Here is a 57426-nt window from a genome sequence, read left to right as displayed (position 1 = left end):
AGTCAGCCAGCCCGCCAATCCCGACCAGCGGTAACGCTGCAAACACTGCGAAGCACAAGCACAGAAGAGGAGAGCCCCATGGGTTCGGTACGAGTTGGAATCGTCGGCGTCGGGAACTGCGCCTCATCCCTGGTTCAGGGTGTGGAGTACTACAAGGACGCTGACCCGCAGGGCACCGTCCCGGGTCTCATGCACGTGGTCTTCGGTGACTACCACGTCAAGGATGTCGAGTTCGTCGCCGCGTTCGACGTCGACGCGAAGAAGGTCGGCTTCGACCTGTCCGAGGCCATCGTCGCCTCGGAGAACAACACCATCAAGATCGCCGACGTGCCGCCCACCGGCGTCACCGTCCAGCGCGGCCCGACGCACGACGGTCTCGGCAAGTACTACTCACTGACCATCGACGAGTCCGACGCCGAGCCGGTCGACGTGGTCCAGGCGCTCAAGGACGCCAAGGTTGACGTCCTGGTCTCCTACCTGCCCGTGGGCTCGGAGGTCGCCGACAAGTTCTACGCCCAGTGCGCCATCGACGCCGGCGTCGCCTTCGTCAACGCGCTGCCCGTCTTCATCGCCTCCGACCCCGAGTGGGCCAAGAAGTTCGAGGACGCCGGTGTCCCGATCGTCGGTGACGACATCAAGAGCCAGGTCGGTGCCACCATCACCCACCGCGTGATGGCGAAGCTGTTCGAGGACCGCGGCGTGACGCTGGACCGCACCTACCAGCTCAACGTCGGCGGCAACATGGACTTCAAGAACATGCTTGAGCGCGAGCGCCTGGAGTCCAAGAAGGTCTCCAAGACCCAGGCCGTGACCTCCAACCTCACCGGCTCGCTCGCCGGCAAGGGCGCGGACGACCGCAACGTGCACATCGGCCCGTCGGACTACGTGGCCTGGCTGGACGACCGCAAGTGGGCCTACGTGCGCCTCGAGGGTCGCGCGTTCGGCGACGTCCCGCTCAACCTGGAGTACAAGCTCGAGGTCTGGGACTCTCCGAACTCGGCCGGCATCATCATCGACGCCGTCCGTGCCGCCAAGATCGCCCTGGACCGGGGCATCGGCGGCCCGATCATCTCGGCCTCGACCTACCTGATGAAGTCGCCCCCGGTGCAGATGCCGGACGACCTCGGTCGCATCGAGCTGGAGAAGTTCATCCGCGGCGAGTGATCACTGCTCGACTCAAGAAGCCCGTCCCCTCCGGGGGGCGGGCTTCTTCGCGTTCTCGGAGAACACCCGCCAGATCTGGCGTGTCCTGGGAGACTTGTGCCATGTGATTGACACAAATACCCTCCGACTGCCACCTTTGTGCCATGTCATTGCCACAAGAGGCCAGTGAGCTCCACCCGCTCCTCCCCTCGCCGCTGGAGATCTTGCTGCTGACGGCGATCCTTTTCGGCGGGCTCCTCCTGCTGGTCCTGGTCGTGCTGGTGGTCCTGCGGGCCAGCCGGCAGCCGGGCGCCGCACGCGGTCGGGAGGCACGAGCGGTGGCAGCGGCGCGGTGGGCTGGCATCGCCCTGGGTACGGCGCTCGCACTGCAGCAGGTGCTCGACGTCGGGATCGTGCCGTCCCCGGGACTGGGGGTCGACGTGATCCACGCGCCGGTCATCTTCGGACTCGTGGTGCTGCTCGCGGCGGTGGTCGGCGAACTGGTCGTGCGGCCCCGGTTCGACTCGGGCCCTCGCACCGCCGACCTGCGCCCGCGCAGGGTCCGGGACTTCCTCCCCCCGGCGCTGACCCGGCTGGTCGGCGGCCTCGGGGCCGGCGCCGCCGCGCTGTGCACCTTCACCTGGCTGACCGCGTCGACCGACGACATGGGTCGCGCCGGCCGCTCGCTCGGCGTCCTCTGCTCCCCCGACGTCTACTCCTCCACCGGTCCCTTTCCCGGCTCCTTTTACGTGGCTCCCTACGCCGTGGGCGTGATGGTGGCGGTGCTCATCGCGGTGGCCGCGTCGTGGCAGGTCACCAGGCGACCCCTCGGCGGCACCCCGGCACAGGCCGACCTGCACCGGCGTACCTCGCTGCAGGCGATCATCGGCGCCTTGGGGGCGGTGGTCTCCGCGCCGATGATCGGGATCGCCTTCTTCGCCGGCACCGCCCTGATCCAGCACGACTGTCCGCGCCCCGGCTGGGCGCTCATCGGCTGGCTCGCCATCGGGCTGGCGGCGTTGGCCCTCGTCACGCTCGCCTGGTCACTGGTCTCCTTGCTCGTTCCGACGGCCCCGCGGCCGGCGGTTCGCGAACAGTCGGCCTCGCATGCCTGACCCCGCCCTGCGGGTCGACCCCGGTGACCCGACACCGCCGTACGAGCAGGTCAGGCGGCAGCTGGAGGACCTGATCGGCGCCGGGGTCCTGCGCGCCGGGGACCGGCTGCCTCCGCTGCGCCAGCTCGCCGGCGACCTGGGGCTGGCCGTCGGCACCGTGGGGCGGGCCTACTCCGAGCTGGAGTCGGCGGGCTTGGTCGTGTCCCGACGAGGGGCCGGGACCCGGGTCGCCGAGGACGTGACACCCGGTCCGGACTCGGTGCTGCGCCAGTTGGCCCGCGATTTCCTGGCCCGCGCCCAAGCGGTCGGGGTCGGCCCCCGGACCGCGTTGGAGGCCGTGCGTTCCGAGGTCGGCGAAGCGGGCATCAGGCCCGTTCGGCCTCGGCCTTGATCCGGGTCAGCGTCTGGCGCATCCCCTCGCGCAGCTCGTCCTGGAAGGACGCCTGGCCGCCCAGCACCCGGTCGGTCAGGCGCAGGGAGAGGGCGCTGATGCCGTCCGGCGCCTCCCGCCGCTGCACGATGCGGGTGCCGGTGGCCGTGGGCTCGAGGGTGAACGACCAGGTGGACTGGTTCTCGCGGATCTTGAAGGCCACCGCCCGCTCAGGCTCCAGCCGCACCACCTTCGCCTGCGTGGGCCACACCAGCAGGCCCCGGCGGTTGAGGTTGATCATCCTGGTGCCGAGCCGGACCGGCCCACCACCGCGCAGGTGGGTACGCACCACCTGGGGACTCCACTCCGCCAGTCGCGGCAGGTCGCTGACCAGCGCCCACACCCGGGAGACCGGGGCCTCGACCTCGATCGTCTGCTCGATCAGGGGCTCGACCAGGTCTGCGCTCGGCGAAGTCATCTGCGCAATGTAGAGCACGCAGGCTCTCGCCGCCGGTCTCAGCCGCGGAACCGGACTCTCGGCGGTACCGCGAGCGCAAGGTCCGGCGTACGTTGGCTGGGACGAGGCAGCTGCGCTGGTGGTACGACGACGGGCAGGCCGGGATGATCGACGCCGACGGAACCCAGGCAGACGTGCCCCCGGTCGACATGCCTCAGGCGGGGGCGCCCCCGGCCTACTGGGCACTGCCCGCCGCCGAGGTGCTGCGCCGCACCGGAACCACCGAGGCCGGCCTCGGTGCCGAGGAGGCCGCACGTCGGCTGGACTCCTTCGGTCCGAACCGGCTGGCACCGGCGCACCGGGCGTCGTGGCTGCGGGAGCTCGCCAAGCAGTTCACCGAGCCCATCATCCTCATCCTGATCGCCGCGAGCGTGGTGTCGATGGTGCTGCGCGACGTCACCGACGCCGTCATCATCCTGGCGATCGTGGGACTCAGCGGGCTGCTCAGCTTCTGGCAGGAGCACCGCGCGTCACTGGAGGTGCAGCGACTGCTGGACCTGGTCCAGGTGCACGCGGACCTGCGCCGCGACGGTACGACGGTCGAGGTGGCGCTGGAGCAGGTGGTGCCGGGCGACGTGGTCGTCCTCAAGGCCGGTGACGTGGTGCCGGGCGACTGCCGGGTGCTCAGCGCGGACGCGCTCCAGGTGGACCAGGCTGCCCTGACCGGGGAGACCTTCCCCGTCCACAAGCATCCCGACCCCGCCGGCGCAGACGCCCAGCTCGGCGAGCGGCACAGCGCGCTCTTCCTCGGCTCGCACGTGGTCAGTGGGCGGGGCCTGGCCGTCGTGGTCGCCACCGGGTCCCGCACCGAGCTCGGCCAGCTCTCCCGACGCCTCGAGCAGGAGGCGCCCGCGACCGGGTTCCAGCAGGGGATCCGGCAGTTCGGCATGATGCTGGCCCGGGTCACCGGGGTGCTGGCGGTGGCGATCATGGCGCTGAACCTGCTGCTGGAGCGCCCCTTCGCGGAGTCGTTGCTCTTCTCCCTCTCGCTCGCCGTCGGACTGACCCCGCAGATGCTCCCAGCGATCGTCGCGGTCAGCCTGTCGCGCGGAGCACGCCGGATGGCCGGTGAGCAGGTGATCGTGCGACGCCTGGACGCGATCCAGGACTTCGGCGCCATGGACGTGCTGTGCACCGACAAGACCGGCACCCTCACCGAGGGCGCCGTCAGGCTGCACGCCGCGGTGGACCCCACCGGCGCCCCGAGTCCGCTGGTGCAGGCGCTGGCAGCCGCGAACGCGGGACTGCAGACCGGCTTCACCAACCCCATCGACGCCGCCATCCTGGCCGCACACCCGCTGGACCCGGCGTACCGCGCGGTCGCGGAGCTGCCCTACGACTTCAGCCGCAAGCGGCTCAGCGTGCTGGCCGACGGGCCCGACGGACGACAGCTGATCTGCAAGGGCGCCTACGACTCGGTCGTCGAGGTCTGCCTCACCACCGACCGCGCCGGGCTGGACGCACACTTCGCCCGGCTGAGCCAGGAGGGCTACCGGGTGCTGGGCATCGCGCGGCGGAGCCTGCCCGAGGTCGAGGAGGTGACGCCTGCCGACGAGGACGGCCTGGAGTTCCTGGGCTTCCTCGCCTTCGCCGACCCCGCCAAGGCGGGCGCGCGTGAGGCGCTCGGCGACCTGCGGGCGGCCGGGATCAGCGTCCGGATGATCACCGGCGACAACCGGCTCGCCGCGGCCCACATCGCCGGCGAGGTCGGGATGGACGTGGGCACCGTGCTGACCGGGCGCGACATCGATGCCCTGGACCCCGAGCAGCTGGTACGCCGGGTGCAGGAGGTCGAGGTCTTCGCCGAGGTGGACCCGCTGCGCAAGGAGCGGATTATCTCCGCGCTGCGCGACTCCGGAGCGACCGTGGGCTACCTGGGCGACGGGATCAACGACGCCGCCGCCCTCCACCTCGCCGACGTCGGCATCTCGGTCGACACCGCGGTCGACGTGGCCAAGAGCGCGGCCGCGATCGTGCTGCTGGACAAGGACCTGGCCGTGCTGGGCCACGGCGTACGGCTGGGACGGCAGACGTTCGCCAACACTCTGAAGTACGTCTTCACCACGGTCAGCGCCAACTTCGGCAACGTGGCCAGCATGGTGATCGCCTCGGCCTTCCTGCCCTTCCTGCCGCTGCTCCCGCGGCAGCTGCTCCTGCTCAACTTCCTCTCCGACATCCCCAGCACCACCATCGCGGTCGACAACGTCGACGCCGAGCAGCTGCAGCGTCCCCAGCACTGGGACCTCCGCTTCGTCCGCGACTTCATGGTGGTCTTCGGGCTGCTGAGCAGCCTGTTCGACCTGCTGACCTTCGCGGTGCTGCTGCACGTCTTCGACGCCGACTCGACCCTGTTCCGGTCGGCCTGGTTCGTCGGGTCCACCCTGACCGAGCTGGCCGTGCTGATGGTGCTGCGCACCCGGCGACCCGCGATCCGCAGCCGGCCCGGGGCGGGCCTGCTGTGGACCTCCGTCGCGGTGGCCGCCGTCACCCTGGCGCTGCCCTTCGTGCCCGAGCTGTCCCGGCTGCTGGGTCTCGACGCCCTGCCGGCCAAGGTGGTGGCGGCGCTGCTGCTGATCACCCTCGGCTACGTGCTGGCGGCCGAGGCGCTCAAGCGGCGCTTCTTCCGGTCCGCGCAGACGCCCCGCCCCGACGTACCGCGGCCCGGGCGGGAGCGGCTCGCGCACGTCATCCGCGAGCACGGGGGTGCGACGCCCGGCCGGCGTACCCGGGGCCCGTCCTGGCGGAGGTTCGTGACCCTTTCCCCGGGTTAGGGGGGCATGCATGCCCCCCTAAGCGCAGGGAACCCCGGCTAGGCGGGGATCCCTGCGACCCGCATCAGCCCTGGCGGGCGACCCACCACTCCCGCAGCGCGGCCTCGGCCGCCTCCTCGGACATCGGGCCCTCATCCATCCGCAGCTCCAGCAGGAACTTGTAGGCCTCGCCCACCTCGCGGCTGGGGCCGATACCCAGGATCTCCATGATCTGGGTGCCGTCGAGGTCGGGCCGGATCGAGGCCAGCTCCTCCTCCTCCGACAGCTTGGCGATCCTGGCCTCGAGGTCGTCGTAGGTACGGCGCAGCCGCGCGGCCTTGCGGGCGTTTCGGGTGGTGCAGTCGGCGCGGGTGAGCACGTGCAGGCGCTCCAGCTGGTCGTCGGCGTCGCGGACGTAGCGGCGTACTGCGGAGTCGGTCCACTCGCCAGAGCCGTAGCCGTGGAAGCGCAGGTGCAGCTCGACCAGCTTGGTGACGGCCTCGATCTGGTCGTTGGAGAAGCGCAGCGCCTTCATCCGCTTGCGGGTGATCTTGGCGCCCACCACGTCGTGGTGGTGGAAGGTGACGGTGCCGTCGCCGACGAACTTGCGGGTCCGCGGCTTGCCGACGTCGTGCATGAGGGCGGCGAACCGGGAGACGAAGTCGGGCTCTCCCCCGAGCCGGTCCTCCATCTCGATCGCCTGCTCCAGCACGGTCAGCGTGTGCTCGTAGACGTCCTTGTGCCGGTGGTGCTCGTCACGCTCCAGGGCGAGCGCGGGCAGCTCGGGCAGCACGTGCTCGGCCAGCCCGGTCTCCACCAGCAGGCTCAGCCCCCGGCGCGGGTACGGCGCACAGATCAGCTTGACGAGCTCGTCGCGGACCCGCTCGGCGGAGATGATCTCGATCCGCCCCGCCATGGCGCGCATCGCCTCGAGCACCTCGGGGGCCACGGTGAACCCGAGCTGGGCGGTGAAGCGGGCGGCCCGCATCATCCGCAGCGGGTCGTCGGAGAAGGAGTCCTCCGGCGTACCGGGCGTGCGCAGCACCCGGTTGGCCAGGTCGACGACGCCGCCGTAAGGGTCCTCGAAGTCGCGCCCCGGCAGTGCCACGGCCATCGCGTTGACGGTGAAGTCGCGTCGTCCCAGGTCACCGACCAGGGAGTCGCCGAAGTCGACCGACGGCTTGCGCGAGTCCGGGTCGTAGCGCTCGGCCCGGTAGGTGGTGATCTCGATCTGCCACGGGCCCTTGCGACAGCCGATGGTGCCGAAGTCCCGTCCCATGTCCCACATCGCGTCGGCCCAGCCCTTGAGCAGCTTCTCGGTCTGCTCGGGACGGGCGTCGGTGGTCAGGTCCAGGTCGTTCTGCAGCCGGCCCAGCATGGCGTCGCGCACCGGTCCACCGACCAGGTGGAGCTGGTGACCCGCGTCCGCGAAGCGGGATCCGAGCTCGTCGATGACCGCACCGATCCGGTCCAGCTCGGCGGCGACGGTCTGCTGGACCTCGACCATGCTGAGGGGCGGGAGAACGGGAGCGTCAGACACGGGGAGCCAGTCTAGGCCCAGCGGTTCCTACCTGCGGCGACTAGAGTCGACTCGTGCCCCGCCGTTCCTCGCTGAGTCCTGCCCTTGCGGCGCTCGCGACGCTCGGTGTGCTGGTGAGCCTGCTCTCCGCCCCGTTCGCGGTCGCGGCGCCGACGCCGGTCCCGCCGGAGTCCGAGGCGCTGCGACTGGAGCTGGAGTCCCTCACGCCGTCGGTGCTGACCGACGACCGGGAGGTCCGGATGTCGGGCATCATCACCAACGACAGCGACGAGACCTGGACCTCGATCAACGTGATGCCGTTCCGCTCCCTGACTCCCATCCAGGACAGCGGCACCCTGTCGGCGGCCGCCGACGTGCCGGTGGACGAGATCGTCGGTGAGCGCATCCTCACCGAGGGCTCCTACGACAACGTCGAGATCCTGGAGCCGGGTGACTCCGAGCAGTTCGAGGTCACCATCCCGGCCGGCCAGCTCAACTACGGCGACGGGGTCTACTGGGTCGGCGTGCACGCCAGAGGCGAGACCGAGACGCAGCCCCCTGACGACTACACCGACGGCCGGGCCCGCACCTTCCTCCCGGTGGTGACCTCCCGCACCCGGCCGCTGCCAGCCGCCCTGGTGCTGCCGCTGCGCAGCTCGCTGCACCATGACGCCCAGGGGCGCGTCGCCAACCCGGCCGCCTGGACCCGTCGGCTGTCACCGGGCGGGCGGTTGCACAACCTCCTGCTGGCCGGGCAGGAGGCCGGCGCCCGGCCCGTCACCTGGCTGGTGGACCCGGCCATCCCGCTGGCCGCCGCCCGGCTGGCCCAGGGCAACCCGCCCACCAGCATCACCCCCTCCCAGACGGCTGAGGAGGGGGCCGGCGCGCAAACGCCTGCGCCGACGGTCCCGGACGAGACTGAGCCCGGCCAGGAGCCCACCGAGGCCGAGCGGGCTGCCGCGACGGCGGCCGCCGAGTGGCTGCGAATCTTCACCGAGGAGATGGGCAACCACCCGGTGCTCGCGCTGCCGTACGGCGACGTCGACGCGTCCGCGCTGCAACGCACCGACCCGGAGATGCTCGAGCAGGCCGTGGCCCGCTCCGCCGAGGTGATGTCCGCCCTGGGGGTCGTCTCCACCCCCGTGCTCGCCTCCCCCGACGGCTTCCTGTCCCCCGCCACCGTGAGCGCGGCCGGCGAGGACACGCTGGTCCTGCTCAGCGACAAGGCCCTGGACCCCGCCGTCATCGGGGGGGCGGTGCCCAGCACCGGGGAGATCCTGGGTCGCACCTTCGCCACCACCTCCTCCGGAGTCGCCGACGGCGGCCCCGGTCCGGAGTCCCCTTCCGGGCCCATCGCCGTCCGTCAGCGGGTGGTCAGCGAGGCAGCGCTGCGTCTCATCAACGACGACCGGTCACCGCTGGTGATCGCGCCGCCCCCCAACTGGGACCCGGCCACCGGCTCCGCCGAGCTCTACTCCACCTTCGACGACGGCCTGATGCGGCTGCGCTCCCTGGGCGAGCTGGTGCGCAAGGCCTCCTCCCCGGGCCGCGGCGGAACCGGCAGGTCGCTGGCTCCTGACCCGTCTGTCCCGGACGACGCCCTGGTGTACGGCGAGGCGCAGCGCAGGGCCGAGCTGCCGACCGCCAACATCCGCGCCGCCGCCCGGATGGTGGCGACCAGCAAGCTGCTGGAGAGCGTCCTGACCCGCGAGTCGACCGTGGTCTCCCAGACCCGGGACGTGGCGGACGCCGACGTGTCCTACTTCGCGCGCCGTCGCCCGGCGGTCTACCGGTCCCGCAGCACCCAGGGCCGGGAGCACCTCAAGCGGCTGCTCGGCTCGGTGCGGATCGACGGCCCTCCCGACGTCATCCTGTCCAGCAACAACGGACAGGTCGGGGTCTCGCTGGTCAACGACCTGCCGGTCCCGGTCACGGTCCGCATCGAGGCCCGCTCCAGCGGGACGATGAAGGTGAGCGAGCAGCCGCCGGTCACCCTGGCACCCACGTCGCGTCAGCAGCTGAGGTACTCCGTCAGCGCCGCAGACCAGGGCATCGAGTCCCTCACCCTCCGGCTCACCGACGCCGACGGCGTCCCGATCGGGTCGTCCACCACCTTCCCGGTGCGCACCAGCCAGGTCAGCGGCATCCTCTGGGTGCTGATGGCCGGCGGTGCGCTGCTGCTGTTCGGGGCGATCGGGATCCGGCTGCTGCGCCGGGTGCTGAGGTCGCGCCGCGACCCAGCGCCGGAGACCGACGTACACCACCCCGCACACGACGACATCTTGCAGCCGGAGCACGCCGAGTGAACGCCGACCCGCGTACCCCCACCAGCGAGCCCACCGGCGCGCCGACCGACGAGGTGGCTCCCGAGGACGCCGCCCGAGCCATCCGCGCCAACAGCGTGGTGATGGCGGTCGGGACCGTCTTCTCCCGACTCTCCGGCTTCATCCGGGCCGCCCTGCTGGTCACCGCCCTGGGCGCAGGGGTCCGTGCGGACGTCTTCGCCCTGGGCAACACCATCCCGAACGCGATCTACATCCTGCTCGCCGGCGGCATCTTCAACGCCGTCCTGGTGCCCCAGCTGGTCCGGGCCCTGAAGAACGACGAGGACGGCGGGGAGGGCTACACCAACCGCATCATCACCCTGGCCGCACTGTTCCTGGGCGCGGTGACCGTGGCGCTGGTGGCGGCCGCGCCGTGGGTGATGGAGCTGTACCTCTCCGCCGAGTACGACACCGCCGGCCTGGCCGAGCACAAGGACTCCGCGATCGCGCTGGCGCGGTACTGCCTGCCCCAGGTCTTCTTCTACGGCATGTTCGTGCTGGTCGGACAGGTGCTCAACGCCCGGGGCACGTTCGGGCCGATGATGTGGGCGCCGATCGCGAACAACGTGATCGCCGTCGCCGTCCTGGTCGCCTACCTGGTCCTCTACGGACGGGCCGGGGAGGTCGCGGCCCAGGGGGCGCTCTCCCCGGGCCAGGAGGTGCTGCTCGGCGTCGGCTCCACCCTCGGCATCGTGGCGCAGTTCCTCATCCTGCTGCCGTTCCTGCGGCGCTCGGGCTTCCTGTACCGGCCGCGCTTCGACTTCCGCGGCACCGGGCTGGGCCACACCCTGCGCCTGGGCAGCTGGACCGTGCTCTTCGTGGTGGTCAACCAGGTCGCCTGGACGGTCGTGGTGAACCTGGCCTCCAGCGGCCCGGTCAGCGGCGAGGGCGGCACCGGGTTCGCGGTCTACTCCTACTCGATGCTGATCGTCATGCTGCCGCACGCCATCGTCACCGTCTCCCTGGCCACCGCGGCGCTGCCCCGGCTCTCCTCGTACGCCGCGGACGGCCGGCCCGACCTGCTGGCGCGCTCGCTGACCTCGACCCTGCGCACCTGCCTGGTGGTGGTGGTCCCGTTCGCAGCCCTGGTGCCGGTGCTCGCCTGGGACATCGCCAACGTCGTCTACGGGTTCAGCGACGACCCCGAGACGGTGGGCAGCTTCGTCCCCTCGTTGCGGCTCTTCGGCATCGGTCTGGTCCTGTTCACCGTCCACTACCTGATGCTGCGGGGGTTCTACGCCCTGGAGCGGACCCGCACCGTCTTCTTCATCCAGTGCGCGGTGGCGGGCACCAACGTGGTCGCGGCGGTGCTCCTGGTGCGCGAGGCCTCCGCGGTCGGCACCTCCCCGGCGCTGGTGATCGCCTACGCGACGGCGTACCTGGTGGGGTCGGTGGTCAGCTATGCCGTGCTGCGCCGCACCCTGGGCGGCCTGGACAGCGCGGGCATGCTGAGGTTCGCGATCCGCCTGGTGGCCGTCGTGGCCCTGTCCACGGCGCTGGCCTGGCTGGTCTCCCTCGGCCTGGACGCCCTGGGCCAGCAGCCCAACCCGCTGGTCTCCCTGGGTCGCGGCGCCGTCGTGGGCACCGTGGACCTGGTGGCCCTGGTGCTGCTCGCCAGGCTCTTCCGGCTCGGGGAGGTCGGCGAGCTGGTCGATCCCGTGCTGGACACGGTTCGTCGCCGCCTGCCGAGACGTTGACAGCGCCGTACCATGATCGCCCAGAAGCAACCCCGCGACCCACGACCACTACCCCTGCGACTGGAGGACCGTGCCCGCGTCGATCCACGCCGGTGACCTCCTTGCCGGCCGCTACCGGATGGTCGACCTGCTCAACGAGACCGAGGGCGGGTGGTTCTGGTGCGCCCACGACGAGGTGCTGCAGCGCCAGGTGGCGGTGCACCTGATCGCGGCCGGCGACGACCGCGAGCCGGCGTTGATGGACGCGGCACGTCGCTCCGCGGCCCTGGTGGACCGGCGCAACCTGAGGGTGCTGGACGCCGACCGGGACGACCGGGTCTGCTTCGTGGTCAACGAGTGGGGATCGGGTGAGTCCCTGGACAACATGCTCGCCCAGCAGGGCCCGCTCTCGCCGCGACGAGCCGCGTGGCTGGTGGCCGAGGTGGCCGACACCCTGGCCGTGGCTCACGCCGCGGGCAAGGCCCACGGTCGGCTGATCCCCGAGAACGTCCTGGTCGACGAGAACGGACAGGTCCGGGTGATCGGCTTCGCCGTCGACGCCGCCCTCCATGCCCTGCCGCCGCACCGCATCGCCGAGGACGTCATCGACCTCGCGGCCCTGCTGTACGCCGCCCTGACCGGCAAGTGGCCCAGTCGTACGTCGACCCGCGTTGACCCCGCGCCGCAGGTGGCCGGACACCCCCTGCGCCCCCGCCAGGTGCGCGCCGGGATCCCCCGTCCGCTCGACGTGCTGTGTGAGGTGGTGCTGTCGTCGGCCGACGACGGGCGCCCGAGCGGACTGCCCGCGGGCCTGAGCGGTCTGGGGCACCGGGGCACCCACGACCTCACCAGCGCGGCCGGGATCCGCGACGCGCTGGAGGAGTTCCTCGGCGCAGCGGCGACCGGCATGCTGCCGGTGACAGGTCTCGCGGCGCAGCAGGCGCAGCAGGCGCAGGGCCAGCCCCCGAGCCCTGCTGTGCCGCAGGGACCGGAGCACACCGCAGGCCCGTCGACCAACGGCGCCGCGCACCCCCAGCCCTCGCCCGCCGGCATCACCGAGCTCCCGACCGAGGCCGGGATGCCGGTCTTCCACGACGGGGACCAGGACGTGGAGTGGCTCCGGGCTCGCGCCCACCGCCCCGCGCCGCCTCCTCCCTTCGACACCCCCGCCGAGCGTCCCCTCTTCGCCCCTGACCCGGGCGAGGGCGAACCCGCCCGGCGCCCCCGTGCGCCGCGCCCCGCGCCCGAGGGCGGGCAGTACTGGCCCTGGGACACCTCCCCGGGTCAGGGCACCGGTCAGGGCACCGGTCACGGCACCGGTCACGGCACGGGTCACGGGCTGACCGGGAGCGGTTCCGGCGTGCTGCGCCCGGTCCCGCCGGCCGAGGTGCCGGGTCGGGGCTGGTTGCGGCTGGCCATGCTGGTCGGCTTCGCGGCACTGGTGCTGCTGATCGTGGTCGCGGCCTACCAGCTGGGAGGCATGAGTGGCCTGGGTGGGGACGACGACTCGGATGACGACTCGACCGCGAAGCAGGAGACCTCGTTGTCCGCCCTGACCGGTCTGGTCGCCGACGACTTCGACCCCCAGGGCGACCCTCAGGAGGAGTACCCCGAGCTGGCGCCCCTGGCCGTCGACGGCGACCAGGCCACCCGGTGGCGCACCAGCACCTACGACCAGCAGTTCGGCCCCGGGGGTCTCAAGACGGGTGTGGGACTGGTGCTGGACCTCGGCAAGCCGCAGGCGGTGGGCGAGGTGGCGATCAGCGTGGTCGGTGGCAGCACCGACGCCCAGGTCTACGTCACCGACACCGCCCCCACCTCCCTCGAGGGCCTCGCACCGGCTGGGACGGGCTCGGATCCTGAGACCATCACCATCACCCTCGACCCCGAGGTGACCGGACAGTTCGTGACCGTGTGGCTCACCGCTCTCCCGGAGGCGGCGGGCGGGTTCCGCGGGGAGATCGCCGAGGTCGAGGTCCGGGGGTGACATCGCGGAGCGGCAGTCGCCGCTCGGACTCCGACCTGCTGGCCGCTCACGTGGCGGGAGACCCTGACGCCTTCGGTGAGCTCTTCGCCCGGCACCGGGATCGACTCTGGGCGGTCGCCCTGAGGACCATGGGCAACCCCACCGACGCCGCGGACGGGCTGCAGGACGGCATGGTCGCGGCGTTCCGCCGGGCGGCCTCCTTCCGGGGCGAGGCCGCGGTGACCACCTGGTTGCACCGCGTCGTGGTCAACGCCTGCCTGGACCGGATCCGGGCGGCCAAGGTGCGGGCCACCACCGCGCTGCCCGACGACCTGGAGGAGCACGCGGCACGAGGGAGCCTGGCCTCGGCCCACGCGGTGGACCCGGTGGACTCCGTCCTCGACCAGGAACGGCGGCAGCTGGTCCTCGATGCCCTAGCCCAGCTGCACCAGGACCAGCGGGCCGCCCTGGTCCTGGTGGACATGGAGGGGTTCGGCATCTCGGAGGTCGCGCTGATCCTGGGCTGCGCGGAGGGGACGGTGAAGTCCCGCTGCTCACGAGGCCGGGCCAGGCTGGCCACGCTGCTCGGCCCCCTCCTGGGTCCGGGCGGCCCACCGACAGGGGACGGCCCGGAACCCACGGGCACCGCCCGGCGTCCCACCCCGGGGGCGCTGGCGCCCGACGCGCCGTCCGCCCCAACGTCCACGCCGGCGTCCACCCCAGCCGAACACCCGAGCAAGAGCCGATCAGGACCCGAGGAGGTGCACCCATGACCGACGATCCCGACCCCCAGGCCCGCCCCGTCCCCGACGACGGCGAGCACGACGCCGTACGTCGGCTGCTCGCCGCGTCGCGGGTGACCGCGGGCGTCCCGGACGCGGTCACCGCGCGGCTGGACGAGACGCTGGCCGGGCTGGTCGCGGAGCGCCCGACGACCGGTGGCGAGCCCGGGGATGACCCCACGGAGCGCCCGTCCCAGGCCCAGGTCGTGCCCTTGCCCCATCGACGGCGTCGGGTGCTGGCCTGGTCGGTGGCAGCGGCGGCCGCCGTCGTCGTCGGCGGGGTGGCCGTGGGGTCGCTGCCCACCCTGGACGGCAGCGAGAACGACATGGCGACCTCCGACGCCGGGCCGTCGCTCGACGACGGAGCAGGCGCGCTTGCGACGGACCCCGAGGCGGGCCAGGACCAGCGCGGCGAATCCCCCGCCCCGTTCACCGGTGCCGCCGCCCTGAGCAGCGACTCCCTGGAGCGCGACCTGGTGCTGCTGCGCGCCGCAGGTCAGCCGCAGCCGGCCAAGCGGCTGGCGGCCATGGACTGCCTGCCACCGGCGCAGGGTGAACGGTTCCTGGTGAGCCTGGACGGCGTCGCGGCGGTGGCTGTGCTCGGGCCGGTCCGAGGCGATCAGCAGCGGGCCCGGGTCTACTGGTGCGAGTCGGACCGCCCGGTGGCCTCGGCGCTGCTTCCCGCCCCCTGAGCCGGGCCGCGAGGGGAACAACCCTGACCTACCATCGGTTCCATATCTCGTGGGACGCCCGGCGCCCCAGGATCCTGAACTCCGACCCTTGAGGGAGTGCACCGCGCAATGAGCGACACCCAGACCCGCAACGTCATCATCATCGGCTCCGGCCCGTCCGGATACACCGCAGCCGTGTATGCCGCCCGGGCCGCTTTGGAGCCGCTCGTCCTGGAGGGCTCCGTGACCGCCGGCGGCGCCCTGATGAACACCACCGAGGTCGAGAACTTCCCCGGTTTCCGCGAGGGCATCATGGGCCCGGCGCTGATGGACGAGATGCGGGCGCAGGCTGAGCGCTTCGGCGCCGAGCTGGTCCCCGACGACGCGATCGAGGTCGACCTCACCGGCGACGTCAAGGTCGTGAAGACCGCTGACACCACCTACACCGCCCGCTCCGTGATCCTCGCCACCGGCTCCGGCTACCGCAAGCTCGGCCTCCCCCGTGAGGAGGAGCTCTCCGGACGGGGCGTCTCCTGGTGCGCGACCTGCGACGGCTTCTTCTTCCGTGATCAGGAGATCGCCGTCGTCGGTGGTGGTGACTCCGCGATCGAGGAGGCGACCTTCCTGACCCGGTTCGCCTCCAAGGTCTACCTGATCCACCGTCGCGACGAGCTCCGTGCCTCCAAGATCATGCAGGAGCGCGCGCTGGCCGACCCCAAGCTCGAGATGGTCTGGAACTCCGAGATCGCCGAGATCAACGGCGCCGACCGGCTCGAGTCGGTCACCCTGCGCGACACCGTCACCGGCGAGCAGCGACCGTTGGCCGTCACCGGCCTGTTCATCGCGATCGGTCACGACCCCCGCTCAGAGCTGCTGACCGGCCAGGTGGACCTGGACGACGACGGCTACGTGGTGGTGAACCACCCGTTCACCGCGACCAACGTCGCCGGCGTCTTCGCGGCCGGCGACCTGGTCGACCACCACTACCGCCAGGCCATCACCGCCGCCGGCACCGGCTGCGCGGCCGCCCTGGACGCCGAGCGCTACATCGCCATGCTCGACCACGCCGCCTCCATCGCGGGGTCCGCGGAGGAGACCGCGGAGGTCGTGGCGGAGGAGATCCAGCCCGCCGACGCCTGAGCGGCGCTCCACCCGCGAGGGGGGAACAATCTGTCCCCCCTGCCGTGTTCACTTGACCAGAGCATCCCTGCACCACCCTCCGCCCCGGAAGGAACCACCACATGTCCAACATGCCCGCAGTGACCGACGCCGAGTTCGAGACCCAGGTCCTCAAGTCCGACAAGCCCGTCCTGGTGGACTTCTGGGCGGAGTGGTGCGGCCCGTGCCGCCAGGTCGGTCCCATCCTGGACGAGATCGCCGGCGCCCACGGCGACAAGATGACCTTCCTGAAGATGAACGTCGACGAGAACCCCGTCACCCCGGCCAGCTACCGCGTGACCGGCATCCCGACGATCAACGTCTACCAGGGTGGCGAGGTCGTGAAGTCCATCGTGGGTGCGCGCCCCAAGGCCGCGATCCTCAAGGAGCTCGCGGACCTGATCTGAGGCTCCCCTTCGCCTGAGGCTTCAGCCTCTGCGGCGACAACGCCGGGCGCACGGCACCGTACAGGCGCTCCACGGCCAGCTCGACCTCGCTCTTCCAGGTCCGGGTGGTTCGGAGCTCCATCCGCATCCGCGGCACGGTGCGGTGCGCCCGCTGCGTCTTGAAGCCCACCGCTCCCAGGAACTCAACGGGCAGCAGGCACGAGCCGGGCTGGGGCCGGTTCCGGCCGAAGGCCTCCACCGCCACGGTCTCGCGGAGCACCAGGTCCCGGGCCATGCCCTGGATCAGCATCCGGCCCAGGCCCTGCCCCCGGAACGCCTCCGCGACGTACAGCTTGGCCAGCACTACCGCATCCTGCGAGGGGGGCGCCGTGGGCAGGGCGGCCAGCCCCGGCAGGTACCACGGCGGGGCGTAGACGGCCGCTCCCACCGGTACGCCGTCCACCAGGACGGCGCGCCCGCACGAACCCCACTCCCGCAGCACGCCGGAGAGCCACGCCTCCACCTCGGCCGCCTCCTGGCCCGCCTCGACGCGGGAGATCGCCACGGCGTCGAGCTGCCAGCGCAGGCAGGTGCGCAGGTGCTCGTCGAGCTGGGCGAGATGGTCCACCGTCAGCCGGACGACCTTGCGAGACATCGCTTCTGCTCCCTTCCGCCGCACTCTGCCTGACCGAGCCTCGACATATCCATGCTAGGGGTGGTGGGCCCGGTGAGAGGATGCACGCGTGCGCCCCATCAAACAGAGCAAGAAGCTCCGCGGAGTCCGGTACGACGTACGAGGCCCGATCCTCGTGGAGGCCCAGCGCCTGGAGGCTGAGGGGCACCGGATCCTGAAGCTCAACATCGGCAACACCGCACCCTTCGGCTTCGAGGCGCCCGAGGCAATCCTCGCCGACATGATCCACCACCTGCCGGACGCCCAGGGCTACAGCGACAGCCAGGGCATCTACTCCGCGCGGACCGCGGTGATGAACTACTACCAGTCCCACGGGCTGCGGGAGGTCGGCGTCGAAGACATCTTCATCGGCAACGGCGTCTCCGAGCTGATCTCGATGGTGCTGCAGGCGTTCGTCGACGACGGCAACGAGATCCTGGTGCCCGCCCCGGACTACCCGCTGTGGACCGGCGCGGTCACCCTGGCCGGCGGCACGCCGGTGCACTACCGGTGCGACGAGGAGAACGACTGGAACCCCGATCTGGCCGACATGGAGGCCAAGATCACCGAGAACACGTTCGGGATGGTCATCATCAACCCGAACAACCCCACCGGTGCGGTCTACACCGAGGAGACGGTCAAGGCGATGGTCGACATCGCCCGCCGGCACGAGCTGGTGATCTTCTCCGACGAGATCTACGAGAAGATCCTCTTCGAGGACGCCGTCCACCACCACACCGCGACGTACGCCGGCAACGACGTGCTGACGCTGACCTTCAGCGGCCTCTCCAAGGCCTACCGGGTCTGCGGCTACCGCGCCGGCTGGGTGATGATCTCGGGTCCCAAGGAGCTCGCCTCGGACTTCCTCGAAGGTCTCACCCTGATCGCCAACATGCGGATGTGCGCCAACGTGCCGGCCCAGCACGCGATCCAGACCGCCCTGGGCGGCTATCAGTCGATCGAGGAGCTCATCGGTCCCGGTGGGCGGTTCTACGAGCAGTCGATGCTGGCCCACCGCCTCCTCAACGAGATCCCCGGGGTGAGCAACGTGAAGCCGCGGGGTGCTCTGTACTGCTTCCCCCGGCTGGACCCCGAGGTCTACGACATCACCGACGACGAGAAGTTCGTCATCGACCTGCTCCGTGCCAAGAAGATCCTGGTCACCCACGGCAGCGGGTTCAACTGGCCCACCCCCGACCACTTCCGGCTGGTGACCCTGCCCGACACCGACGTGCTGGAGGAGGCCATCGGGCGCATTGCCGACTTCCTCGCCACCCGTCGCTGACGCCCCTGCTCTAGGCTGCTGCAGCCCTTCCCCTCGACCCCAGGAGCCCTCCCACATGCGGGACATCAGCTATCCCCCGATCATCATGACCGCCAAGGCCGGCTTCCGCCTGCTGGGCCAGTCGTTCGACATCAAGGGGACCGAGCACATCCCGGCCGAGGGAGGGGCGCTGCTGGCCTACAACCACATCGGCTACCTCGACTTCATCTACGGCGGCTTGGCCGCCCACATGGCCGAGCGCAGCCGCCTGGTGCGGTTCATGGCCAAGAAGGAGGTCTTCGACCATCCTGTGGGCGGGCCGGTGATGCGCTCGATGCACCACATCGCGGTGGACCGTGGCGAGGGCATGTCCTCCTTCCGGGAGGCGGTCCGCTACCTCAAGGCCGGTGAGCTGGTCGGGATCTTCCCCGAGGCCACCATCTCCCGGGCGCTGGAGCTCAAGGAGTTCAAGAACGGCGCGGTGCGGATCGCCGCGGACGCCGGGGTGCCGCTCGTGCCGATCACGCTGTGGGGCACCCAGCGCATCTTCACCAAGGACCACCCGCGCGACTTCTCGCGGGGACGCAGCATCACCATCACGGTCGGCGAGCCGCTGCACCCGACCGGTGCGGACCCGGCAGCCGAGACTGCCGAGCTGCACGCGGTGATGTCGGCCCTGCTCGACGAGACGATCGCCCGCCATCCCGCCGAGGAGCAGCCCCCCGGCTCCTGGTGGCTGCCGGCACGCCACGGCGGTTCCGCTCCCACCCTGGAGCGTGCGGCGGAGCTGGACGAGCAGGAGAAGCGGGAGCGGGCCCAGCGCCGGGCTGCAGCTCGCAAGGCATCCGGTGCCAACAAGTAGCTGAACCGGTTCGCCGATAAAGCGCTTTGTCGACAAAGTGTTTTATCCCTTTGTCGGGTAATAGCCCCTGAAGTGGCGGCTCTGCTCGCTCTGAGGGCTCTCCGAGGGCTCTCCTAGGGCAATTCTCAGCGCTCCAGGGCGATCTGAGCGGGGCCAGTAGCACCCTGACTCGGCTCAGAATCGTTCTGGGAGAACTCCGAAGGCGCCCCCACCCCCTCAGAATCGTCCTGGGAGGCTCCCTCAGATGGGACGATCGTCCCGGTTGCGCGGATCCATCACGTCGACGATGCGGCGCAGGTCCTCCATGGACGCGAACTCGACGGTGATCTTGCCCTTGGACTTGCCCAGGTCCACCTTCACCCTGGTCTCGAACCGGTCACCGAGCCGACTCGCCAGCTCGGTCAGGCCGGGGGCGACGGGACGGTTGCGCCGTGGGGCACGCTCGGGACGGGTGGGATCGCCCAGGGACACGATCTCCTCGAGGGCCCGGACACTGATGCCCTCGGCCACCACCCGCTGGGCGAGGCGGTCCTGCTGCTCACCGTCGTGCACACCCAGCAGCGCACGTGCGTGTCCGGCCGACAGGACTCCGGCCGCCACGCGGCGCTGCACTGCGGGACTCAGATTGAGCAGCCGCAACGTGTTGCTGATCTGAGGGCGGGACCGACCGATGCGCTGGGCCAGCTCCTCGTGGGTGCAGCCGAAGTCCTCCAGGAGCTGACCGTAGGCGGCCGCCTCCTCCAGGGGGTTGAGCTGGGAGCGGTGCAGGTTCTCCAGGAGGGCATCCCGGAGCATGTCCGAGTCGTCGGTCTCCCGCACGATCGCCGGAATGAGCTCCAGACCGGCCTGTTGAGCCGCGCGCCAGCGGCGTTCGCCCATGATGAGCTCGTACGAGCCCGGCTCCGTCTCGCGGACCACCACCGGCTGGAGCAGGCCCACCTCGGTGATCGAGTGGACCAGCTCGCTCAGAGCCTCTTCCTCGAAGACCTGGCGCGGCTGCCACTGGTTGGGCCGCACGGCCCCGATGGGCAGCTCCTTGAAGTAGGCACCCGATGCGGCCAAGGGAGGCTCGTCGGCCCCCGAGGCGGGGGAGGAGGGGACAACCGAGACCGGTTGATCGTCAGCGATGCCCTCAGCCACGCCCACCAACTGCGGAGCTGCAGCCGAAACTCTCGAATCCAGGCCCCCAGCGAACGGATCTGCCCCGTGCGCGGTTTCAAAGTCCTGCTCGGGGGGCTGCTGGGCCGCCGGAGCCGTAGGAATCAGGGCTCCCAGACCACGACCGAGGCCTCGGCGGGGGGACTTGGGGTTGCTCATGCGGCGGGTGCTCCCTTGACGGCGATCTCGCGGGCTGCCTCCAGATAGCTGAGGGCGCCCGGTGAACCCGGATCGTAGGTCATCACAGTCTGACCGTACGACGGCGCCTCGGAGACCCGGACCGAGCGCGGCACCATCGTCTTCAGCACGGTGCTCCCGAAGTGCTCGCGCACCTCCTCCGCCACGCCGGCGGCGAGTCGCGTGCGAGCGTCGTACATCGTGATCAGGATCGTGGTGACGTCGAGCCGCGGGTTGAGGTGCGCCTTGACCATCGCCACCGTCTCAAGCAGCTGTCCCAGCCCTTCGAGTGCGTAGTACTCGGCCTGGATCGGGATCATCATCTCCGCGCCCGCAACCAGGGCGTTGAGAGTCAGCAGGCCCAGCGACGGCGGGCAGTCGATGAAGACGTAGTCGAAGCGTTCATCGCCGATCGTGCTGTCTCCTACCAGGGGATGAGCCTGGATGGCCTTGTGCAGCCGGTTCTCGCGAGCCACCACGCTGACCAGCTCGATCTCCGCCCCCGCGAGATCGATCGTGGCCGGACAGACCACCAGGTTGGGCAGCTCGGGACAAGGCGCGGTGATGTCGGCCAGGGCAGCGCCGTCCACCAGCAGGTCGTACGTCGACGGAACGCCACGGTGATGGTCGATGTTGAGCGCGGTCGAGGCGTTGCCCTGGGGATCCAGGTCGATCACCAGCACTCGCTGCCCCAGTTGCGCCATCGCCGCCGCCAGGTTCACGGTGCTGGTGGTCTTGCCGACTCCGCCCTTCTGGTTTGCCACCACCATCACGCGGGTGTGATCCGGGCGGGCGGGTTGCTGGCGACCCAGGGCGCCCTGGCGAGCCATCACCACATGCTCGGCCGCCCGGGCCAGCGGGGTGCTGTTGTCGTAGGCCGTGGTGTCCTGCTCCGCGATCTGCGCCGCGGTGCGGAAGCCCGTTCCACGTGAAACATTCGATCCGGTCGTCGCAGAGGGTTCTTGGGGCGAGGTCACTGGCGAAGAGCTCCCGGTGTCTGAGGGATGGGGCACGGGCGGGGTGCTGAGCAGCACATCGACCAGGTGGTTCGACGTTTCACGTGAAACAGGGTTTCTGTCGGAGAACTTCGACGCGGAGGCCGGAACTGGCGACAGCGACGTTTCACGTGAAACACGCCCAGCCGTGGCGTCGCCGCGCTCCTCCCCAACATCCCCAGCGAAATCCCCAGCCTGTGGATAACTCCGCCCGATCTGTGGAGAGTCACGCTCAGGGGACCCTCCTGGACCGGTGGATAACTCTGGCCGGCCTGGAGCCGTCAGGTCACCATCGTTCACGCCAGACCCCTTCGCGCTGCATGTCCAGCGGGCACAGCGTCCGCCTTCACTTCACTGTCTCCGCCGTACGGAGCTGATTCACGAGCCGCCGTGCGGCCCGGCACGCCGAGCACGAGTGCTCTTCCGTTTACCCGGCTTGCCGCCGCGGCGAACCGGTCGCAACGTTAGCGTGCTCGGATCAGCCCACGAAACCCGTACCGCGAAGGTAGGCGGGCTGTCCCCGACGCCGGGCAGGTGGAGCACCTCCGGCTCCGCGCATCCAAACGCTGTCAGCGTCGCGGCAGCCGCGGAGACCTCGTCTGCCACGGAGGACCCCTTGAGCGCCAGCAGAGCTCCTTGAGCGGCCACGAGGGGCATCGACCACTCCAGGAGCCGCCCCAGGGGTGCCACAGCCCGTGAGGTCACCAGGTCGAAGGACCGTGACCCGTGCAGGGCATCCGCCCGAGCCCGCACCACCTCGACGTTGTCGAGGTTCAGCTCGCCCACGACCTCGGACAGGAACGTGGTGCGGCGCAGCAGGGGCTCGACGAGCGTGACAGTCAGCTCCGGGCGCTGGATCGCCAAGACCAGGCCGGGGAGCCCGGCGCCGGATCCGATGTCACACACGGTGCGCACCTCGGGCCCCACGGCGCTGCTCAGCACCGCCGAGTTCAGCAGGTGCCGGTCCCAGAGGCGGGGAACCTCCCGGGGGCCGATCAGTCCCCGGACCACGCCGTCCGTGGCCAGGCGACCGGCGTACGCCTGCAACAGCGGGAGGCGCTCGGACGCGAACACCCCCCGAGCCACCTCGGGCATCGGGGGCAAGGGGGGTGGCTCCGCGGACGACGCCGCGGTTTCACGTGAAACCAATGCGTTCACTCGGGGAGGATCACCACGTAGCGGCTCGGCTCCGCGCCTTCGGACTCCGAGACCAGCCCGGCCGCCGTCACGGCGTCGTGGACCACCTTGCGCTCGAAGGAGCTCATCGGCTCCAGCTCGACACGCTGCCCCGAGGCCCGGACCTCGGAGATCAACGTGGCGGCAAGCGCCTCCAGCTCCTCGCGCTTCTGGGCCCGGTAGCCGGAGATGTCCAGCATCAGCCGGGACCGCTCGCCCGTCTCGCGGTAGACGGCGAGCCGCGTCAGCTCCTGCAGGGCCTCGAGCACCTGTCCCTCGCGCCCCACCAGCATCGACAGGTCGGCACCCACCACGGAGACCGACGCGCGGTCACCGTCCACGTCCATGTCGAGGTCCCCGTCCAGGTCCGCGATGTCGAGCAGCTCCTCGAGGTAGTCAGCCGCGATGTCGCCCTCGGCCTCCAGCCGCTCCACCTTGCTCGGCCGCGTCGGGCCGTCGGACTGCTCCCGGACGTCGGCAAGCGTCTCGTCGACTGCGTCACCGGGCTGCACGTCGTTCTGGTTCTCGCTCACGCGGGTCTCCTGCTGGGTAGGGATGGCGGCCTCGCGGCGCCGACAGTGGGGGTCAGCGCTTCTTGCGCTGAGACTTCGTCTGACGCTTGGGTTGCTGCCTGGGCGCCGGGCGCTGGATCGGCTCGTGGATCTCCTGAGCCGCCTCCGCCTCGGTGGCGACGGGCGACGTGCCCTTGCGCACCGCCTTGGCCTTGTCCCGCTCCACCTTGGCCGCGAAGGCCGGCGTCCCCGGGGCGGGGTTGTTGCGGATCACGTAGAACTGCTGGCCCATGGTCCACAGGTTCGACGTCGTCCAGTAGAGGAGCACACCGATCGGGAAGGCGATACCACCGACGGCGAAGACGACGGGGAGCACGTAGAGGAGCATCTTCTGCTGCTGGGCGTAGGGCCCCGACAGCGCGTCAGCGGGCATGTTCTTGCTCATCAGCTGACGCTGGGTCAAGAAGGTGGTGGCCGTCATGGCCAGCACCAGCACGGCCGCGAACGCCATGACGGCGACCGAGCCGTCAGCCTGCAGGAAGGTGTCGGCGAGGGGGACGCGGCCGAACAGCTCGGCCTGCCCGAAGTCCCTGGCGAGCTCCTCGGTGAGGACGCCGTGCGACTTGCCCTTCTTGGCGGCCTGGTCGAGCAGCCGGAAGAGCGCCAGGAAGATCGGCATCTGCAGCAGGATCGGCAGGCAGGAGGCGAAGGGGTTGGTCCCCGCCTCCTTGTAGAGCGCCATCGTCTCCTGGGCGAGGCGCTCCCGGTCATGCCCGTACTTCTTCTGCAGCTCCTTGACCTTGGGCTGGATCAGCTGCATGTTCCGGCTGGACTTGATCTGCTTGACGAACAGCGGGATCAGGGCGGCCCGGATCACCAGCGTCAGGCCCACGATGGACAGCGCCCACGCGGCACCACCCTGCGGGTCGAGCCCCACGTTGCTCAGGAGGGTGTGGAAACCCACCAGCACCACCGAGATGATGTAGTACAGCGGCGTCATGATGGCGCCGCCGATGTCACCGAAGAAGTCGAGCACTCAAGCTCCTTGAGTCGGAGTGGGGTTCACGGAGGTGCGAGGAGGAACGGGGTCGTAGCCCCCAGGAGACCACGGGTGGCAGCGCACCAGCCGCCGTACTGCCAACCAGCTGCCCTTGATACTGCCGTACTCCCGAACTGCGTCCAGGGCGTACGCCGAACAGGTCGGGTGATAACGGCAGACCTGGCCGTACAGGGGACTGATGAACGCCCGGTACAGACGCAGCAGGCCGATCAGGAGGTACTTCACGTGCCGCTCCGAGCCCCGAGCACGCGATCGAGCCCTCGGCTCAGGTCGCGACCCAGGTCGGCGTACGACGTCTGGGCCGCGGCGGGTAGGGCACGTACCACGAGCACACCACGACCCGGGAGCTCCGTGAGGTGCTCTCGGGTCAGGTTGCGAAGACGACGCTTCACGAGGTTGCGGGCCACGGCGTTGCCGACGGCCTTGCTCACGACAAAACCGATCTGGACCGGTGCCGGACCGTCCTCGGCGGCGTGCCAGTGGACGACCAACGACCGGGAGCCGGCACGGCGACCTGCGCGGACCGCACTCCTGAAGCCCTCACCACGAGTAAGACGCGCGGAGCGGGGGAGCACGACGCAGGCCGCAGAAGTCGGTTCGTCGTGGGCAGGCGTCAGACTGCCAGTTCCTTGCGCCCCTTGCGGCGGCGCGCGGAAAGGATGGCGCGGCCGGCGCGGGTGCGCATGCGCAGGCGGAAACCGTGCACCTTGTGACGGCGGCGGTTGTTCGGCTGGTACGTACGCTTGCTCACGAAATTCTCCGATGTTGTCTCTGTGCGGGTGTCCACTCCGGCGGGGATGTCCTGCGCCAAACTTCGGCAGGCACCGCCCCCCCACGGCACACACCCTTGGACTGGCGTGAATTTCCGTGGACGTGCGGCACCGGTCGACCACGAGCGGACGTCGGGCGACCTTGCAACGGTACGCGCTGACCAGATTCAGGGTCAAACCAGCGCGGATCGTCATCCACAGGGACCATACCCAGCCTGTGGATGACGTCTTGCTCCCAGGCTTCGGCGCTTGTTACCTTGCGACGGCCAGAGGGTGTCTCGACGCCCTCCTCGCGTGATGATCAGGCTCCCCCGGAGCTTGGGCGCGGACTCCGCAAAACCTGCTCTGACCAGCGGAAACAGCGTTGTGAGGGAATTCGGTCCCCCTGGCCAGCATGAAGACCTCCCCAATAAGGGGCAAGATGCACAACCTGTGGATAAAGTTGTGGACTGACACTCGGCCACGACCGCCATGACGAGGGGAACACGTGGAGAACGACCCGGTCGACCTCAGCACGGTCTGGCGCAGCGTCGTCGACCAGCTCCAGCCCAACCAACGGGCCTGGTTGCGCGCGAGTGAGCCCGTCACCCTGCACGAGAGCACCGCGATCATCGCCGTGCCCAACGACTTCACCCGGGGCCAGCTCGAAGGGCGCCTCCGCGCCCAGCTGGAGGACTCCCTCAGTGACCGCTTCCGCCGCGAGATCCGGATCGCCGTCACGGTGAACCCCGCGCTCGACGACCAAGTGGGACCGCCGGTGCACACACCGCCTGACGAGTCGATCAGGCCACAAACCGATATGTCGACAAATCGGTGGGACATCTCCAACGTCGTGGAGCTGCCGCAGCAGCACTTCGACTCCGACCGTCGCGACCACCCCAGCGGCACGAGCGCGATGGAGACCCGGCTCAACCCCAAGTACACCTTCGAGACCTTCGTCATCGGCTCGTCCAACCGGTTCCCCCACGCCGCGGCGGTGGCGGTGGCCGAGGCGCCGGGCAAGGCGTACAACCCGCTGCTGATCTACGGAGAGTCCGGCCTGGGCAAGACGCACCTGCTGCACGCGATCGGCCACTACGTCCGCAGCCTCTACAGCGGCGCCAAGGTGCGCTACGTCTCCAGCGAGGAGTTCACCAACGAGTTCATCAACGCGATCCGCGACGACCGACAGGACCGGTTCAAGCGGCGCTACCGCGACGTGGACGTGCTGCTGATCGACGACATCCAGTTCCTCGAGGGCAAGACGCAGACGCAGGAGGAGTTCTTCCACACCTTCAACACGCTGCACAACGCCAACAAGCAGATCGTGCTGACCTCCGACCGTCCCCCCAAGCTGCTCGAGGCGCTCGAGGACCGGCTGCGCAACCGGTTCGAGTGGGGCCTGATCACCGACGTCCAGGCTCCCGACCTCGAGACCCGGATCGCGATCCTGCGCAAGAAGGCGGCGATGGACCGGCTCACCGCACCGCCGGACGTGCTGGAGTTCATCGCCTCCAAGATCCAGACCAACATCCGCGAGCTCGAGGGCGCCCTCATCCGGGTGACGGCCTTCGCCAACCTCAACCGCCAGGAGGTCGACATGACCCTGGCCGAGATCGTGCTCAAGGACCTCATCCCCGAGGGCGGCGAGCCGGAGATCACCTCACCGCTCATCATCGCCCAGACCGCGGCGTACTTCGGGGTCAGCATCGACGACCTCACCGGCCCCAGCCGCGGACGCCACCTGGTGCTCGCCCGCCAGATCTCCATGTACCTGTGCCGCGAGCTCACCAGCATGTCGCTGCCGCAGATCGGCAAGGAGTTCGGCCGGGACCACACCACGGTGATGTACGCAGACCGCAAGATCAACCAGCTGCTCGCCGAGCGTCGGGCGGTCTTCAACCAGGTCAGCGAGCTCACCAACCGCATCAAGATGCAGGCCAGGGCGAGCTGAACGAGTGCGGATTCTTGTGGTTCCCACCCTGTTGAACCACCTGTGGTCAAAGGCCACGATTCCTCCACAGGCCTGTGCACTCACGGGGCGAGTCACCCGGAGCCCATCGCCGGCCCCACAGCCCGCACCAGTGCCTGCACACTCCCTCCACAGGACAGAATTGCGAACAAATCCGCGTTGACCTGCGAAAACACCGGTTATCCACAGTTTGCACAACCCCTATGACAACCACTCACCTATCCATGTCATCGATTCCTCACAACCATCACTTCGCCGCCAACCTGGGGATGACACCCGAAATCCCGGCTCCGAGGTGTTACTGGCCGAGGGTCGCTCCGGACACCTCGGGGACACCGGGACCGGTGGCATGGCAGGATTCGGCTCCACGCAGTCGAATAACAAGATCCGGAGGAACGAAGTGAAGTTCCGCGTCGAACGCGACGTCTTCGCCGACGCCGTCGCCTGGGCTGCACGCAGCCTCCCTGTGCGCCCCAGTGCTCCCGTGCTCGCGGGGCTCCTGATCGAGGCGAGCGACGACGGCCTGGTCCTGTCGTCCTTCGACTACGAGACCTCCGCCCGTGCCGAGCTGCGCGCCGAGGTTTCCGACGACGGCCGGGTCCTGGTCAGCGGACGGCTGCTGGCCGACATCTGCCGCAGCCTCCCCCACAAGCCGGTCGACTGCGAGGTCACCGGCAACAAGCTGGAGATCAAGTGCGGCTCCGGTCGCTTCAGCCTCCAGACCATGCCCGTCGAGGACTACCCCACCCTGCCGGTCGTGCCCCCGCCCAGCGGTGTGGTCAAGGGCGACGAGTTCGCCCGGGCGGTCTCCCAGGCCGTGACCGCCGCCGGCCGCGACGACATGCTCCCGGTCCTGACCGGGGTCCGCATCGAGATCGAGGGCGACTCGATGTCGCTGCTGGCCACCGACCGGTTCCGGCTCTCGCACCGTGAGCTGACCTGGCGCCCCAACGCCACCGACGCGTCGCTGGCCGCACTGGTGCCGGCCAAGGTGCTCAGCGACACCGCCAAGACGCTGAGCGGGGACGTCACCATCTCGATCTCCCCAGCCGGCGGCGACGGCATCATCGGCTTCGAGGGCTCCGGCAGCGACGGCGTACGCCGCACCACGACCCGGCTGCTGGACGGGGAGTTCCCCAAGGTCCGCAGCCTCTTCCCCGCCGAGCACCTGACCGTGGCGACGGTCAACCGCCAGGAGCTCATCGACACCGTCAAGCGGGTCGCCCTGGTGGCCGAGCGCAACACCGCGGTGCAGATGAAGTTCGCCGACGGCGAGGTCGTGCTCGACTCCCAGTCCGGGGACGAGGCCCAGGCCACCGAGGCGATCGAGGCGGAGATCACCGGTGAGGAGGTCGTCACGGGCTTCAACCCGACGTACCTGCTCGACGGGCTCACCGCCCTGGACGGCGAGAAGGTCAACCTGTCCTTCACCCAGGCCACCAAGCCGGTGGTCATCTCCAGCACCGACGCCGGCGACCACAGCGCCTTCCGTTACCTGCTGATGCCGAGGAGACTCCTGTCGTAGGGGTCGACGGCGACCACCACCCACGAACAGGAGCAGCGCGCATGGAGATCGGACTCGTCGGCCTCGGCAAGATGGGCGGCAACATGCGGGAGCGGCTCCGTCGTGGGGGCCACACCGTGATCGGCTACGACCGGGACCCGGGAGTCAGCGACGTGGCGTCGCTGGCCGAGCTGGTCGAGAAGCTGCCCTCCCCCAAGGTCGTGTGGGTGATGGTGCCCGCGGGCGGCCCCACCCGGGAGACCGTCGGGCAGCTGCGGGACCTGCTGGGGGCCGGCGACGTGGTCGTCGACGGCGGCAACTCGCGCTGGACCGACGACCTCGAGCACGCCGCCTCCCTCGCCGAGCGCGAGATCGGCTACGTCGACTGCGGTGTCTCCGGGGGTGTCTGGGGCCTGGAGAACGGCTACGCCCTGATGTACGGCGGATCCGGAGAGGACGTCGCCAAGGTGCAGCCGGCCTTCGACGCCCTCAAGCCCGAGGGCGAGTTCGGCGCGGTCCACGCGGGCAAGGTCGGCGCCGGCCACTTCTCCAAGATGGTCCACAACGGCATCGAGTACGCGATCATGCAGAGCTACGCCGAGGGCTGGGAGCTCCTGGAGAAGGTCGACATGGTCGAGAACGTGACCGAGGTCTTCCGCTCCTGGCGCGAGGGCACCGTGATCCGCTCCTGGCTGCTGGACCTGCTGGTGGCCGCCCTCGACGAGCAGCCCGGCCTGGTGGGGATCCGCGGCTACGCCGAGGACTCCGGCGAGGGCCGCTGGACCGTCGAGGCCGGCATCGAGCACGCGGTGGCGACCCCGGCGATCACCGCCGCGCTCTACGCCCGGTTCGTCTCCCGCCAGGACGACAGCCCCGCGATGAAGGCGATCGCCGCCATGCGCAACCAGTTCGGTGGCCACGCCATGCAGACCGAGGCGCCCAAAGGCGGCGACGTCGAGGGCAAGCACGACCCCGAGATCAGCAAGACCTCCGAGCAGGCCGGTGCCGGCAGCGCGACCGAGACCGGCGAGAGCTAGACAAGAGGCTTCGTGCACGTCTCGCACCTCGCGCTCCACGACTTCCGCTCGTACGCCGACATCGACGTCGAGCTGGCTCCGGGCGCCACGGCCTTCATCGGTCGCAACGGCCAGGGCAAGACCAACCTGGTGGAGGCGATCGACTACCTGTCTCGGCTCGGGTCCCACCGGGTGGCCAGCGACGCTCCCCTGGTCCGCTCCGGCAGCGACCAGGCGCTGGTGCGCGCCATCGTGGTCAAGGACGGGCGCGCCGCCACCCTCGAGGTCGAGCTCAACCCCGGGCGCGCCAACCGGGCCCGGATCAACAGGTCGCACCTCCCCCGGCCGCGCGAGATCCTGGGCCTGGTGCGGACGGTGGTCTTCTCCCCCGACGACCTGACCCTGGTCAAGGGCGACCCGAGCGACCGGCGGCGCTTCCTCGACGACCTGCTGGTGCTGCGTACCCCGCGGCTGGCCGGCACGAGGGCGGAGTACGACCGGATCCTGCGCCAGCGCAACTCGCTGCTCAAGACCGCCGGGAGCGCGCGCCGCGGTGGACCCTCGGCGGAGGCTGCGCTCTCCACCCTGTCGGTGTGGGACACCCACCTGTCCCAGGTGGGCGCGGAGCTGCTGGCCCAGCGCATCGCCCTGGTGCAGGCGCTGGCGCCGTACGTCGGCAAGGCCTACGAGGCGGTGGCCCGTGGGGCGTCCCGCGACGACGCCGAGGTGGAGTACAAGCCCAGCTTCGACCTGGGCAGCCCGGCGGAGGCCGCGGCGCTGAGCCGTCCCGACCTGGAGCAGGCACTGCTCGCCGAGCTGGAGCGGCGCCGGCGCGACGAGCTGGACCGGGGCATCTCCCTGGTCGGCCCGCACCGCGACGAGCTGGTGCTGACGCTGGGCAACGGCGACCTGCGGCTGCCGGTCAAGGGGTACGCCTCGCACGGTGAGTCCTGGTCGTTCGCGCTGGCGCTCAAGCTGGCCTCCTACGACCTGCTGCGCAACGACGGCGACGACCCGATCCTGATCCTCGACGACGTCTTCGCCGAGCTGGACACCGGTCGCCGGCAGCAGCTGGCCGAGCTGGTGGCCGGCGCGGAGCAGGTGCTGGTGACGGCCGCGGTGGAGGCTGACGTCCCCGAGGCACTGGCCGGGGTGCGGTTCCACGTGGCCGACGGCGAGGTACGCCGTGGCTGAGGAGGAGCGCCCCGACGACGCAGCCCCGCAGCGGCGCGACGACGGCCTGGACCTGGCCCGCTCCGCAGCCCGCGCCGCGGCCCGGATCCCGGGTCAGCCGGCGCGCCGCAAGGGCTCGGGGAAGGGGTCCGGCACCGGCAGCAGCGGCGAGTTCCGGCGCCGGGTCCGTCCCCGCAGCTCCGGCGCGCACCCCGACGATCGGGACCCCCAGCTGCTGGGCAGCGCCCTGGACCGCCTGGTCACCAACCACGGCTGGGCCTTCGACCTGCAGGTGCAGGGGGTCTTCGCCCGGTGGTCGGAGCTGGTGGGCGCCGAGGTCGGCGCGCACTGCACCCCGGAGACGCTGACCGAGGGCAAGCTCGTGGTCCGCACCGACTCCACGGCCTGGGCGACCCAGCTGCGGATGCTGGCGCCCACCGTCGTACGTCGGCTCAACGAGGAGCTGGGCGACGGGACCGTGGCGATCATCGAGGTCCTGGGCCCCAATCTCCCCTCGTGGAAGAAGGGGCTGCGCTCCACGCGTGGCCGGGGTCCGCGCGACACCTACGGCTGAGGCTGGGATCGGCGATATGCCGATCCGGGCCACCCCAGGACGTACAGGGAGTCATCCAAGCCCCTGGAAAGGCCGCGAAATGCCTCCGGAGGGCCTCACGGGGGACGTTTGATCCCCAGATCGCTCCCCTCAGGGGACGAGAAGCATGGTCTAGGGCCTCAGGACCGCTAAACTGGCCTCTGGGTCGCGTGCTCCACGAAGGTCGCGACCCTCTCCGTGTCGAGGTGCCCCCGCGGGGGCTGTGGAAGAAGGCTTTGCGTGAGCGCTGAGAACCCCGTCGAAGACCAGAGCACGACCCACTCCGCCGACACCGGGAGCAGCAGCACCGACAGCGCACTGGCCAACCACGTCTCTCCGGGCGAGTCCGGCAACGGAGGGTACGACGCCTCCGCGATCCAGGTCCTCGAGGGCCTCGAGGCGGTCCGCAAGCGCCCCGGCATGTACATCGGCTCCACCGGCGAGCGCGGTCTGCACCACCTGATCTGGGAGGTCGTGGACAACTCCGTCGACGAGTCGCTCGCCGGCTACTGCGACCGGATCGTGCTGACCCTGCAGGACGACGGCGGGGTCCGGGTCGAGGACAACGGGCGCGGCATCCCCACCGACATCCACCCCACCGAGGGCATCCCGGCGGTCACCATGGCGCTGACCATGCTGCACGCCGGCGGCAAGTTCGGCGGGGGCGGCTACAAGGTCTCCGGTGGTCTGCACGGGGTCGGCATCTCGGTGGTGAACGCGCTGTCGCGCAAGGTCATCGTAGAGGTCAAGAACCGGGGCCACCTGTGGCGCCAGACCTTCAGCATCGGCGTACCGGACGGCGACCTGGAGCAGGTCCGTGCCCTCGAGCCCGGCGAGCGCACCGGCACCACGATCACCTACTACGCCTCGGAGGAGATCTTCGAGACCACCGAGTACAACCTCGAGACGATCACCAACCGGATCCGTGAGATGGCCTTCCTCAACAAGGGCCTGGAGATCGTGATCCGGGACGAGCGCGCCTCCGCCGACGAGGTGGTCGACGCCGTCGAGGACGAGACCGTCGCGCCCGAGGTCGAGGGCACCGGGGACGACGCCATCTCCCGTGGCGAGGGTGGCGGCATCGAGCGCACCTTCAAGTACGACCGCGGCCTGGTCGACTACGTCGCCTACCTCAACCGGCGCAAGGAGAAGGCCAACCCGACGATCATCTCCTTCGAGGCCGAGACGCCGGAGTCGAAGGAGAACCACATGAGCCTCGAGCTCGCGATGCAGTGGAACACCTCCTTCACCGAGTCGGTGCACACCTTCGCCAACACCATCAACACCCACGAGGGCGGCACCCACGAGGAGGGCTTCCGCGCGGCCCTCACCACCCTGGTCAACAGCTGGGGCGAGGAGTGGGGCCTGATCAAGAAGAAGGAGGACCGGGTCTCCGGCGACGACATCCGCGAGGGCCTGACCGCCATCATCTCGATCAAGCTGGGCGAGCCGCAGTTCGAGGGCCAGACCAAGACCAAGCTGGGCAACACCGAGGCCAAGGGCTTCACCCAGCGCATCGTCAACGACCAGCTGGGCGCCTGGCTGGAGCAGAACCCCGCCGAGGGCAAGGAGATCGTGCGCAAGGCCCAGGCTGCCGCGCACGCCCGGATCGCCGCCCGCAAGGCCCGCGACCTGGCCCGCAACCGCAAGGGACTGCTCGGCGGCGGCGGCCTGCCCGGCAAGCTGGCCGACTGCCAGTCGACCAACCCGCGCGAGTGCGAGGTCTTCATCGTCGAGGGTGACTCCGCCGGCGGCTCCGCCAAGCAGGGACGCGACCCTCGGGTCCAGGCCATCCTGCCGATCCGCGGCAAGATCCTCAACGTCGAGAAGGCCCGCATCGACAAGGTGCTGGGCAACGCCGAGGTCCAGGCGATCATCTCGGCGCTGGGCACCGGCATCCACGAGGAGTTCAGCCTCGAGAAGCTGCGCTACCACAAGATCGTGCTGATGGCCGACGCCGACGTAGACGGCCACCACATCAACACGCTGCTGCTGACGCTGCTGTTCCGCTTCATGAAGCCGCTGATCGAGCACGGCTACGTCTACATGGCGCAGCCGCCGCTGTACCGGCTGCGCTGGAACAAGCCGCACGCGCACGACTTCGTCTACAACGACGCCGAGCGCGACGCGGTGATGCGCGACGGGCTGGAGTCCGGCAAGAAGCTGCCCAAGGAGAACCCGGTGCAGCGCTACAAGGGTCTGGGCGAGATGAACGCCGACGAGCTGTGGGAGACCACGATGGACCCCACCCAGCGGCTGATGCTCCAGGTCACCCTGGACGACGCGGCCCAGGCCGACGAGATCTTCTCCATCCTGATGGGCGAGGACGTGGAGCAGCGTCGTTCCTTCATCCAGCGCAACGCCAAGGACGTCCGATTCCTCGATATCTAGGTCTCTAACGAAATCCCTAGATTTGAGTAGATCAACCGATCAAGAGAGACGAACTCAGTGACTGACACTCCCACGGGCGGCACCACCATCCACGGCGGCGGCGACGACAACGGCCGCATCCAGCCGATCGAGCTGCAGACCTCGATGCAGCGCTCCTACATCGACTACGCGATGGCGGTCATCGTCGGCCGGGCGCTGCCCGACGTGCGGGACGGGCTCAAGCCGGTGCACCGCCGGGTGCTCTACGCGATGTACGACGGCGGCTACCGGCCCGACCGCGGGTTCTCCAAGTGCAGCCGCGTGGTCGGTGACGTGATGGGTCAGTACCACCCGCACGGCGACACCGCGATCTACGACACCCTGGTCCGGCTGGCCCAGCCCTGGGTGATGCGCGCCCCGCTGGTCAACGGCCAGGGAAACTTCGGCTCCCCGGGCAACGACCCCGCGGCCGCCATGCGATACACCGAGTGCCGGATGGCGCCTCTTGCCCTGGAGATGGTCCGGGACATCGAAGAGGACACGGTCAACTTCCAGCCCAACTACGACGGGCGCTCGCAGGAGCCGACGATCCTGCCGGCCCGCTTCCCCAACCTGCTGGTCAACGGCTCGGCGGGCATCGCGGTCGGCATGGCCACCAGCATCCCGCCGCACAACCTGCGCGAGGTGGCCGAGGGTGCCATCTGGGCGCTCGAGCACCCCGAGGCCTCCCGCGAGGAGCTCCAGGACGCCCTGATCGAGCGGATCAAGGGCCCGGACTTCCCGATGGGCGCGATGATCGTCGGTCGCGAGGGCATCGAGCAGACCTACCGCACCGGTCGCGGCTCGGTCACCCAGCGCGCGGTGATCGAGGTCGACGAGGACGCCAAGGGCCGCACCTCGCTGGTCATCACCCAGCTGCCCTACATGGTCAACCCGGACAACCTGGCGCTCAAGATCGCCGAGCTCGCCGACAACGGCCGGGTCCAGGGCATCTCCGACGTCAAGGACAACACCTCCTCGCGCACCGGCCAGCAGCTGGTCATCGTGCTCAAGCGCGACGCGGTCGCCCGGGTGGTGCTCAACAACCTGCTCAAGCACACCGAGCTCCAGTCCAACTTCAGCGCCAACATGCTGGCCCTGGTGGACGGGGTCCCGCGCACGCTCACGATCGACCAGTTCATCAGCCACTGGGTGACCCACCAGATCGAGGTCATCCAGCGCAGGACCCGCTTCCGGCTGCGCAAGGCCGAGGCGGACGCGCACATCTGGCGCGGCCTGGTCAAGGCCCTGGACATGCTCGACGAGGTCATCGCCCTGATCCGCCGCTCCCCCGACGTCAACGAGGCCCGCACCGGCCTGATCGCGCTGCTCGACGTCGACGAGCTGCAGGCCGACGCCATCCTCGGGATGCAGCTGCGCCGGCTGGCCGCCCTGGAGCGGCAGAAGATCATCGACCACCTGGCCGACCTCGAGGTCATCATCGCCGACCTCAAGGACATCCTCGGCGACGAGGTCCGGCAGCGCCAGATCATCATCGACGAGCTGACCGAGATCGTCGACAAGTACGGCCAGGAGCGGCGTACCCAGATCATCGCCGCGGACGGCGACCTCTCCATGGAGGACCTGATCCCCGACGAGGACCTGGTCGTCTCCATCACCCGCGGCGGCTACGCCAAGCGGACCAAGGCCGACCAGTACCGCACCCAGAAGCGCGGTGGCAAGGGCGTGCGCGGCGCGACGCTGCGCGGGGACGACGTGGTGGAGCACTTCATCTCCACCACCAACCACCACTGGCTGCTCTTCTTCACCACCGCCGGCCGGGTCTACCGGACCAAGGCCTACAACCTGCCCGAGGCACAGCGTGACGCCAAGGGCGGTCACGTGGCCGGGCTGCTGTCGTTCCAGCCGGACGAGTCGATCGCCCAGGTGCTGGCCATCCGCGACTACGACCAGGCGCCGTACCTGGTGCTGGCGACCCGGCAGGGCCTGGTCAAGAAGACCCGCCTGGCTGACTACAACTCGCCCCGCCAGGCCGGCGTCATCGCGATCAACTTCCGCAGCGACGACGACGAGCTGATCGGTGCCGAGCTGGTCGGCCCCGACGACCACATCCTGCTGGTCTCCCGCAAGGGCCAAGCGGTGCGGTTCCGCGCCGACGACGCCCAGCTGCGTCCCATGGGTCGAGCCACCGGCGGCGTCACCGGCATGAAGTTCCGCGAGGGTGACTCGCTGCTCTCGATGTCGGTGATCCGAGCGGCGCAGGTCGCGGCCGAGGAGGCAGCGGAGGAGGCGGCCGAGGAGGCCGCCGAGGCCGGGGCACCCAACCCGGCCGAGATCGGCCAGGAGGCCGGCGAGGAGGCCGGGCAGGAGGTCGCCGGACCGTACTTCGGGCTCAAGCCGCAGTACGTCTTCACGATCACCGACGGCGGCTTCGCCAAGCGGACCCCGATCACCGAGTACCGCCTGCAGTCGCGTGGCGGGATCGGCATCAAGGCGATGGCCCTGGCCAACCCGGACCGCGGTCAGCTGGTCGGTGCGTTCATCGTCGAGGACGGTGACGAGATCCTCTCGATCACCGCGGCCGGCCAGGTCGTGCGCAGCCCCATCAACGAGAACTTCCGCCCGACGGGCCGCTCGACCATGGGGGTCAAGTTCGTCTCCCCCAAGGGCAAGGACTCCGTCGCTGTCGTCGCCCGCTCGATCGAAGCGCGCGAGGATGCGACAATCGATGACGACGAAGCGGCCCAGGACGAGAATGGGGACGCGATCGAGACCGTCGACCAGCCGGGTGAGGGCGTCGAGGACAGTGGCACCGAAGCCCCGGACAGTGACCCCGAAGCTGCGGAGAGTGATGACTGATGACCGAGAGGGCCGCCCCGCGCAACCGGGGTCCTGAGGACACCGTGGCGCGTCCGGCGCTGCCTGGACGGATCGGACAGAAGCTCTCCATGGCGGCGGAGGAGCATCGAGACACCGCCGCCATGCAGAAGTCCACCGTGGGCAAGAAGCAGCCGCGCAGGGCCCGGCTGCGGCTCACCCGGGTGGACCCCTGGTCGGTGATGAAGGCGTCGTTCCTGCTGTCGGTGGCGTTCGGCATCGTCACCTTCGTGGCCGTCTTCATGGTCTGGTCGGTGCTGGGCGCGGCGGGGGTGTGGGACTCCATCAACGCCACCGTGGCCAGCGTGGTCGAGGGCGACGACGCCAGCACCTTCGACGTCACCAACTACGTCGGGATGTCCCGGGTGCTCGGCTTCACGCTGCTGGTCTCGGTCATCGACGTGATCCTGCTGACCGCCATCGCCACCCTGGGCGCGTTCCTCTACAACATGGCTGCGGCCCTGCTCGGCGGCGTGGAAGTCACCCTCGCCGAGGACGCCAGGTAGGCGTTTTGTTCGCCAGGATCAGCATCAGGTAGTGTTCCCCGCGGTCGCGCTTCGCGCGCTGACCATCCCGGCTAGTCCGGGGGAGGGCCTATAGCTCAGACGGTTAGAGCGCTTCCCTGATAAGGAAGAGGTCACAGGTTCAAGTCCTGTTAGGCCCACCACCGAAGTATGTCTGCCACGAGGTAAGGGATTCCCATGAAGAAGCTTCTGCTGCTCGCCCTTGCCGCCGCCGGCGCCGCCCTCGCCAAGAAGAAGATGGACGAGGGCAAGGCCGAGCAGGCCCTGTGGGCAGAGGCCACCGACAAGGTCGGCAAGGCCTGACCACCACCTGACCATCCTGGTCACGGGGCCTTGGCGCAATTGGTAGCGCACCTGCTTTGCAAGCAGGGGGTTAGGGGTTCGAGTCCCCTAGGCTCCACTGAAAGGCCTGGGGGCTCCACCCCGGGCCTTTCTTCATTTTCGGGGCATTCTCGGGCCCGTGAGTCCGTTCTCCCGCTAGCCTCCCCTCACTGTGGGCGGGGGAAGGCGGCGCCGGATGCCAGCTGTCTCGATGAAGGCGGTCCAGGCCCTCTGCCTGGCCGGAGCACTGGCGACGCTGCTCCGGCCGCACTCCATCCAGCCCTGGTGGCTGCCCGTGCTGGTGGCGGTGACGGCGGTGGTCGTGCTGCTCGGGCTCCGGCGCGGGTGGGAGGCGGGCAGCCAGGTGGCCGCCCTGGTCGCCAGCGTCACCGCGGCGGCGTACGGCGGTGTGGGTGCAAAGCACTGGCGCCCGGTGATCGGCTTCGGTTGGCCCCACGAGGGATCGATCGAGAGCTACGAGCGGCTAGCCCTGGCCGGCGGGGTGCTGGCCGGGCTCGCGGGACTGCTGACGTTGGTGCGGCTGCGGCAGCTCGGCGTGCTCGCGGTCGAGCAACCACGGCTCTGGCGCGGTCTGGCGGTCGGCGTAGCGTTGGCCGCCCTGGTGGTCCTGGTGACCGCGGCCGGCTCCCCGGACGATCGCGACCTGCGCTCCCTGCTGGCCTTCGGCCTGCTCTACGGCGTGCCCTGGGGTGGGGCGGTGGTGTTGGCCGCGCTGCTGCCCGCGCGTCTGGCGGTGGTGGCGCTGGCGAGCGCCGCGGTGGTCGCCGCGCTGACCGTCACCGACACGATGGAGCAGCTCGCGCTCAGCCGGTACAGCCAGGCGGCGGCGGCGCTGGCCCTGGTGGCGCTGGTGGCCTGCCTCGCTCTACGTCAGCCGGGCCAGCGCGGCCCGGAAGTCGGGGACCTCGAACTGCCAGTCGAGTCCGGCGAGCACCTCTGAGGTGCAGTGCCGCCCGGTCAGGCCCAGCGCCGGGTCGGTGCGCAGCACCCGCGAACCCAGCCGCACCGCGACCGCCGGGGCGGGCAGGCCGAAGGGTCGTCGGTAGTGAGCGCGCAGGGCCGCCATCATCTCCGCGTTGCGCACCGGACGGTCGTGAGCGGCCACCAGAACCCCGGACGGGATCTCCTTGCCAGGCTCGAGACCCAGGCAGGCACGGACCACGCGCAGCCAGTCAGCCAGGTGGATCCAGCTGATCCACTGCCGACCGTGCCCCAGCCGTCCTCCCAAGCCTGCCCGGGTGACACCCGAGAGTCGGTGGAGCAGCGGAGAGTCGTCCTGCAGCACCAGCGAGGTGCGGAGCACGATGCGATGGTCGGTGAGGGCCTCAGCGCTGGTCTCCTCCCAGGCACGCGCTACTCCGGTCATCTGGGGGAGTCCCGTCGCGGGAAGGGGCGTCGACTCGGTGATGCGCAGCTCCCCGCCGTCGGACCAGATCGCGGTGGTGGACGCCTGCACCCAGTGACGCAGGGGGGTTGCGAGCCCCTGGCTGGCCCGCACCAGGGCCAGGGTGGGCGCCACGCGCGACTCACGCAGCAGGCGAAGGTTCTCCGGCGTCGCCGGGCGGTCCACCAGGGCACCGGCCAGGTTCACCACGGCCGTCCTGCCGGGATCGTCGAGCTCACTGACCCACTCACCGAGGCTCTCCCCGTCCCAGCTCACCTGGCGGTAGGGCGACGAGGCGTCCGGGGACCGGGTCAGCACGACGATCTCGTGCCCGCGACCCTCCAGGTCGGCGGCGAGCGCCGTGCCCAAGACCCCGGACCCCCCGGCGAGCACGATCTTGAGCGGGTCAGGCGCCGGCGCATCAGTCATGCGGGGAGGCTAGTGGACCCGAGGCTGGTCGCCGTGCAACCGCGGCGCGGCCGGTCGCCGCCGGATCGCCGGTCTCACCGACCGGCAACTAGTCTGGGAGTCGTGTCGATCCACCCTTTGCTGCGCCCCTTCTCCCTCGGGATGCACCTGGTGGCGGTGGTGCTGGTCGCGATCGCGATGCTGCTCGGCGTCTGGCAGGTCCAGGTCTGGCAGGACGAACGCTCCGACGCCGCGGCCGGGCGCGCGGAGCTCGATCCGGTGCCCCTGGCCGACTCCCTGGGACCGGACGAGGCGTTCCCGACCTCCCAGGTGGGCATGCCGGTCCGGATGAGTGGCACCTGGGTGCCCGAGGGGACAGTGCTGGTCTCCGGCCGCCGTCAGGGCGACCAGGACGGCTACTGGGTGGTGACGCCGCTCGCGGTGGCCCCCGACGGGGACGCCGCCGCAGGCCCGGACGACCCGGCGCTGCTCGTCGTACGAGGCTGGACCGCCGGGCTGGACGACGTACCTGCGGCGCCGGAGGGGGCCGCGGAGGTGGTGGGCTGGCTGCAGCCCCCCGAGGGCAGCAGCGGCACCGTCGACGAGGACCGCAGCGACGACGTGATCCCGCAGCTGCGCATCGCCGACGCCATCCAGCACGTTGACCAGGACCTGTACGGCGCCTACGTGGTGGTGGACACCGACTCCGCCGACCTGCGCAACGCCGGGACCGCCGGACTCGCGCCCGCCGACCTCGACGAGCTGCCGGCGGTGGGTCGGGGCACCGGCCTCAAGAACCTGCTGTACGGGATCGAGTGGTGGATCTTCGCCGGCTTCGCGGCCTTCATCTGGTGGCGCTGGTGCGCCGACGAGGTGCGCGCGGCCCGCGCGGCGGCGATGGGTGAGCAGTTGAATCAGCGCGATACCGTCGAGGTGTGAAGAAGGCTCTCACCCGCTACCGCGTCTCCGCCAGCATCGTCGGCGTCCTGCTGATCGTCCTGTGCCTGGTCGGAGTCCCGCTCTCGAACTTCGACGGCACCCCGATGTGGGCCGGTGACAAGATCCCGACCCCGAACTGGTTCGACGACGGCAGCTCCGCCGACCAGCTCGGGGAGTTCATCACCGGCGTGCTCGGCACCGCCCACGGCTGGCTCTACATGATCTTCCTGGTGATGGCCTTCTCGCTGGCCCGCAAGGCGAACTGGCCCATGGGCTTCACCGTGGTCACGCTGCTGTGCGGCACCATCCCGGTGCTCTCCTTCTGGGCCGAGCACCGCGCCACCGCCCGGGTGCGGGCCCAGATGGCCGCCGAGGAACGGGGCGTGGCAGACGACGCAGACCGGGCCGAGGTGGGACCCTCTCCCACGTGACGACCGCGTTCGTGCTGGGCGGCGGCGGCGTGCTGGGCGCCGCCGAGGTGGGGATGCTCCGCGCCCTCCTCGAGCACGGCGTCCGACCCGACCTGGTGCTGGGCACCAGCATCGGCGCCATCAACGGCGCCCTGGTCGCCCAGGACCCCACGCCCGCCGTGGTGGACCGGCTCACCGCCCTGTGGGTCTCGGCCGCGCAGACCCGCGACGTGTACGGCGACCGCCCGCTGCGCTCGGTCCGGCGGGCGCTCACCACCGGCACCCACGTCTACTCCTCCCGCCCGCTGAAGCAGCGGCTCGTCGACGAGCTGGGCGAGACGACCTTCGCCGACCTGCCGGTGCGCTTCCAGGTGTGCGCGGCGAGCATCGAGCGTGCGGCCGAGCACTGGTTCGACGCCGGCCCGGTGGTCGACGCGGTGGTCGCGAGCGCCGCCGTACCTGGCTTGCTGCCGCCGGCCGAGGTCGCAGGGGAGCACTACCTGGACGGCGGCATCGTGAACTCGGTCCCGCTGGGCCGGGCGGTGGCCCTGGGCGCCACCAAGATCTACGTGCTGCAGGTGGGCCGGATCGACCGGCCGCTGAAGGTGCCGACCCAGCCGTGGCAGGTGGCGCGGGTCTCGTTCGAGATCGCCCGGCGGCACCGCTTCGTCCGCGAGATGTCGGAGCTGCCCGAGGGTGTGGAGGCCCACGTGCTGCCCGCCGCCGGTACGTCGGACCGGGACGACTCGATCTTCGCCTTCCGTGACTTCGCCAGCGTGGAGGCCCGGATCAGCGCCACCTACGACGCCGCTCGGGCCTACCTGGACCAGCACCCGTGAGCGACGGCGTGCGGTGGGTCCTCCAGCGATTCGTGGTGGCCCCGCTGCTGGTCGGCGCCACGGTGGCGCTGTGGGTCACGCTGCCCCTGTGGCTGATCGCGGCGGCTGCGCTCTCCCCATTGTTCCCCGGACGCCTGAGGGTGCTGCGCATCGCCTGGGTGGCGCTGCTCTACCTGAGCGCGGAGTCCCTGCTGCTCGCCGTGCTGCTGGCGCTGTGGCTGGCCAGCGGCTTCGGCTGGCGGATCAGGTCGGCGTACTTCGCCGGGATCCACTACGAGCTGGTGGAGGGCACCCTGGTGCTCTTCTTCCGCGAGGCACGCCGGGTGCTGCGCCTGCAGATCACCACCGACGGGCCGGCGCCGCAGCGCTATCCCGACCACCCGGTGCTGGTGTGCTGCCGGCACGCGGGCCCCGGCGACTCCTTCATCCTGATGTACGCCCTGCTGCACTGGTACAACCGGGAGCCCCGGGTGGTGCTCAAGGACACCCTGGCCTGGGACCCGGCGATCTCGGTACTGCTGCGCCGGCTGCCCGCCCGGTTCATCTCGCCCAACCCCGGGCGGGGTGAGGACCTGGAGGGCCACATCGCCGCGCTGGCCCAGGGCCTGGACCCCAACGACGCGTTCGTGATCTTCCCCGAGGGCGGCAACTTCACCCCAGCCCGCCGGGAGCGGGCGATCGGCCGGCTCCGCAAGCTGGGCCTGGAGCGGATGGCCCAGCGCGCCGAGGGCATGATCCACGTGCTGGCGCCGCGGCCCGGCGGGTTCCTGGCGGCCCTGGAGGCGGCTCCGGAGGCGAACGTGCTGATGGTGGCCCACACCGGCCTGGACCACATGCTCACCGTGGCCGACGTGTGGCGCGAGCTGCCGATGGACAAGCAGATCACCATGCGCTGGTGGGAGGTGCCCCGGGCCGAGATCCCCGAGGGTCGCGAGGCCCAGATCGAGTGGCTCTTCACCTGGTGGGAGCGGGTCGACGCCTGGATAGCAGAGAACCGGCCGGAGGATGCTCCTCCGACCGGTTCCGTGGCTCCCGCCTGAGCGGCGGGCCGAGTCTGCGACGCCCGTGGTGCGGGCGTGGGTGCTACTTGGTGTTGTCGGTGCCGGTGGTCGCGTCGTTGATGTCGACGACCGTGGCGGGGGCGTCAGGCGTGCTGGCCTGGTGCGGCTCCTCCGCGGCGTCCGCGAGCGCCTCGCCCGGGGTCGCGCCACCGGCGTCGGTGACCGAGGAGGTCGGCGCGGCGGTGGGCGCGGCGGCCGGCGGCGGGGTGGGGACGTAGGAGCTCTGCCAGTTGTCGGCCTGCCCGCCCCTCAGCTTCTTGAACACCAGACCGCCGACGGCGAGCAGGATCGAGACCAGCGCCACCTTCTTGAGCTTGCCGCCCTTCTTCTTGGGCGGCTCCTGGCCCCTGAGCTCGGCGGCCTTGGCGGCGGCGAAGTCCCGGGCGGTGCCGGCCTTCTCGGTCGCGAGCTCGGCGGCCTTGCCGGCGGCGACGCCGGCGACGACCGAGGCCTTGGCCGCCGCGGAGGATGCCTTCTCCGCGGCGAGGGCGGCCTTGTCAGCGGCCACGACCTTGCCCTGGGAGATCAGTGGAGCGGCCTGGACCCGGGCCTCGTGCGCGGAGCTGCGGGCGGTCTCCAGCGCTGCTTCGAGCTGCGGCCGGACCTGCTCGGCCACGTCCTGGGCCGCGTCCTGGGCCTTCTCCAGGAACGTCTTCTGCCTACGGATGCGCATGTGGTCAACCTTTCGCTCGTGGAGTTCCATCTCACCACGGGCGGACCGGAGGTCACCAGTGTGCCCAGGTTGCGGTGAGATCGTTTGCGGCTCGTGGGAAGATCGCGAGCAGCAACACCCTGTGTACCCACCTTCAACGAGAGGCAGTCATGGCTGACCCGCAGGCCACCCTGAAGACCAACAAGGGTGACATCGTCATCAACCTCTTCCCCAACCACGCGCCGGAGACGGTCGAGAACTTCGTCGGCCTGGCCGAGGGGACCAAGGACTACAAGGACGACGCCGGGCGTTCGGGCGAGCGTTTCTACGACGGTCTCACCTTCCACCGCGTGATCCCGGGCTTCATGATCCAGGGCGGTTGCCCACTCGGCACTGGCACCGGCGGCCCCGGCTACAAGTTCAAGGACGAGATCCACCCCGAGCTCGTCTTCGACAAGCCCTACCTGCTCGCCATGGCCAACGCCGGCCCGGGCACCAACGGCTCGCAGTTCTTCATCACCGTCGGCGCGACCCCGTGGCTGAACACCAAGCACACGATCTTCGGCGAGGTGGCGGACCAGGCCTCGCGCGACGTCGTCGACGCCATCGCCGCGACGCCGACCGGTGCGATGGACCGCCCCAAGGAGCCGGTCGTCATCGAGACGGTCGAGATCACCCGCTGATCAGCATCGACCACGGGTGAGCGACCCCAACGGTCCTGCTGCCGGGGTGCCCACGTGCTATCGGCACCCCGGCCGCGAGACCTACATCAAGTGCCAGCGTTGCGAGCGTCCCATCTGCCCCGACTGCATGCGCGACGCCGCCGTGGGCTTCCAGTGCCCTGACTGCGTCGCCCAGGGTGCGAAGACCACCCGCAGCGGCCGGGCGGCGTACGGCGGCAAGCGCTCGGAGAACCCGCAGCTCACCACCCTGGTCCTGATCGGGATCAACGTCGCGGTCTGGCTGGCGGCGACCGTGAGCGGCGGCCGGGAGTCCCTGCTGGCGTGGAAGCTCATGCTCTCGCCCACCGGCCGGTGCCTGGGCGAGGACTACGCGACGTACTACCCGGGCCTGGACTCCGCGGCCAACTGCGCCGCCATCCCGTCGGCGACCTGGGTCCCGGGCCTGGCGGACGGGGCGTGGTGGCAGGCCATCACGCACGGCTTCGTGCACGTCGACATCTGGCACATCGCGCTGAACGCGGTGGGCCTGTGGGTCCTCGGACCCGCGGTGGAGGCGGCCTTCGGCCGGCTCCGGTTCCTGGCCATCTACCTGCTGGCCACGCTGGCGGCCGGGGCGACGATCTTCCTATTGGCCGACCCCACCGGACGCACCCTGGGTGCCTCCGGCGGCGTCTTCGGCCTGATGGGGGCGCTGATCGTGGTCTCCCTGAAGGTGCACGGCGACATCCGTAGCGTGATGACGCTGCTGGCGGTCAACCTGGCCTTCACCTTCGCCTTCCCCGGCATCTCCTGGCAGGGGCACCTCGGTGGCCTGCTCGGGGGTGCGGCGGCGGCCGCGATCCTCATCTTCGCGCCGCGTGGGGATCGCCGAGGGCTGTGGCAGTGGTCCGGTCTGGCAGTGCTGACGGTCGCCCTGCTGGCGGTCCTGGTGCTGCGCGCGACCGCCCTGTCCTGAGCCGAGTTACACGCGTGTAGTTATACACAGGTTTCTCCCCAGCTGTGCACAACGAAAGAGGACCGCACCCGACGTCGGGTGCGGTCCTCTTCTCGTCGCGATTGCTGAGGTGGGGTTCACTCCCACCGGGTGGCGTAGGTGAATCCCACGGCCATGAACGCGATCCCGACCAACAGGTTGTAGTTGCCCAGGTCGTTGAAGACCCAGATGTCGGTGAGCTTGTCGCCGCTGAAGATGTAGAAGGTGCAGATCCACACCAGGCCCAGCAGGAAGCAGCCGAGCATGCCGACGACCACGCCGTTGCCGCGACCCAACGGCGTGGACGGGTGGGCGGCCAGGGCCAGCCCGAGCATGATGAGCCCGAAGCCGATCAGGTAGTTCCACTTCTCCAGGTCGCCCATGAAGGCCGGCCCGCCGGGCTCCGGAGCCGGCGCGACGGTCGGGTCGACGCGCACGGCGGTGTAGTAGTAGGCCAGCCACGCGATCCCCAGCACCATCAGCACGAGACACAGGACGAATCGCCAGGGCAGGCTCCGCCCGTCCTTGGGGTTGTCGGTCTCCCGGTTGACGTTGGTCTTGGACACCTGGGTGCTCCCTCTGGATCGTTGGTCGGCGGGGCTAGCGTAGTGGTCATGACGACCGGTCCCCATGACTCCCCCTCTCCTCGCAGGTGGCGTCTGGGGACCCCGGCCGTGTTCCTGCTGTGCGGGATCCTGTTCGTGGTGAGCGCGGCCAACAGCGAGGGCACCGACCTTCGCCCCAACCGCTACACCGACCTCGCCTCGATCGTGGAGGCCGAGTCCGACGAGGCGAACGTGCTCACCGCCCGTGCCGCGGCGCTCAACCGCGAGGTCGAGCAGCTGACCAAGGGGCTCGACGACCGCGCGGTCAACCGCTACAACCGCGAGATCGAGGTCATGCAGGACCCGGCAGGGCTCACCCCGCGCTCCGGTCCCGCGGTCACCGTCACCCTCACCGACTCCCCGCTGGAGGTCGCCGAGGAGTACTCCGGGGACCCCAACGACCTCGTGGTGCACCAGCAGGACATCCAGGCCGTGGTCAACGCCATGTGGCGCGGCGGGGCCAAGGCGGTCACCGTGCAGGGCCAGCGCCTGGTCTCCACCACCGGGATCAAGTGCAGCGGCAACACCGTGCAGCTCCAGGGCGTGCCCTACTCCCCGCCGTACGTCATCCGGGCGATCGGCGACCCCGGGGTCCTGCTCTCCTCGATCTCCGAGGACGAGACCCTGGAGATCTACCGCGAGGTGGCGCTGGACCCCGAGATCGCGGTGGGCTGGGACGTCGAGGTGGAGGAGTTCGCCACCGCGCCGGCGTACGACGGCCTGCTGGACCTCGACTACGCCGTGCCGATCGACGGCTGACCCGGGTCAGCCGAGCGGCGTCGTGGGGACGTCGGTCGGCACCGGTACGGCGGTGTCGGTCGGCACCCCCGGCGTGGGGGTGGGCGTCGGCGTGGGGGTGGGCGTCGGGGTCGGGGTCGGGGCCGGCTCCTCGTAGCTGGAGACGAAGATCGTGATGGTGGTGCCCTGCGGCGCCTCCTTGCCCGACTCCGGGCTCTGGCGCACCACGGTGCCCTTCGGCTCGGTGGTCTCGGACCACGGCACGATGTCCGGGGTGAACCCGGCCTCGGTGATCGCCTTCTCCGCGGCCTGCTGGTTCATGCCCACCACCTCGGGCACCGTCTCGGGGCCGTCGGAGACCACCAGGGTCACCACCGTGCCCTCGGGGACGTTCTGGCCCGCGCCCGGAGTGGTCTCGATGACCTGGTCCGCCGGCGCGTCGGACTCCTGGGTGGTGAACTTGACCTTCAGGTTGCGTGACTTCAGCACGTCGCGGGCGGCGGACCGGTCCTGCCCCACGAGGTAGGGCACCTCGACCATCGGGGCGCCCGTGGAGACCACCATGCTGATCGTCGAGCCCGGGTCGACGTAGAGGCCGTTGGGCTCCTGGCTGATCACCGTGTCCGCAGGGGCGTCCGCGGACGGCTCGTAGTCGACGCGGCCCACCCGGAGCCCCTTGTCCACGATCGCCGCGCGGGCCTCGTCCTCGGTCATCCCGATCAGGTCGGGCACCCGGGTCTGCTCCGGGGCGTCGTCGAAGAGCGGGCCCTGGAGCAGGAACACGCCCACGATGATCGCCAGCGCGGCCAGGGCGATCACCACGATCCCGGTGTTGCGCCCCCGGTGGCCGTCGCGGCCCTCGCCGGGCGGGCTGGGAGCCGGTGCCAGGGTCTCGGGCGCAGGCAGGGCGGTGGGCTGGGTCGAGGTCGCCGGTTGCACCGTGGTGGCGGCCGTCGCCGGGAGGCTCGGCGGCGCGGCGACGTGCACCTCCTGCCCGGCGAGGTAGCGCTCGATGTCGGCTCGCATCGCCGCAGCGCTCTGGTAGCGGTCCTCCACCCGCTTGGCGAGCGCCTTCATCACGATGGCGTCGATCTCGGGCGGGATGTCCTCGTCGTAGTCCGACGGGGGAGCCGCCGGCTCGCGCACGTGCTGGTAGGCGACCGAGACGGGGCTGTCGCCGATGAACGGCGGCCGGCCGGTGAGCAGCTCGTAGAGCAGGCAGCCGGTGGAGTAGACGTCGGAGCGGGAGTCCACGGTCTCGCCGCGGGCCTGCTCGGGGGAGAGGTACTGCGCGGTGCCGACCACGGCAGCGGTCTGGGTCATCGCGTTCGCCGCGTCCGAGACCGCCCGGGCGATGCCGAAGTCCATCACCTTGATGTCGCCCTGGGGGGTGAGCATCACGTTGGCGGGCTTGATGTCGCGGTGGATGATGCCGGCGCGGTGGCTGTAGTCCAGGGCGGCGAGCACACCGCTGGTCATCTCCAGGGCACGCTCGGGCAGGATCTTGCGGCCCTCCCGGAGGATGTCGCGCAGCGTCCGCCCCGCGACGTACTCCATGACGATGTAGGGCTGGGCCACCCCGTCCTCACCGTGCTCGCCCTCGCTCCACTCCTCGCCGGTGTCGTAGACCGACACGATGGCGGGGTGGTTGAGGGAGGCCGAGGACTGCGCCTCGCGGCGGAACCGTGCCTGGAAGGTGGAGTCGCTGGCCAGGTCGGTGCGCAGCCGCTTGACCGCCACCGTGCGCCCCAGGCGGGTGTCGACGCCCTTGCGCACCTCGGCCATGCCACCTCGACCCAGCAGCTCGCCGAGCTCGTAGCGGCCACCGACCACGGTCGACTGGCTGTTGCTCATCGTGGGCCTCTCACGGGGAAGGAGTGCTGGTGTCGGTGGGCGTCGGCTCCGGAGTCGGGGTGGGAGTGGGAGTCGGCGTAGGAGTGGGCGTGGGGGTCGGCGTCGGCGTCGGGGTGGGCGTCGGCGTCGGAGTCGGGGTGGGGGTCGGAGTCGGGGTGGGGGTCGGCGTGGGGGTCGGCTCCTCGGTCCGGGGCACCGGGCCCCAGTAGGAGACGGTGACCCGGTCGCCGCGCTCCAAGGTGCCGGTCGGGTCCACCGAGGTCACCCGGTTGCGGGTCTCGTCGCCGGGATTGTCCACCTCGTTGCGGACCACGCGCAGCCCCAGGCCGGTCAGCTCGCGGGAGACCTCCCGCACGTCGCGACCGACGTAGTCCGAGCCGTCGACCTCGACCGTCTTCGGCTCCGCGCTCGCGGAGTCGCTCTGGCTCTGGCTCCGCGTCGGGGTGGGCGTCGGCGACTCCGGGTCGTCGTCGCCACCGTCGCTGGCCTGCCACCAGGCGACACCACCGGCGATCAGGGCGAGCAGCACCAGCCCCGCCACCAGCAGCGGCCAGGACCGCGAGGAGCTGGCAGCCGTCGGCGTGGCCTGGGTGCTGAGCGCCCCGGTCGCCGGAGTCGCCGGCGTCACGGGCTGCTCCGAGGTGGTGGGCAGCACCGAGGTCGCGAGCCCTGGGTCGGAGGCGATGACGGTGGTCGCCCCCTCCAGCGGCACCTGGTCGGCGTACGCCTCGGGGTTGCGCAGGGCGGCCGCGAAGGCGGTGCCGTCGGCGAACCGGGCGGCCGGGTCCTTGGCCAGCGCCCTTCGTACGACGCTCGCCAGGGCGGGCGGGACGCTCGCGGGCAGCTCGGGGACCGGCTGGCGCACGTGCGCCAGTGCCGTGGCCACCGGACTGTCCGCCTCGAACGGCCGGTGCCCGGCCAGGCACTCGAAGGCCACCACACCCAGGGAGTAGACGTCGGAGGCGAAGGTCGCGCTGCGACCCTCGGCCTGCTCGGGGGAGAGGTACTGCGGGGTGCCCATGACCTGCCCGGTCTGGGTCAGCGCCAGCCCCTCGGCCGCCCGGGCGATCCCGAAGTCGGTCACCTTGATCCGCCGCTCGGGGGTCACCAGCAGGTTGGCCGGCTTGACGTCGCGGTGCACGATCCCGGCCCGGTGGGCGGTGCCGAGCGCGTCGGCGACCTGGGCCATCAGGTCCCGCACCGCGTCGGGGTCCATCGGCTCGCCCGAGCGCAGCAGCGCGGACAGCGGCTGGCCCTCGACCAGCTCCATCACCAGGTAGGGCTGCGGTGTCCCGGAGCCGTCGCGCGGCGCGGCCTCGCCGAAGTCGAAGACCGCCGCGATGCCGGGGTGGCTCAGGGAGGCGGCGTGCCGCGCCTCGGTCTCGAAGCGGGCGCGGAACGTGGCGTCGTCGGCGTACTCGGCCTTGAGCAGCTTGACCGCGACCACCCGCTCCAGCACGGTGTCGGTGGCGCGCCAGACCTCGCCCATCCCGCCCGTGGCGATGCGGGAGTCCAGCCGGTAGCGGCCCGCCCCGTCGACGTACCGGGGCGCGGTCTCGTGGGAGTCGCTCATCGGGTCATCACCGCCTCCATCACTGCCTTGGCAATCGGGCCGGCCAGCCGGCCACCGGCGATCTCGCCGCGAGCGATCCCGGCCTTCTGGATCATCACCGCGACCGCCACCTGGGGGTCGTCGGCGGGGGCGAAGGAGGTGAACCAGGCGTACGGCGGCACGTCGTCGATGCCGCTCTGGGCGGTGCCGGTCTTGCCGGCCACCTCGACGCCGGGAATCGCGGCCGCCGAGGCCGTGCCGTTGTCGACCGTGGAGACCAGCAGGTCGGTCAGCTCCTTGGCGGTGGTCGAGGAGACGGCCTGGCTGAGCTCCTCGGGGTCGGCCTTGTCGAGGACCTGGAGGCTGGGGGAGCTGATGGAGTCGACCAAGTAGGGCTTCATCACCGAGCCGCCGTTGCCGATCCCCGCGGCCACCATCGCCATCTGCAGCGGGGTTGCGGAGACCTCGAACTGCCCGATCCCGCTCTGCCCGGTCTGGGCGGCGTCCATCTCCTCGGGGAAGACCGAGGTCACCTGACGCAGCTCCTCGAAGTACTGGCTGTTGAAGCCGAACCGCTCGGCCCGCTCCAGCATGGCGTCCGCACCGACCTCGACCGCCAGGGCGGCGAAGGTGGTGTTGCAGGAGTTCTCCATCGCCTGGGCGAAGGGGATGCGACCGCTGCCGCAGGCCCGTCCCTCGTTGTCGATCCTGCCGGACTCGCCCGAGGTCAGCGGCAGCTGGTAGCTCGCGCCGCCGGGCACCAGCGAGCTGGCGTCGTAGTTGCCGCTCTCGATGGCCGCGGCCGCGGTGACCAGCTTGAAGGTCGACCCCGGGGGGAGCCGCATGCCGACGGCACGGTTGATCAGCGGCTCGCTGTCCAGGTCCTCGAGCTCGCGCTGGGCCTTGACGACCTCGCCGAACCGGTGGCTGGCCAGCCGGTTGGGGTCGTAGGAGGGCAGCGAGACCATGGCGAGCACCTTGCCGGTGGACGGCTCCAGGGCCACCACCGCGCCCTCGACCGGCCCGGGCAGCGAGGAGAGCCCGTCGTACGCCGCCTGCTGGGCGGCCGCGTCGATCGTCAGCTGCACGCTGCCGCCCTTGGGCGGGTCGTTGCTGAGCATGTCGATCACCCGGGTCACGAACAGCCGTGAGTCCTCCCCGGACAGCACCGGGTTCTGCGAGCGCTCCAGCCCGGTCTGGTTGAAGTAGGTGAACGCGCCGGTGAGGGGGGCGTAGAGGAACGGCAGCGGGTACTCGCGCTGGAACTCGTACTGGTCGTCGGTCTTCACGCTCTGGGCGATCGGCTGACGGCCCACCAGGATCGGACCGCGCTCCTGGGAGAACGCCGCCTCGACGACCCGGCGGTTGTTGGGGTCCTCGGCCAGCTCGCCGGCCTTGACGTACTGCAGGTAGGAGACGTTGAGCAGCAGTGCGAGGAACAGCAGCATGCAGAAGATCGAGATGGTCCGGATGGGCTTGTTCATCGCAGCTTCACCACCTGGGTGGCGTCGTCGACGCTCACCGGCTCGTCGGGCGTCAGGTCCGGGGGTGGCCGCCGGGCCTGGTCGGAGATGCGGGCGATCAGCGCGATGATCACCCAGTTGGCCACCAGCGAGGAGCCGCCGTAGGACAGGAACGGGGTGGTGAGGCCGGTCAGCGGGATCAGGCTGGTGACGCCGCCGATGACCACGAAGACCTGGAGGGCGAAGATGCCGGCCAGCCCGGTGGCGACCAGCTTGCCGTAGCCGTCGCGGCAGATCAGGGCGGTGCGCAGCGCCCGCTCCACGATCAGGCCGTAGATCAGGATCACCGCGATCACCCCGGTCAGACCCAGCTCCTCGCCGATCGCGGCCACGATGAAGTCGGACTCCGCCAGCGGGACCCGCTCCGGCGAGCCGCCGCCGAAGCCGCGGCCGATCAAGCCGCCCCAGCCCATGCCGAACATGGTCTCCACGATCTGGAAGCTCTTGGCGCCGTCCTCGTCGGAGTAGAAGTCCATCGGGTGCAGCCAGGTGTCGAAGCGGACCCGCACGTGGCCGAAGAGCTGGTAGCCCAGGAACGCCCCAGCGGAGAACAGCAGACCGCCCACGACCAGCCAGCCGGGCCGCTCGGTGGCGACGTAGAGCATGATCAGGAACAGGCCGAAGAACAGCAGGCTGGAGCCGAGGTCGCGCTGGAAGACCAGGACGCCGAGGCTGATCAGCCACATCGCCAGGATCGGGCCCAGGTCGCGGCCTCGGGGCAGGTCGATGAAGAGCACCCGGCGGCCGGCCAGCGCCAGCGCGTCGCGGTGCAGCACCAGGTAGCCGGCGATGGCCAGCACCAGCAGCACCTTGGCGACCTCGCCGGGCTGGAAGCTCAGCGGGCCGACGCGGATCCAGATCTGGGCGCCGTAGATCCGGGTGCCGAGCCCGGGCACCAGGGGCAGCAGCAGCAGCACCACCGCGGCGAGGCCGCTGGTGTAGGTGAAGCGCTGCAGGACCCGGTGGTCGCGCAGCAGCACCAGGGTGGCGATGAACAGGCCCACGCCCAGGGTCATCCAGATCAGCTGCTGCTGGGCGAAGTCGTGGGCCTCGCCGGCGGCCTCCTTGGCCAGGTCCAGCCGGTAGATCACGGCCAGGCCGAGCCCGTTGAGCGCCGCGACCAGCGGCAGCAGCACCGGGTCGGCGTACGGCGCGGTGAACCGCAGGGTCAGGTGGGTGGCGAGCACCAGGGCGGTGAGCCACCCCCCGTAGCCGATCAGGTTGACCGGCACCTCGCCGTCGACACCCAGCCCGACTGCGGCGTAGGCGCCGATGCCCACCACCAGCGCCAGGAACAGCAGGAAGAGCTCCGCGCCCCGCCGACGGCGGTGCACGAAACCCATCAGAGCTCCGGTCTGGCTCATCAGCCGGCGACCTGCTGGGCCGCGAGGTTGTCCACGGTCTCCTCGGCCTCGGCCAGGTCGTCGGCCTCGATGCCCGCGCGGACCTCGCCCGCGTCGTAGTCCGAGAGCCGGTCCAGGGAGATGTCGGTGGTCTCGTAGGGCCGGGAGAGCTCCAGCCCCGGTACGTCGGCGTTGACGCCGCGGAAGATCGTGACCACCCCGTCGTGCTCGCCCACGTAGAACTGCTGCTGGGTCCAGTGCCAGGCCACCGCGAGTGCCATCCACAGGGTGCCCAGGATGGTCATCGCCACCAGGGTGCGCCGGGCCCAGAAGAAGCGCAGGGGCGGACGCGGCGCGTAGCGCGCGGTCTCGGTGTCGAGGGGGTCCGACGGGATCGCGAAGTCGACGTCCCCGGGCAGCTCGGCGGTGGGAGCCTGCTCGTGGGGCGCGCTGCGGGCGCGGAACAGCCCCGTCGAGTGCCCGCGGTTGCCCCGCGGCAGCTCGGCGGCGGCGCCCACCAGCAGCGGCTCCAGGTCGGTGGTCGCGGGGTCCGTGCCGGCGACCACGTCGGCGACCACGCAGGTGACGTTGTCGGTGCTCCCGGCCTCGAGGCTGGCACGGACCAGCTCGACGGCGGCGTAGTCGGGGGTGCCGCGGCCCAGGATGTCGCGCAGTCGGGCGTCGGGCAGCACCCCGCAGGCACCGTCACTGCACAGCAGCAGCCGGTCACCCTCCTGCACGACGACGACGAAGAGGTCGGGCGCGGGGTCGTGCACGCCGTCGAGGGCCTTGAGGATCAGGTTGCGGTGCGGGTGGACCCGCGCCTCGTCCTCGGTGATCCGGCCCTCGTCGATGAGTCCCTGCACGAAGGTGTGGTCGTGGGTGAGCTGGCTGATCTCGCCCGAGCGCCAGAGATAGGCGCGGCTGTCCCCGACGTGCGCGATGCCCAGGGCGTGGCCGTCGAAGAGCGCGAGGGTGGCCGTGGTGCTGGTGCCGCTGATGGAGGGGTCCTCCTCCACCAGCTCGCCGATCCGGTCGTGGGCGCGGTGCACGCTGCCCGCGACCCGGGCCAGCAGGTCGTCGGCGGAGAGGTCACCGGGGGGCTCGTCGAGCCGGCGGAGGACCGAGACCGCGGTGCTGGAGGCGATGTCGCCGCGGGCGGCGCCGCCCACCCCGTCGCACACCGTCAGCAGCCAGGGGCCGGCGTATCCGCTGTCCTGGTTGTCCTTGCGGACCCGCCCGACGTCGGAGACGGCGGAGTAGTTGAGCTTCATCGCGGGCGCGCCAGCGGTCCGGGACCGCTCGGCGGTGTCGGACTGCTCCTCGACGTGCGTACCCGCGGCGACGTGGCGCCGGTCGCGGATCACGGTGTCGTTCTCGGGGTCGGTCACGTGGGACGGCCTACTTCCGGAGCTCGAGGATCGTCTTGCCGATGCGCACCTGGGTGCCCAGGGTCAGGGTCGTGGGCTGCGTCAGGCGCGAGGAGCCGATGTAGGTGCCGTTGGTGGAGCCGAGGTCCTCGACGTACCACTGGTCGCCGGACGCGGCGACCCGGGCGTGCCGGGTGGAGACGTAGTCGTCGTCGAGCCGGATCGCGGCGTCCGAGCCCCGGCCGATGAGCAGTGGGGCGTCCGCGAGCTCGGCGCGCTCGCCGGCGTTCGCACCCTCCACGACCAGCAGGTGGGTGGGGGCGCCGCGCCGCCGGCTGGGCTTGGGCTGCTTGCTGGCCTTGTCGGGCTTGGCGCCGCCCCGGGCTCCCGCCGGGACGCGCGCCCCGAACATGTCCGAGCGGACCACCGAGATGGCGGAGAGCACGAAGATCCACAGCACCGCGAGGTAGGCGAACCGGATCAGGAAGAGTGTCAGCTCGGACATGGCGGTCAGCCCCTGCCGTGGTCGTCGTCGACGAGGCGCACGGTCAGCTCGGTGTTGCCGACCTTGACCACGGTGCCGTCCTTGAGGGGGGCGTGCTCGACCTTGCGGCCGTCGACCAGCATCCCGTTGGTGGAGCCCAGGTCGACCACGGACAGGTCGAGGTCGCCGTCGTGACGGTCGGAGACCACGAACTCCACGTGCCGTCGACTCACGCCCGGGTCGTTGATCCGGATGTCGGACTCGGTGCCGCGCCCGACCACCACGCCGGGCGGCATCAGGGGGTGCCGGGTGCGGTTGATCTCCAGCATCGCCCGCGGGGTGCGGTGCCGGGTGCGGTGGTCGTCGCCGCTCACCGAGGCCTCGGCCCGGCTGCGGATCCGGAAGCGGCCGGTGGTGAGGTCGGGGGCGGCCTCGAAGCTGATGTGGACCGGGCCCGGGAAGACGTAGCCCTGGCTCTCGGCGTGGTCCTGCAGCTGGTCGGCCAGGTCCCGCGCCATCGCGTTGTCATAGGGGGAGAGGCGCTCGAGATCGGTGTCGGAGAGCTCCACGTCGAAGTCGTTGGGCACCAGGCGCCGGTCGCGGCTCAGGATCTGGGCGTTGTTGTCGATCTCCCGCTGCAGCGCGGCGGAGATCTCGACCGGCTGTACGGCGCTGCGGAACGCTCGCGCGAAGACGCCGGAGACCACCTGCTCGAGGCGCTGCTCGAAGCGCTGCAGACCGCGCACGTGCTCACTCTCCTGGTTGGACGGCGTAGAGGACTGTCCGTGATCGTATCCGCCGCACGGCTCATACCCCCTGTACCCACGTCGGCCCGCCGTCGGACATCTCCTCTCCGGACGCCGGTTTGGGGGTTGCGTCGTCGCTGGGCTAACCTGAGCCCGCTTCAAGCGCGAGTGGCGGAATAGGCAGACGCGCACGGTTCAGGTCCGTGTGTCCGAAAGGACGTGGGGGTTCAACTCCCCCCTCGCGCACCACCAAAGGCAAGGCCCCGGATCTCTGATCCGGGGCCTTCGTCGTGATGCGGGTCGCGCTACCTCGTGCTCGCGTCCCGGAGCCCGCGCAGATGCCCAACGTGCGGACACCAGCCGTGTGGTGCGCAAGGATCCCCGTCATGACCCAGAACGCCACTCGCCCCAGGACGCCTCTGCCCGGAATCAGCTCCCGCGCCTGGGAGCACCCGGCGGACCAGGGCGCCCTGGTGGCGCTGCGCAAGCTCAAGGGGTTCGACTCGTTGATCAAGGCCATGTCCGGCCTGATCAACGAGCGGACCGTGCGGCTGATGCTGCTGGGCTCCTCGGTCCGGGTCGACGAGCGGCAGTTCCCGGTGGTGCACCGGCTGCTCAACGACGTGGGGACGACGCTCGACGCCGGGTCCCTGCCCGAGCTCTACGTGCGGGCGTCTCCCACCTTCAACGCGCACGCGATCGGGATGGAGAAGCCCGTCATCGTCGTCGACTCCGGCCTGGTGCACCTGCTGGACGAGGACGAGATGCGGTTCGTGCTGGGCCACGAGCTCGGGCACGTGCTGAGCGGTCACGCCGTCTACCAGACCCTGCTGCAGCGGCTGCTGGCGATGACCGGGGTCTTCTCCGCGGTGCCCGGAGGGGCGCTGGGCATGCGAGGCATCCTGGCTGCGCTGATGGAGTGGTCCCGCAAGGCCGAGCTCTCCGCCGACCGGGCGGGGCTGCTCGCCGCCCAGGACCCCGCCGCCGCCACCCGCGTGCACATGAAGCTCGCCTCCGGCGGCACCCTGGAGCACCTGGACGCGACCTCCTTCTTCGCCCAGGCCGGGGAGTACGCCGAGACCGAGGACCTGCGGGACTCGGTCCTGAAGGTCTTCCTGGTCGAGGGGCGCTCGCACCCCTTCGCGGTGGTCCGTGCCGCCGAGCTGCGCCGCTGGACCGAGTCCGGCGCCTACGCCGAGATCCGCACGGGCAGCTATCCCCGGCGTGAGGACGACGCCGAGGCCAAGGTCAGCGACGCCGCCCGCAAGGCCGCCGCCAGCTACGCCGAGACGTTCCGGCGCAGCCAGGACGCACTGGGCCGGCTGTTGCACGAGACCGCGGGCCTGGTGGGCTCGGCCAGGACATGGCTCGACGAGCGGTTCGGCCCCCGCCCCGGCTGATCCCGACACGCCTCTTCCGTGCGTCCATGAGGCGTCTCGGTCCTCGATGAACGACACTGTGCACCACTGGCCCTATGCCAACCGATCAGAACCGCCCCGCGTGAGTGGGTCGCCCTACGCGGATGACTCCGCACGTGGAGAGACATGACCCAGCCCTGCTCGACCCGGCCTGCCCGCAGCACCCGACGCCTTACCTCAGGGCTGGGGCTCGCTGCGGCGGGCTTCCTGGTGGCCGGCCTGGCCGCGACGGGGGTGGCCCCCGCCCAGGCCGCTGAGGCGCCGATCGATCTCGGCGCGGCCTCGAGCTTCTCGGTCCTCGCGGGCTCGGCCGTCACCAACACCGGCCCGTCCACCATCGGCGGAGACCTCGGCCTGACCCCCGGCTCCGCCGTCACCGGCTTCCCGCCAGGCACCGTCCTGGGCGCCGTGCACGTCTCCGACACGACCGCGATCACGGCGCAGAGCGGCCTCGCCGCCGCCTACGACGCCGCCGCCCGCCGGGCTGCCACCGCCGCCATCGCCGCCGACCTGGCGGGTCAGACGCTGAAGCCCGGTGTCTACGCCGCACCCACCCTGGAGCTGACCGGCACGGTGACGCTGGACGCGCAGGGGGACCCGAACGCCGTCTTCCTCCTGCGGTCCGCCTCGACCCTGACGACAGCGTCGGACAGCAAGGTCTCGCTCATCAACCGCGCATCGCCGTGCAACGTGTTCTGGCAGGTCGGGAGCTCTGCGACGCTCGGCACCAGGACGGACTTCGCGGGAACGGTCATGGCGCTCACCTCGGCCACCCTGAACACCGGTGCCCGGGTCGATGGGCGGGTGCTGGCGCGCAACGGCGCCGTCACCCTCGACACCAACACCCTGGCGACCATCAACTGTGCACGGCCCGTGGCTCCGACCTCGAGCCCGAGCCCGACCCTGAGCCCGAGCCCGAGCCTGAGCCCGACCCTGGTCCCGAGCCCGACGGGCCCGATCACGCCGACCGGCGGCCCGACACCGAGCGCCTCCCCGACCGGCGGCCCGACACCGAGCGCCTCCCCGACCGGCGGCCCGACATCGAGCGCCTCTCCGACCGGCGGCCCGACA

The 57426-nt window shown here is 70.6% G+C and carries 54 protein-coding genes and 3 tRNA genes (1 of these 57 only partly in view); 36 read left to right on the top strand and 21 right to left on the bottom strand.

Going from position 1 to position 57426, the window contains the following annotated elements:
• From C5H89_RS00280 to C5H89_RS00265, 4 genes are all read left to right on the top strand, one after another.
• On the top strand, window positions 1–34 hold the final stretch of the coding sequence (locus C5H89_RS00280; RefSeq protein WP_101525924.1) for a PadR family transcriptional regulator. The gene continues 542 nt to the left of window position 1, outside the view; 34 of the gene's 576 nt are visible here — the last part of the coding sequence; the start codon falls outside the window, past its left edge; it ends in the stop codon at window positions 32–34.
• A 44-nt stretch (window positions 35–78) separates the two neighbouring features.
• Window positions 79–1164, top strand: a complete 1086-nt coding sequence (locus C5H89_RS00275) for an inositol-3-phosphate synthase (protein ID WP_104105112.1) — start codon at window positions 79–81, stop codon at window positions 1162–1164.
• Between the two features lie 143 nt (window positions 1165–1307).
• A complete protein-coding gene (locus tag C5H89_RS00270) occupies window positions 1308–2258 on the top strand; it encodes a hypothetical protein (RefSeq protein WP_162799120.1) in 951 nt (316 codons plus the stop codon).
• The gene (locus C5H89_RS00265; RefSeq protein ID WP_104105110.1) at window positions 2251–2649 is read left to right on the top strand and encodes a GntR family transcriptional regulator; all 399 of its coding nucleotides are present in this window, start codon (window positions 2251–2253) and stop codon (window positions 2647–2649) included. Before C5H89_RS00270 ends, C5H89_RS00265 begins: the two co-directional genes overlap by 8 nt.
• Here the strand turns inward: C5H89_RS00265 and C5H89_RS00260 are convergent.
• Window positions 2624–3106: an SRPBCC family protein gene (locus tag C5H89_RS00260; protein WP_104105109.1), complete on the bottom strand. Its 483-nt coding sequence runs from the start codon at window positions 3104–3106 to the stop codon at window positions 2624–2626. The two genes, C5H89_RS00265 and C5H89_RS00260, sit on opposite strands and share 26 nt — an antisense overlap.
• A 92-nt stretch (window positions 3107–3198) precedes the next feature.
• Between C5H89_RS00260 and mgtA the strand changes: the two genes are divergently transcribed.
• Window positions 3199–5916, top strand: coding sequence for a magnesium-translocating P-type ATPase (gene mgtA, locus C5H89_RS00255; RefSeq protein ID WP_205304779.1), 2718 nt, complete (start codon window positions 3199–3201; stop codon window positions 5914–5916).
• A 64-nt stretch (window positions 5917–5980) separates the two neighbouring features.
• Here the strand turns inward: mgtA and C5H89_RS00250 are convergent, their stop codons facing one another.
• Window positions 5981–7402 (bottom strand): CCA tRNA nucleotidyltransferase, encoded by a 1422-nt coding sequence (locus tag C5H89_RS00250; protein ID WP_104105108.1) that lies wholly within the window; start codon window positions 7400–7402, stop codon window positions 5981–5983.
• 86 nt (window positions 7403–7488) lie between these two features.
• Between C5H89_RS00250 and C5H89_RS00245 the strand changes: the two genes are divergently transcribed.
• The 7 genes from C5H89_RS00245 (at window position 7489) to trxA (ending at window position 16398) form a co-directional block, all read left to right on the top strand.
• On the top strand, window positions 7489–9720 hold the full coding sequence (locus C5H89_RS00245; protein ID WP_162799119.1) for a DUF6049 family protein: 2232 nt from the start codon (window positions 7489–7491) through the stop codon (window positions 9718–9720).
• Entirely contained in the window at window positions 9717–11435 is a 1719-nt protein-coding gene (gene murJ, locus C5H89_RS00240) for a murein biosynthesis integral membrane protein MurJ (protein WP_240181614.1), read from the top strand. Before C5H89_RS00245 ends, murJ begins: the two co-directional genes overlap by 4 nt.
• Window positions 11436–11505: 70 nt before the next feature.
• Entirely contained in the window at window positions 11506–13401 is a 1896-nt protein-coding gene (locus tag C5H89_RS00235; RefSeq protein WP_104105106.1) for a protein kinase family protein, read from the top strand.
• Window positions 13398–14153, top strand: coding sequence for an RNA polymerase sigma factor SigM (sigM, locus tag C5H89_RS00230; RefSeq protein WP_104105105.1), 756 nt, complete (start codon window positions 13398–13400; stop codon window positions 14151–14153). The genes C5H89_RS00235 and sigM overlap by 4 nt, the downstream gene beginning before the upstream one ends.
• Window positions 14150–14854: a hypothetical protein gene (locus C5H89_RS00225; RefSeq protein WP_104105104.1), complete on the top strand. Its 705-nt coding sequence runs from the start codon at window positions 14150–14152 to the stop codon at window positions 14852–14854. Before sigM ends, C5H89_RS00225 begins: the two co-directional genes overlap by 4 nt.
• 108 nt (window positions 14855–14962) lie before the next feature.
• Window positions 14963–15973: a thioredoxin-disulfide reductase gene (gene trxB, locus C5H89_RS00220; protein WP_104105103.1), complete on the top strand. Its 1011-nt coding sequence runs from the start codon at window positions 14963–14965 to the stop codon at window positions 15971–15973.
• Window positions 15974–16074: 101 nt separating this feature from the next.
• Window positions 16075–16398 carry a thioredoxin gene (trxA, locus tag C5H89_RS00215; RefSeq protein ID WP_101525933.1) on the top strand — a complete coding sequence of 108 codons (324 nt, stop codon included), beginning with the start codon at window positions 16075–16077 and terminating at the stop codon, window positions 16396–16398.
• Here the strand turns inward: trxA and C5H89_RS00210 are convergent.
• Complete coding sequence (locus C5H89_RS00210; protein WP_104105102.1) at window positions 16373–17032, bottom strand: GNAT family N-acetyltransferase; 660 nt, start codon at window positions 17030–17032, stop codon at window positions 16373–16375. The genes trxA and C5H89_RS00210 overlap by 26 nt on opposite strands.
• A gap of 88 nt (window positions 17033–17120) precedes the next feature.
• Here C5H89_RS00210 and C5H89_RS00205 point away from each other — a divergent pair, with 88 nt between their 5' ends.
• A complete protein-coding gene (locus tag C5H89_RS00205) occupies window positions 17121–18335 on the top strand; it encodes a pyridoxal phosphate-dependent aminotransferase (RefSeq protein ID WP_104105101.1) in 1215 nt (404 codons plus the stop codon).
• Between the two features lie 55 nt (window positions 18336–18390).
• The gene (locus tag C5H89_RS00200) at window positions 18391–19176 is read left to right on the top strand and encodes a lysophospholipid acyltransferase family protein (RefSeq protein ID WP_104105100.1); all 786 of its coding nucleotides are present in this window, start codon (window positions 18391–18393) and stop codon (window positions 19174–19176) included.
• A gap of 240 nt (window positions 19177–19416) precedes the next feature.
• On the opposite strand, the gene C5H89_RS00195 is transcribed toward C5H89_RS00200, so the two are convergent.
• From C5H89_RS00195 to rpmH, 8 genes are all read right to left on the bottom strand, one after another.
• Window positions 19417–20493 (bottom strand): ParB/RepB/Spo0J family partition protein, encoded by a 1077-nt coding sequence (locus tag C5H89_RS00195; RefSeq protein WP_104105099.1) that lies wholly within the window; start codon window positions 20491–20493, stop codon window positions 19417–19419.
• Window positions 20490–21806: a ParA family protein gene (locus C5H89_RS19535; RefSeq protein WP_345840631.1), complete on the bottom strand. Its 1317-nt coding sequence runs from the start codon at window positions 21804–21806 to the stop codon at window positions 20490–20492. The genes C5H89_RS00195 and C5H89_RS19535 overlap by 4 nt, the downstream gene beginning before the upstream one ends.
• Before the next feature lie 78 nt (window positions 21807–21884).
• Window positions 21885–22580, bottom strand: a complete 696-nt coding sequence (rsmG, locus tag C5H89_RS00185) for a 16S rRNA (guanine(527)-N(7))-methyltransferase RsmG (protein ID WP_240181613.1) — start codon at window positions 22578–22580, stop codon at window positions 21885–21887.
• Between the two features lie 80 nt (window positions 22581–22660).
• Complete coding sequence (locus C5H89_RS18650) at window positions 22661–23116, bottom strand: R3H domain-containing nucleic acid-binding protein (RefSeq protein ID WP_240181621.1); 456 nt, start codon at window positions 23114–23116, stop codon at window positions 22661–22663.
• 151 nt (window positions 23117–23267) lie between these two features.
• Window positions 23268–24230 (bottom strand): membrane protein insertase YidC, encoded by a 963-nt coding sequence (gene yidC, locus C5H89_RS00175; RefSeq protein WP_104105097.1) that lies wholly within the window; start codon window positions 24228–24230, stop codon window positions 23268–23270.
• Complete coding sequence (gene yidD, locus C5H89_RS00170) at window positions 24231–24479, bottom strand: membrane protein insertion efficiency factor YidD (RefSeq protein WP_104105096.1); 249 nt, start codon at window positions 24477–24479, stop codon at window positions 24231–24233.
• Entirely contained in the window at window positions 24476–24829 is a 354-nt protein-coding gene (rnpA, locus tag C5H89_RS00165; RefSeq protein WP_104105095.1) for a ribonuclease P protein component, read from the bottom strand. Before rnpA ends, yidD begins: the two co-directional genes overlap by 4 nt.
• A gap of 38 nt (window positions 24830–24867) precedes the next feature.
• A complete protein-coding gene (rpmH, locus tag C5H89_RS00160) occupies window positions 24868–25005 on the bottom strand; it encodes a 50S ribosomal protein L34 (protein ID WP_104105094.1) in 138 nt (45 codons plus the stop codon).
• A 506-nt stretch (window positions 25006–25511) separates the two neighbouring features.
• Here rpmH and dnaA point away from each other — a divergent pair.
• From dnaA to C5H89_RS00105, 12 genes are all read left to right on the top strand, one after another.
• Window positions 25512–26957, top strand: a complete 1446-nt coding sequence (gene dnaA, locus C5H89_RS00155; protein WP_104105093.1) for a chromosomal replication initiator protein DnaA — start codon at window positions 25512–25514, stop codon at window positions 26955–26957.
• A 418-nt stretch (window positions 26958–27375) separates the two neighbouring features.
• Window positions 27376–28500 (top strand): DNA polymerase III subunit beta, encoded by a 1125-nt coding sequence (dnaN, locus tag C5H89_RS00150; RefSeq protein ID WP_104105092.1) that lies wholly within the window; start codon window positions 27376–27378, stop codon window positions 28498–28500.
• Window positions 28501–28541: 41 nt separating this feature from the next.
• A complete protein-coding gene (gene gnd / locus C5H89_RS00145; protein WP_104105091.1) occupies window positions 28542–29516 on the top strand; it encodes a phosphogluconate dehydrogenase (NAD(+)-dependent, decarboxylating) in 975 nt (324 codons plus the stop codon).
• A 12-nt stretch (window positions 29517–29528) separates the two neighbouring features.
• Window positions 29529–30689, top strand: coding sequence for a DNA replication/repair protein RecF (gene recF, locus C5H89_RS00140; protein WP_104105090.1), 1161 nt, complete (start codon window positions 29529–29531; stop codon window positions 30687–30689).
• Complete coding sequence (locus tag C5H89_RS00135; RefSeq protein ID WP_104105089.1) at window positions 30682–31242, top strand: DciA family protein; 561 nt, start codon at window positions 30682–30684, stop codon at window positions 31240–31242. Before recF ends, C5H89_RS00135 begins: the two co-directional genes overlap by 8 nt.
• 336 nt (window positions 31243–31578) lie before the next feature.
• On the top strand, window positions 31579–33651 hold the full coding sequence (gene gyrB / locus C5H89_RS00130) for a DNA topoisomerase (ATP-hydrolyzing) subunit B (protein ID WP_104105168.1): 2073 nt from the start codon (window positions 31579–31581) through the stop codon (window positions 33649–33651).
• Window positions 33652–33708: 57 nt separating this feature from the next.
• Window positions 33709–36489, top strand: coding sequence for a DNA gyrase subunit A (gene gyrA, locus C5H89_RS00125; RefSeq protein ID WP_104105088.1), 2781 nt, complete (start codon window positions 33709–33711; stop codon window positions 36487–36489).
• On the top strand, window positions 36489–37013 hold the full coding sequence (locus tag C5H89_RS00120) for a DUF3566 domain-containing protein (RefSeq protein ID WP_104105087.1): 525 nt from the start codon (window positions 36489–36491) through the stop codon (window positions 37011–37013). The genes gyrA and C5H89_RS00120 overlap by 1 nt, the downstream gene beginning before the upstream one ends.
• Window positions 37014–37097: 84 nt before the next feature.
• A tRNA-Ile gene (locus C5H89_RS00115) sits at window positions 37098–37174 on the top strand.
• Between the two features lie 34 nt (window positions 37175–37208).
• Window positions 37209–37334: a DLW-39 family protein gene (locus C5H89_RS19235; protein WP_240181612.1), complete on the top strand. Its 126-nt coding sequence runs from the start codon at window positions 37209–37211 to the stop codon at window positions 37332–37334.
• A gap of 24 nt (window positions 37335–37358) precedes the next feature.
• Window positions 37359–37431: transfer RNA gene (locus C5H89_RS00110), tRNA-Ala, on the top strand.
• Window positions 37432–37548: 117 nt separating this feature from the next.
• The gene (locus C5H89_RS00105; protein ID WP_162799118.1) at window positions 37549–38313 is read left to right on the top strand and encodes a hypothetical protein; all 765 of its coding nucleotides are present in this window, start codon (window positions 37549–37551) and stop codon (window positions 38311–38313) included.
• On the opposite strand, the gene C5H89_RS00100 is transcribed toward C5H89_RS00105, so the two are convergent.
• Complete coding sequence (locus tag C5H89_RS00100; RefSeq protein WP_104105085.1) at window positions 38239–39186, bottom strand: NAD-dependent epimerase/dehydratase family protein; 948 nt, start codon at window positions 39184–39186, stop codon at window positions 38239–38241. The two genes, C5H89_RS00105 and C5H89_RS00100, sit on opposite strands and share 75 nt — an antisense overlap.
• Before the next feature lie 102 nt (window positions 39187–39288).
• Between C5H89_RS00100 and C5H89_RS00095 the strand changes: the two genes are divergently transcribed.
• The 4 genes from C5H89_RS00095 to C5H89_RS00080 are packed head-to-tail and all read left to right on the top strand — an operon-like array spanning window position 39289 to window position 42393.
• Entirely contained in the window at window positions 39289–40104 is an 816-nt protein-coding gene (locus C5H89_RS00095; protein WP_162799117.1) for an SURF1 family protein, read from the top strand.
• Complete coding sequence (locus tag C5H89_RS00090; protein ID WP_104105083.1) at window positions 40101–40535, top strand: DUF3817 domain-containing protein; 435 nt, start codon at window positions 40101–40103, stop codon at window positions 40533–40535. Before C5H89_RS00095 ends, C5H89_RS00090 begins: the two co-directional genes overlap by 4 nt.
• Window positions 40532–41353 (top strand): patatin-like phospholipase family protein, encoded by an 822-nt coding sequence (locus C5H89_RS00085; RefSeq protein WP_104105082.1) that lies wholly within the window; start codon window positions 40532–40534, stop codon window positions 41351–41353. Before C5H89_RS00090 ends, C5H89_RS00085 begins: the two co-directional genes overlap by 4 nt.
• Window positions 41350–42393 (top strand): 1-acyl-sn-glycerol-3-phosphate acyltransferase, encoded by a 1044-nt coding sequence (locus tag C5H89_RS00080; RefSeq protein ID WP_240181611.1) that lies wholly within the window; start codon window positions 41350–41352, stop codon window positions 42391–42393. Before C5H89_RS00085 ends, C5H89_RS00080 begins: the two co-directional genes overlap by 4 nt.
• Window positions 42394–42436: 43 nt before the next feature.
• On the opposite strand, the gene C5H89_RS00075 is transcribed toward C5H89_RS00080, so the two are convergent.
• Window positions 42437–43087 carry a hypothetical protein gene (locus C5H89_RS00075; RefSeq protein ID WP_104105081.1) on the bottom strand — a complete coding sequence of 217 codons (651 nt, stop codon included), beginning with the start codon at window positions 43085–43087 and terminating at the stop codon, window positions 42437–42439.
• A 149-nt stretch (window positions 43088–43236) separates the two neighbouring features.
• On the opposite strand from C5H89_RS00075, the gene C5H89_RS00070 reads away from it, so the two are divergent.
• Window positions 43237–43749 carry a peptidylprolyl isomerase gene (locus tag C5H89_RS00070; RefSeq protein ID WP_104105080.1) on the top strand — a complete coding sequence of 171 codons (513 nt, stop codon included), beginning with the start codon at window positions 43237–43239 and terminating at the stop codon, window positions 43747–43749.
• A gap of 16 nt (window positions 43750–43765) precedes the next feature.
• Entirely contained in the window at window positions 43766–44704 is a 939-nt protein-coding gene (locus C5H89_RS00065; protein WP_104105079.1) for a rhomboid family intramembrane serine protease, read from the top strand.
• A gap of 116 nt (window positions 44705–44820) precedes the next feature.
• Here the strand turns inward: C5H89_RS00065 and C5H89_RS00060 are convergent, their stop codons facing one another.
• Complete coding sequence (locus tag C5H89_RS00060) at window positions 44821–45288, bottom strand: cell division protein CrgA (RefSeq protein WP_240181610.1); 468 nt, start codon at window positions 45286–45288, stop codon at window positions 44821–44823.
• Between the two features lie 48 nt (window positions 45289–45336).
• On the opposite strand from C5H89_RS00060, the gene C5H89_RS00055 reads away from it, so the two are divergent.
• Window positions 45337–46086, top strand: a complete 750-nt coding sequence (locus C5H89_RS00055; protein WP_104105077.1) for a DUF881 domain-containing protein — start codon at window positions 45337–45339, stop codon at window positions 46084–46086.
• A gap of 6 nt (window positions 46087–46092) precedes the next feature.
• Here C5H89_RS00055 and pknB read toward each other — a convergent pair whose 3' ends face one another.
• Genes pknB through C5H89_RS00020 form a run of 7 tightly spaced genes read right to left on the bottom strand, consistent with a single transcriptional unit; the run spans window position 46093 to window position 54937 of the window.
• Window positions 46093–47919 carry a Stk1 family PASTA domain-containing Ser/Thr kinase gene (gene pknB / locus C5H89_RS00050; RefSeq protein WP_104105076.1) on the bottom strand — a complete coding sequence of 609 codons (1827 nt, stop codon included), beginning with the start codon at window positions 47917–47919 and terminating at the stop codon, window positions 46093–46095.
• Window positions 47920–47929: 10 nt separating this feature from the next.
• The gene (locus C5H89_RS00045; RefSeq protein ID WP_104105075.1) at window positions 47930–49492 is read right to left on the bottom strand and encodes a protein kinase; all 1563 of its coding nucleotides are present in this window, start codon (window positions 49490–49492) and stop codon (window positions 47930–47932) included.
• Window positions 49489–50955, bottom strand: coding sequence for a penicillin-binding protein 2 (locus C5H89_RS00040; protein WP_104105074.1), 1467 nt, complete (start codon window positions 50953–50955; stop codon window positions 49489–49491). Before C5H89_RS00040 ends, C5H89_RS00045 begins: the two co-directional genes overlap by 4 nt.
• Entirely contained in the window at window positions 50952–52358 is a 1407-nt protein-coding gene (locus C5H89_RS00035) for an FtsW/RodA/SpoVE family cell cycle protein (RefSeq protein WP_104105073.1), read from the bottom strand. The genes C5H89_RS00040 and C5H89_RS00035 overlap by 4 nt, the downstream gene beginning before the upstream one ends.
• Window positions 52358–53728 carry a protein phosphatase 2C domain-containing protein gene (locus tag C5H89_RS00030; protein WP_240181609.1) on the bottom strand — a complete coding sequence of 457 codons (1371 nt, stop codon included), beginning with the start codon at window positions 53726–53728 and terminating at the stop codon, window positions 52358–52360. Before C5H89_RS00030 ends, C5H89_RS00035 begins: the two co-directional genes overlap by 1 nt.
• A gap of 10 nt (window positions 53729–53738) precedes the next feature.
• Entirely contained in the window at window positions 53739–54212 is a 474-nt protein-coding gene (locus C5H89_RS00025; protein WP_104105072.1) for an FHA domain-containing protein, read from the bottom strand.
• Between the two features lie 5 nt (window positions 54213–54217).
• Complete coding sequence (locus tag C5H89_RS00020; protein WP_104105071.1) at window positions 54218–54937, bottom strand: DUF3662 and FHA domain-containing protein; 720 nt, start codon at window positions 54935–54937, stop codon at window positions 54218–54220.
• A 162-nt stretch (window positions 54938–55099) separates the two neighbouring features.
• Between C5H89_RS00020 and C5H89_RS00015 the strand changes: the two genes are divergently transcribed.
• The 3 genes from C5H89_RS00015 to C5H89_RS00005 form a co-directional block, all read left to right on the top strand.
• Window positions 55100–55186, top strand: a tRNA-Leu gene (locus C5H89_RS00015).
• 137 nt (window positions 55187–55323) lie between these two features.
• Window positions 55324–56337 (top strand): M48 family metallopeptidase, encoded by a 1014-nt coding sequence (locus tag C5H89_RS00010; RefSeq protein ID WP_104105070.1) that lies wholly within the window; start codon window positions 55324–55326, stop codon window positions 56335–56337.
• A gap of 144 nt (window positions 56338–56481) precedes the next feature.
• Window positions 56482–57426, top strand: a 945-nt coding sequence (locus tag C5H89_RS00005; RefSeq protein ID WP_205304778.1) for an ice-binding family protein, incomplete at its 3' end; no start/stop codon positions are given.

Origin of the sequence: Nocardioides sp. 616, from assembly GCF_002930065.1 — a bacterium.
In the GTDB taxonomy this organism is placed as follows: Bacteria; Actinomycetota; Actinomycetes; order Propionibacteriales; family Nocardioidaceae; genus Nocardioides; species Nocardioides houyundeii.
This window is presented reverse-complemented; position numbering and strand designations above follow the sequence as displayed.

Bases quoted from the DNA above. Each gene is read 5' to 3' on its own strand.
- C5H89_RS00250 (WP_104105108.1), bottom strand. From the start codon at position 7,402: ATGGTCGAGGTCCAGCAGACCGTCGCCGCCGAGCTGGACCGGATCGGT.
- C5H89_RS00025 (WP_104105072.1), bottom strand. From the start codon at position 54,212: ATGTCCGAGCTGACACTCTTCCTGATCCGGTTCGCCTACCTCGCGGTG.
- C5H89_RS00045 (WP_104105075.1), bottom strand. From the start codon at position 49,492: ATGAGCGACTCCCACGAGACCGCGCCCCGGTACGTCGACGGGGCGGGC.
- C5H89_RS00265 (WP_104105110.1), top strand. From the start codon at position 2,251: ATGCCTGACCCCGCCCTGCGGGTCGACCCCGGTGACCCGACACCGCCG.
- C5H89_RS00120 (WP_104105087.1), top strand. From the start codon at position 36,489: ATGACCGAGAGGGCCGCCCCGCGCAACCGGGGTCCTGAGGACACCGTG.
- C5H89_RS00100 (WP_104105085.1), bottom strand. From the start codon at position 39,186: ATGACTGATGCGCCGGCGCCTGACCCGCTCAAGATCGTGCTCGCCGGG.
- C5H89_RS00070 (WP_104105080.1), top strand. From the start codon at position 43,237: ATGGCTGACCCGCAGGCCACCCTGAAGACCAACAAGGGTGACATCGTC.
- C5H89_RS00200 (WP_104105100.1), top strand. From the start codon at position 18,391: ATGCGGGACATCAGCTATCCCCCGATCATCATGACCGCCAAGGCCGGC.
- C5H89_RS00195 (WP_104105099.1), bottom strand. From the start codon at position 20,493: ATGAGCAACCCCAAGTCCCCCCGCCGAGGCCTCGGTCGTGGTCTGGGA.
- C5H89_RS00055 (WP_104105077.1), top strand. From the start codon at position 45,337: ATGACGACCGGTCCCCATGACTCCCCCTCTCCTCGCAGGTGGCGTCTG.
- C5H89_RS00275 (WP_104105112.1), top strand. From the start codon at position 79: ATGGGTTCGGTACGAGTTGGAATCGTCGGCGTCGGGAACTGCGCCTCA.
- C5H89_RS00010 (WP_104105070.1), top strand. From the start codon at position 55,324: ATGACCCAGAACGCCACTCGCCCCAGGACGCCTCTGCCCGGAATCAGC.
- C5H89_RS00225 (WP_104105104.1), top strand. From the start codon at position 14,150: ATGACCGACGATCCCGACCCCCAGGCCCGCCCCGTCCCCGACGACGGC.
- C5H89_RS00035 (WP_104105073.1), bottom strand. From the start codon at position 52,358: ATGAGCCAGACCGGAGCTCTGATGGGTTTCGTGCACCGCCGTCGGCGG.
- C5H89_RS00270 (WP_162799120.1), top strand. From the start codon at position 1,308: ATGTCATTGCCACAAGAGGCCAGTGAGCTCCACCCGCTCCTCCCCTCG.
- pknB (WP_104105076.1), bottom strand. From the start codon at position 47,919: ATGAGCAACAGCCAGTCGACCGTGGTCGGTGGCCGCTACGAGCTCGGC.
- gnd (WP_104105091.1), top strand. From the start codon at position 28,542: ATGGAGATCGGACTCGTCGGCCTCGGCAAGATGGGCGGCAACATGCGG.
- C5H89_RS00105 (WP_162799118.1), top strand. From the start codon at position 37,549: ATGCCAGCTGTCTCGATGAAGGCGGTCCAGGCCCTCTGCCTGGCCGGA.
- C5H89_RS00040 (WP_104105074.1), bottom strand. From the start codon at position 50,955: ATGAACAAGCCCATCCGGACCATCTCGATCTTCTGCATGCTGCTGTTC.
- C5H89_RS19235 (WP_240181612.1), top strand. From the start codon at position 37,209: ATGAAGAAGCTTCTGCTGCTCGCCCTTGCCGCCGCCGGCGCCGCCCTC.
- trxA (WP_101525933.1), top strand. From the start codon at position 16,075: ATGTCCAACATGCCCGCAGTGACCGACGCCGAGTTCGAGACCCAGGTC.
- C5H89_RS00210 (WP_104105102.1), bottom strand. From the start codon at position 17,032: ATGTCTCGCAAGGTCGTCCGGCTGACGGTGGACCATCTCGCCCAGCTC.
- C5H89_RS00075 (WP_104105081.1), bottom strand. From the start codon at position 43,087: ATGCGCATCCGTAGGCAGAAGACGTTCCTGGAGAAGGCCCAGGACGCG.
- trxB (WP_104105103.1), top strand. From the start codon at position 14,963: ATGAGCGACACCCAGACCCGCAACGTCATCATCATCGGCTCCGGCCCG.
- C5H89_RS00260 (WP_104105109.1), bottom strand. From the start codon at position 3,106: ATGACTTCGCCGAGCGCAGACCTGGTCGAGCCCCTGATCGAGCAGACG.